The sequence below is a fragment of the Neorhizobium sp. NCHU2750 genome, assembly GCF_003597675.1.
Lineage (GTDB): Bacteria > Pseudomonadota > Alphaproteobacteria > Rhizobiales > Rhizobiaceae > Neorhizobium.
The window spans coordinates 1-54,859 of the sequence record NZ_CP030832.1; the positions used below are offsets into that span (position 1 = coordinate 1).

Here is a 54,859-nt window from a genome sequence, read left to right on the forward strand (position 1 = left end):
ATGAACGCTAATTCGAATCCTTCGGTCAAAATGCCGGTGCATTTTGAAGATCAGATCCTTGAACAGGGTGATCTGATATCGAAGAAGCTTCACCTTTTGAGCGTCCAGGCCTTTCCGCCAAATGCGCGCAAGAACTTGCGTGCCTTCACGCTAGCCGAGGTCGCAACGTACCTCAATGTGTCTCAAAGTACCCTCAAAAAACTACATCTGGATGGAAAGGGCCCGTCGCCGCAAACATCCTCGTCGGGTCGACGATCCTATACGGCAGAACAGATGCTCGAGCTTCGCCAGTATCTCGATCAAAACGGTCGATCGGAGAGCCGAATGTATGTGCCCCATCGTCGACCGGGAGAGAAACTGCAGGTCATAGCCGTTGTCAACTTCAAAGGCGGTTCGGGAAAAACGACAAGTGCTGCTCATTTGGCACAATATCTCGCTCTGACAGGGCTTCGGGTCCTTGCCGTTGACCTGGACCCGCAGGCATCCTTGTCATCTCTTTACGGCTTCCAGCCGGAACTCGATCAGGTTTCGTCGATTTACGATGCCATCCGTTATGACGATGCGAAAAAGCCACTTTCCGAAATCATTCGCCCAACCAACTTTCCCGGTCTCGATATCGTACCTGCTAATCTTGAATTGCAGGAATACGAGTACGATACGCCACTCGCCATGTCGAACCGCTCGTCGAACGAAGGAAAAACCTTTTTCACCCGCATTTCGCGTGCGTTGCAGGAGGTTGAGGATCGATACGACGTGGTCGTCGTAGACTGCCCACCCCAGCTTGGCTACCTGACCATCACTGCCTTGACCGCAGCCACAAGCGTCCTCATCACCATACATCCGCAGATGCTGGATGTGATGTCTATGGGGCAGTTTCTTCTGATGCTTGGCGGAATTTTGAAGCCCATCCGCGCCGCTGGCGCCGAAGTGAACCTCGAATGGTACCGCTATCTGATCACGCGATATGAGCCCACAGACGTTCCACAGTCCCAGATGGTGGGCTTTATGACGACCATGTTCAACGAATTCATGCTCAAGAACCAGATGCTCAAATCGACGGCGATCTCCGACGCCGGCATCACGAAACAGTCGCTTTACGAGGTCGATAAATCATCGATCAACCGTGGCACATATGAACGCGCGATCGAGTCGATGAATTCGGTCAACGGCGAAATCGCCGCACTCATCCATGCTTCATGGGGGAGATGAGATGTCAGCTGACAAAAACGGGAAATTTATCTTCTGTTTCAATCTTCTAAGCGATCATTGGAGCGCATAAATGGCCCGCAAAAATTTTCTCGCTGGTCTGAATGACATTCCTGATACCCAGGAGGGTTCATCGCCAAACTATCCAATGCGCGGCGCGTCGAAGACAATGATCCGCTCGCTCGATGAGATTGCCAAGCAGGCAGACAAGTTTCTTGAAGGCGAAGTGATCGTTGAGCTCGAGCCTGAACTGATTGATGGATCTTTCATCAGCGACAGGCTCGAAGACAACGACGCCGAATTTCTCGCCTTGGTGGATGCGATCAAGACCAACGGACAGAATACCCCGATCCTCGTGCGACCACACCCAAGTGAGGATGGTCGCTATCAGGTTGTATTTGGCCACAGACGGTGGCGGGCGGCGAAATCACTCGGTCTGAAAGTTCGCGCTGTCGTAAAGCCAATGGATGACCAGACGCACGTCATCGCCCAGGGGCAGGAAAATTCTGCGCGAGCGAATCTTTCGTTTATCGAACGTGCTGTGTTTGCGAAGGGCTTGGAAGAGAGAGGCTATGGACGCGAAGTCGTCTCGATGGCCCTTTCAGCGAATGCCTCGACACTGTCCAAAATGATGTCTGTGACGGAGCGGATCCCGGCACAACTTATCAGGTTGATCGGCCCCTCCCCTACTGTTGGGCGCGAGCGTTGGATCGAACTGTCTTTGCTCGTGGGGAAAACGTCCAATTCTGACAAGGTCGATGAAGTAACCCAGAAGGCGGCGTTCGCAGATCTGACGTCAGACGAGAGGTTCTCAATGCTCTATGACGCATTGAACAAATCGTCTCGCCCGGTGAGAAAAGTGGACCCGCCTGCGCACAAGCAGACATGGCAGCCTGCAGACAAGGCGGTATCCGCTGAAATAACCAATTCCGGTAAGACGTTTTCGCTTTCGATGAAGGCGAAGAATGCCAGTCGGTTCGGAGATTACCTTTCCTCCAGGTTGAATGGCCTCTATGCCGAGTTCCTGAAGGATATCAAGAAACACGGAGAATAAACCGCAAAAGAAAAAGGCCCCCAAACGACCTAAATCGTGGAAGCCTCTCTCGTATTCCTAGCAGAGCGAGAATCGCATTTCCTCGAATCGTAGTCAAGAGTCTTAGGCATCGTTTTGGTGAGCGTATTTCTGTTGCCTAATTGAAGGCGAAGGAAGATGCAGTCGGGATATGTAACGACGCCGTTCGGGCGGCGACCCATGACGCTTGCGTTGGTGCAGCGTCAGGTCGCCACCGATCAGGTTATCAACAATTCTCCTATCGACAAATGGCGGGTGTTTCGCGACATCGGAGATGCTCGCGAACGTCTCGGTCTACAGGACAGGGCGCTTGCCGTGTTGAACGCATTGTTGTCGTTCTACCCGGCCGCAGAGCTGTCTGAAGAAAACAATCTTGTTGTATTCCCGTCCAACATGCAGCTCTCGGCGCGCGCCAATGGCATCTCTGGGACAACGCTGCGAAAGTGCTTGTCGACCTTGGTCGATGCTGGGGTCATCATTCGTAAGGATAGTCCTAATGGGAAGCGGTATGCCCGAAAGGGTACCGGTGGGGCAATCGAGGACGCCTACGGGTTCAATTTGGTGCCACTGCTGGTGCGCGCAGCCGAATTTGCTTCGCTTGCACAAGAGGTCGTAGCAGAGCGCAGACGCTTCAGGATGATGAAAGATCGCCTGTCCGTCGTTCGACGCGATGTACGGAAGCTGATTACAACCGGGCTGGAAGAAGGGGCTCCGGGGAACTGGAAAGCCGTGGAGGATTGTTATGTGAGCATAATAGCGAGGATTCCACGTCGCCCTACCCTCGCAGACGTCCTTGAGCGCCTGGACGAAATGACTCTCTTGCACGAAGAGGTCGTCAGCATGCTGGAAAATATCGATAATTCCAGAAAATCAGATGGCAATGCCACCGTATTTGGGTGCCACATACAGAATTCAAAATCCGAATCTAACACTGAACTTGAACCTGCTTCAGAAAAACAGCAGGGCGAAAGAACCGAGCCAACCAAAAGAACGGATCTCAGGCCGCGACAACAATCATTCCCGTTGGCGCTTGTGCTGAAAGGCTGCCCAGAGGTCGGTACATTCGGGCCTGACGGTAAAATCGAAAGTTGGCGCGATCTGATGAGAGCCGCGGTTACCGTTAGGTCTATGCTTGGCATCAGCCCCTCTGCCTATCAGGAGGCCTGCGAAATCTTGGGTGATGCCCAGGCTGCGATTACCGTGGCATGCATTTATGAGCGGTCGAACCATATTAATTCTGCTGGGGGATATCTGCGCGGACTAACGGCAAAAGCGAGGACCGGGAACTTTTCGATTGCGCCAATGCTTCTCGCTCTTGTCAGATCGAACGCTGTCAGCGTGGCAAACGCAGGATAATGAGGGAAAATAGACATAAACTATTGAATACATTGTATAAATGTCCGTTTTTGTCAGCTGACAAAAACGGTAAGGTGATCACTGGAATCGATTGTGGCTTGAGCCATCTCAATGATCAGCCCGACGCGATGGAATGCACTTGGCCTCACCAAACCAGCGTTCACTATCCCTGCACTCGACCAAGTAATCGGAGATTGACTCTTGCCAAACGGCTTTCTGCCCTGATTCAGTTTTGGGTAGTTGAGTGTCACTCGTCTCCACCGTTGCCTTCGGCAGATATGGATAGATGGTCAGGCACGGTCGCAGCGGCCGGCGCTCCATCGGGCACAAACCATGCTGGGCTGGCTGGTGCACGGGAGCGGGATAGAGCCGCATACCCCAGCCTTCGACATATCCGAACGGGGTGACGATACGTTCGAGCGTGACGAGTCTACCCGCGAGAACAAGCACGATCTCTATATCTCCCCTGGCGGCAAGGAGTACCCTCGCGGCAAATCACCGACAAGAGTGAGGGTCTTTTCGTCGGTGAAGATGGCACGGTAGGCTATCGGGCGAGCCAACTCGACTGCGATGCCTGCGCCCTGAAACCAACATGCTGCCCGAACGCTCCGGCGCGCAAGATACCACGCTCCATCCATAAGGGGGCTCGCGAGCAAAGCCAATCCCGCCACCAATGCCAAAACCGGCGTGACGGGAAAGACATCTCGACACGCCGCGAAAAGGAAGCCTCCGCCAAGAACACCACGAGCCATTTTAAAAGGTATTCGCCAATTGCGGTCATTGATGTGTCCCCTGCTAACGCTACTTTCCCATCAAACCAACTTGGCTTCTAAGGGGCACCCGTGAACGTCAATGCTATCGATCATTTGGTGATGAACGTTGTTGATGTAGAGCGCTCATGTCGCTGGTATGAGCAAGTCCTTGGGATGCGAAGACTTGACTACGGCGAGTCGCCTGACCGCCCTCGTACAGCGCTGACGTTTGGTAGCCAGCGGATCAATCTCCGTCCTGTAAGACTAGCGTCGGAGGAATGGATGACGGCGGAAAATGCCGCCATTGGCAGCGGCGACCTCTGCTTCCTTACTACTCTCTCTGTCTATCAGGTCGTGATGCATTTGAAAGCCTGTGGTGAAGAAATCATCGAAGGCCCCGTCAGACGCGAAGGCGCTACCGGCTCTATGATTTCCGTCTATTGTCGTGACCCCGACGGAAGCCTTATCGAAATTTCCTCCTACGTCTCAACGTGATTCATTCGGAGGCCCTGTTATCACCCCTCGGCACTTCTGAAGCTTTCCATCTACGGCTACCTGAACCGCATCCCCTCAAGTCGAAAGGCTGGAACGTGAAGCCGGGCGTAATGTAGAAGTGACGTGGTTGGCCGGGCGGCTGGTCCCTGATCACAAGACAATAGCCGACTTCCGGACGGACAACGGCCCGGCAATTCGTAAGGCCTGCGCCAGATCGGTGTGTTGAGCGGCACCAATGTCGCGATCGATGGAAGCAAGTTCAAAGCCGTCAAAAATCGGGATCGCAATTTCGCCTCCGGCAAGATCGAATTGCGGATCAGCCACCTCGAATCAAGCGCGTCCCGATATTTGGAGCAGTTGGGCAGAGCTGACGCCTTGGAGCAATCCGCTGCAACGCTGCGCAAAGTCACCTGGCTGCAGGAGAAGCTCCCTCGTGTTCGCCAGGAAGTCCAACGCCTGGAAGGCATCGCGGAAACACGGAAGGATAAGCCAGACGGCCAGATTTCGCTGACTGACCGAGACGCCCGATCCATGGCGACATATGGCAAAGGCACGGGTCTGGTGGGCTACAACGTGTAGACGTCGGTTGATGTCGAGACGCATCTTATCGTCACTCACCAGGTCACCAATATCGACAATGATCGATCACAACTAGCTCCCATGGCCAAGGCGGCAATGGAAGCACTGAAGGTCGAACCGCTCGATGCCATCGCCGACCGGGGTTATTTCATCGGAGCTGAACTGCTGAGCTGTCATGAGGCCGGGATCACTGCAACAGGCCCGACACCTGAGACATCGAACAACCTTAAGAAGGGCATGTTCGTCAAGGCTGATTTCGTCTACGACGGTAGCGCCGATACGTATGTTTGCCCTGCCGGAAAGGCGCTCGCATACAGGCATACGACAGAGGAAACGGGCCTGCTGCTTCGGCGCTACTGGCGCAACGACTGTGCGTCATGCCTTCTTAAGACCCAGTGCACAACGGAAAAAGAACGCCGGGTTACGCGTTGTGAACACGAGCATCTGATCGACGCTATGTATTCGCGAATGGAAGACAATCCGAGCGGCGATGCACGGCCGAGCGTCCGTTCGGAACCATCAAGGCGTGGCTGGGCGCAACGCATTTCTAGATGCGCAGACTGAAAAATGTCGGCACGGAAATGGCACAGCATATGCTGGCCTTTAACGTCAAACGGATGATCGATGTGATTGGCGCAAAAGCGCCCATGAGGGCCGTGGCCGCTTGAAAAAGGGGCTGAACCGCAGTTTGAGGGGCCAAAGGCCGCCAAACTAAATCACTCGGACCATCTCCGGTGCCTTCTGGCACCTGACACGCGAAATCTGGCAAAAATCCCACCAGACCAAGCTCGATTGCGAAATGCCATGGATGCGCTGATGTTTTTACACAGCCTCGGCCGAAAGCCGCCGCCCTCGGTAGGATCGTTTCGAGACCGACGTCTTTCAACTGTCATTCTTGGGGAGCATCCTTCGATCTGCAGGAGTGGAGCGTGGCCATGCCGACAGCTCGGCGAGGAGGCATCAAAGGCGCAGGCACCCAACAGTAGGCTCATCAGCGATGCGGCTTGGCAAAAGGCCTTAACCCGCGAAGATTTCGACCCATCGCTTTTCAAAAGCAACTCACCGCCCCGGAGAGATATGCCGCGTGCGGAAGTTGGGACCGTCAGGCGCAAATTATCGAGTTTCATCGAGAAGGGGCAGGGGCGAAGCTACGATAATCAGCACCTATCAAAGCCGTAGACCTACCCGGCGAATACTCGGAAGGCCCCCTCACGCTGAGGTGAAGGAACCTCAACTAACTGTGATCCTGGATTTTTTATGAAACCTGAGCGTCTGACGGCAGTTCCCTGCACAGCCCATTTGCTAAAGAACGGAGATTAAAATGAAAAAAGTGCTCGCTCTCGCCGCCGTGATGTCGGCCTTTGCTGTCGGTGCATATGCGCAGGATACGTCCGTAACCGCCCCAGCACCCAGCTCCGCTGATGTGTCGGTCGTCAACGTTTCCAATCCACCGGCATCTGGTGGTGGTTCGACCCCGAGGGATAAGTACATGAACGCGACCCCGGACATGATGCAGGCAGCTCAGGCTCAGATTCACTCTGAACCGGCGCTCCAGGCAGCCATTAAGGATAAGAACATCCAAGTCGAGAATGTCGTCGCTGTCGAGACAACCGGGACTGGCGGCAAGATTATCTACATCAAGTAAGTCGCTTTAGCGTAAATAGAAGCCGGATTCTCTACCGACCCGGCTTCTGCTCGTCTCTTGATCGCTGCCGGCGGTTATGGCTGCGGGCAGTCCTCCCACTTATCGCCTTCGTCGAAGACGTTGGCAGCAGCAGGCGAAATCCGCGCCTGATTAATTTTCTCCCATTCCTCGTCGGCCTGTGTCCAATGATTACGATGCTGGCCTTCCGGTCGTCCAGCCTCTTCCCACAAGGCATAAGCCTTGCTATTGATCCAGTGCTCGCGTTCGTTATCCATGGGTTTCCTCCCATGTGCGGCGCGGTATGGTCTGCCTTCAATGGGAGGTAGGGCGCGTAGGTATGAGGCCAAGACCGCCACAGCCGCGATGTCGTAAAAGGGCTAGGCAGGGACGGCCGCCCGTATAAACCGCCATTCTGAACCGTCGATATCGACAGGCTGGATCATCTCGGGCAAGCGGTGGAGCTCGGCACAGAAGGCCTGCAGGCCGTCAACGCTACTCAGAAACGTCGCCAGTTTAGGAGCCTCCATCTGAGCCGCGTCAACCGCGAACCCGTGCAGCACGCCAAGCTCAACGGTATCGCGCGGACTGATCTCGCGCAGGCCTAGTATGAGATGCTCGATAAACTGCTCAAGAAGGGTCATGCGCACACTCCTGATAGATCGCGGACAGTCCAGCACATTTCCCTCGGAACAGCAACGCTAGGCTGAATGCAAGCGATAATCCCTGTTCGGCAATGCTTCGCTCGACACGGCTCCGTAAAGGCGTATGATGTCTTCGTCGTCGGGCCAATGAACCGTGGGCACCGGCGGCTAAGGGTTACTAGCTGCGCTTGCCTGCAATGACAGGAGGGGCATCATGCTTCTTCCCGCAGCAGCAGAGACTTCACCATCATTCGACCTGCGCCCGTTGCTGACACGCTGGGCTGCGAGATACATGCCCGACGACTTTCTCCGAAAGCAGCTCGTCGAGGTGACTATCGCGACTGCGGTTGACGATCCCGATCTTCTCAATGGAAACTCTGTCGAAAAAGCTTTGTTCTTTATGCTCCACAAGGCGGCGCTTAAGAAGCTCGGCCTTAGCCCTCCTGAAACGAAAGGCAGGTCCATGTCCCATGCAAACCTGTTCACCTGCGAGGTATGGGGGTAGCAAGGGCAAGGGGTTCAGGCGGCGGGCGCACAAGTGCAGCGCTGAGCCTCGGGAACCGCCCCCTTGCGTGCGCGGGGGGCAAAGCCCCATAGTTCTCCTGAACGTTAGGAGGCCCCATGCCACAACTGGTCGATCCAGCCGATGCCTTGGTGCAGTTCCAGCAAGCCATCGCAATGGATGCCATCCCTTTGCAACCGTGCGAGCTTGATCCGTCGATCGTCGTCTGCCTCGACAAACCCAACGGCAAGGTCCGTTTCACTCACCTCGATCTCGACGGCCGCACCGTGACAGCCATGGTCATGCTCGTGGCGGGGGAGCACAGAGGCGGCATCCCGTGTTTCGATATTGGCTACGCCGTTCCTAAGCCCTTCCGGGGGCAGGGGCGGGCCGCCCGCCTAGTCGCCCAGGCGATCCGTGAGATGAAACACGGCCTCGGCCGTGCTGAATTTGAAACTTTCTACGTAGAGGCCGTCGTCGGCCTCGATAACGCCGCGTCGCAAAAGGTGGCGGCTGCCTCTCTGGCCTCAAAAGCTGTTCCAACTAGAGATGAGTATACTGAGCTTCCGGCTCTACAATATTCGACCAAGTATGAAACGCGTCGGCTGTCTTCGGTTTGAGAGGACAGCGTTTCGGTGGGCAAATTGGCCGGGGATTTCTCGCATTGGCGGCGAATAGAAATACGTAAAACTTAGCACTTCTCGTGGGTTACGGAACATATGAAGATCATTCATAGATTTTTCCGTGAAACTCGTACTTGCGGCGAACGGAATATGTATACCATTCTAATACAATGGGAGAAAATATAAACGGAGCCTACTTGGCAAATGTGGCCAGGGAATCCAGGCACGCGACCAACGCCGCAGAATGGCCTACCGCTGAATAGTAGATCGTCTGTGCATCGCGCCTGGTCGTCACCACTTTAGCGTCGCGGAGTTTCTTCAGGTGCTGCGAGAGAGACGACTGACTGAGATTGACCTCGGTGGCGAGGCTAGTGACATCCCATTCCCGCGCGAGCAATCGCCGCATCACAGTGAGCCGTGACGGATTGGCAAAGGCGTTCAAAAAGAACGCCGCCATCTCGCAGTCGAACGAAAACGCATGCTCAGGGGAAGGAAGCTTTGCCATACCATTACCGCACTTGTAGGGGGGAGCGCAAAGCTCTCAGCCGTTAGCGCCTACAGGCTCGTGGCTAACGATGCGCCATATTAGTCATACCTAAGTTTCAAGTCTATCCTCAAATTTTGCACTGCGGGAGGGCGCGGGATTAAGTGTGACAAAACAACCACTCCTAGCAAAAGAGTGACCCTAGGAGCGCACATTGCGCATCTGCTGCGCGTGTCATCCGCGCGCTCCGACCTATGTTCATCATTACCGCTGGGGGCATCGGTGATCAAAGGACATCACATGACCACGTTTTCGAAACTGCTGGCAGCCGGGCTGCTGACTTCCACCATGTCTATCCCGGCATTTGCCGCCGACCTCGCACCGGTGGAAGCACCGATCGTCGCGCCGGTATCGACCTCCGGCTTCTACATCGGCTCGCTCAGCTCGGTGAACTTCCTCGACGACACTGGCTTCGACGTTGGCGGCGCCTCCATCTCCACCGACTATGATGTCGGCTACTACAGCTCGCTACGCGCCGGCTACAAGTTCGACCCCATGGGCTTCATCACTCCCCGCGCGGAACTGGAGCTCGGCTACGGCAACGCCTCAGTTGATGAGCACCGCGTATCAGGCGTTGGCGGCGTCGGCGGTATCGACTCCTTCGGTGACGCCCGCACCTTCCAGGGCTATGTTAACGGCTATCTCGACATTCCGCTCGTGGCCGATGGCGTCATGAGCGCCATCACGCCCTTCGTCGGTGGTGGCGTCGGCTTCATGAACCTCGATCTGCGCAAGCAGGGGGTCTCCGGCGTCGCAACCCTCATCGATGATAGCGACACCAAATTCGCCTATCACCTCGACGCTGGCGTCGGCATCAACCTGCAGGGCATCGGGCTGTTCTCGAACACCTCGCTGTTCGACAATACCACGCTCGATATTGGCTACCGCTTCACTGCTGCGGACGATTTTGACTTCACCGCACGCGATGGGACATCTTCCAGCACGGATTTCCGCAGCAACGCGGTCACGTTCGGCCTGCGCAAGCAGTTCTGATGCTGAGATCATCCCATTGGTCGTCATAAAGCCCGCTCACGCGGGCTTTATCATAATTAAATAACGATCTGGGCACGAGATGCTGGCGTGTGCCAAGTGGTTCGCTACATTGGGGGGCGCAGAAACTTTCAACGAAAGGATCAGCCTTGAGTTCAGTGATTGAAGTTGCTTTTGGGATTTCCTGGCACAAGCCAATTGTAATCTGTGACGACGGTGAGCGCCAGCTCACCATCCGTGGGCCGCGCGAGGCCTTGCGCTACCTGCAACACGACTTTCCCATGAGATCGGGCGAGGCCTACTGGGCAGCCTTGGCCGCGTCCAATCGCGCATTGATGAACCCGGCCCATGTCGAGCGGTCGCGGGAGACGTTTGCCAATGCCTATACCGAGTATAGCCTGAAGGCGCGGCGGCAGCGCAAGCGATAGGGTACCGAACGGCGCCTTGCCCGACGAAGCGCTCAAGTTTCGCTCTCGGCGACATGCGAGCGCATCAGATAGCCAGCGGCAAAGGCCAGGGCACCGACAGCCAGGATCAAGCCAGCGGTCGCCTTTGGATAATCGCGCGTGGCCGCGAGCGCCATTTCGGCATCATTCTGCCAGCGCTGGTAGGGGGTCAGCTGAATATTGCGGTCGGTCCGGCGCCTGAAATAATCCATTTCGGTCTCCTTTTTCCCCATAAGTCCAAGGATCCGGACTTGGTTCCCTCTAAGAAAAGTTGTTTCGACGAAATCAATCTACTTTTGCGAGGAATTGGCCCGGGAGGTTTTGGCGGCGATCAGTTTTTGTCGGGTGGTCAAGTGCCGTCTTGAAGTAGCCGCGCAGCCCGACCACTCCGCCTGGTCGCGTTGTTGTAATAGCTGGATGCTTGCTGCACGGATCCATGTCGCGACTGATCCATCACCTCGGGCAGCGGAATGCCGCGATTGGCAGCCTCGGTCAGGTATCCAGACCGCAGCCCGTGCGCCGAAAACTCCCCAGGCTCCAACCCAGCCATCGCCGCCCGCCCAGCGATCAACCTTCCGGAATACTGAGCCTGCCTCGATCTTCGCCGCCGCCATCCAGGCGTTCAACGCCTCGACCGGCCGGCCGGTGAGATAGAAGACCTCGTCGTGATCGGCTCCGGATGTTTTGGTCCGCCCAAGATGAATGGCGAGAGAGGGGAGGGGAGGCCGTCCGCGACGACGATCGGCGGCTCGACCGTTAGCTGCTCCCGGCGCAGACTGGCGATCTCGCTGCGCCGCCGGCCACCAGAGGCGAAGGCGACCATCAGGATCGCCCGGTCGCGGACATCGCGTAGGCTACCACTCGCGCACGTCGCCAACATAGCCAACACATCGCCGGTGACCGCCTTGGCGCTTTTGCGTTTTCGTGGCCGCGGTGTGGCGCTGACCGCGAGGCGGATGGCTGACTTGAGCTCAGGGGAGGCAAAAGCGCCGGAAACCCCGCGCCACTTCGTCAGGGTCGACCAGCTTGCCAGCCGCGGGCGAACCGTGTCCGGCGCATGTGGGCCGACCACCTTCAGAAACCCTTGGCCACGAAGGTTTTGCTCGACCGTTGCTGGCATCCCATGCTCCGGATCGATTTCGCCTTTCGCCGGATCCCAAAGATGATGCGCGACGAATTTTAGCAGCAACGCTTCGGGCGCCGGCCACGGCAGCGATTTTTTCGTGGCCGCCAGGGACCAGTCCTGCAGATAGGCAAGATCGGAGGTGAGGGCGCGAAGGGTGTTTTCGCCCATGCCTTCGTTGACCAGATGGCGGCGTTTCGACATCCTGGTCTGTAAGCAGCTCGGCGAGCTCGTCGCGGCGCTCCATCGGCAGGACGGCAGCGATCGTGTCGAGTTCATGGGCTCGACGATCGACGGCACTCATTTTGGCAATCCGTGTTCGTCATAGAACTAGTCGTGGTTGGAGCTGGCACCGGCTGGTACGTTCGCTCGCCCTTCTTCTGCCAGTGCCCAGACGTCATCCAGAGTGCCGGCAGGCTTCGGGATTGCCGTCAGCTGCGCGACTGGCTTTCCCGAGCGGCAGATCAGCACCCCATCACCACGAGCCGCCAGTCCAATCAGTTCCTCAAGCCGTTCAGCGGCCTCGCCCACATCAACAAAAACCCGCATTCTCTTCTCCTAACCCAGCATGACCGCTACACATCTGATCCGTAAAAACCTCGGCGCCCGACGCGAAGCGACCCAGTGGCGAAGATCCCGACGGCAGTGTGCCGTTAGAAAATTTCCGTAATTTCCGTATATTCCGTAAAAAGGAGTTTTGGCATGACCTCCACAGTTACGACCGCTACGGTCTCCAAGAATTTCGGCGCCTACCAGGATGACGCCGTCCGCGATCCGGTGATCATCACCAAGAACGGCCGGCCGCGCACGGTGCTGATCGCCTATGAGGATTATCTGCGGCTGACAAAGCGCGACCGGCGCGTCGAGCTGACGAGCACGCTCGGCGACGACGAGCTGGCCGCGATCGAGGCGTCGGCGATGGACGGCGCGCTCGATCATCTCAATGCCGAATTGCTGACGGGCAGGCATGCTGCCGACTGAGCCCAGAATCGGCTGGGTGTTTCGTTACTCGTATCTCTGGCACTGGCAGTTTGTTGAAGGCCGCGAAGAAGGCGACAAGGATCGCTTGGCACTGGTTGTGGCTTTTGTCTCTGGATTTCAGTTGCAGCGGTAAGCTAAAATTCCGACACCCAAATTTCACCTTACGGTTTCACGCTCCGGCGGGGAGGGGCGTACTCCTTTGTGCTGTCGATGAAATACCGGCGCTTACCAGTGTGGATCAGGCCACTCCGCATTTTCCCAGACGGCGAATTCCGCCGGAGAGATTAGGTTTTTATCGCCGTTCTTCGACCGCATGGGGTAGAAGCGGTCATACCTCGGATCGAAACTCGACAGAAGTTGCGCGAAGCCGGTCTTCCTTTGTGTTTTCGTCCATGAGCAAAAGAGACCTCCGCGACTATTCATCATGTCGAAGACTTGAGGCTGAGCTGGGTCGAGGCGGTGCCAAAGATCGATGATATGCGCGGCCTGCGTTCCAAAATCCTCGCGCAATCCATCCTCGATAACTGCCTCCAGGGCATAAGCGATCGCTTGCGTCTTGGCCGTATGATTGAGAAATGCGAGGGATTGCCTTAGTAGCCTCTGCTGCAGCATAAGAACGGGCCAAAGGATCTGGACACCGTATCGAATGCCTATTTCCTTAAAGTGTTTTGGCGGCTGGATAACTTCGCGCTGTCGCTCATATGCTTTACGCACATCATACGCCAACCCCAGAAATGAGCCTTCCTTATCTTTCACAATCGGCGAGCGCTCATTCACATCATGAACGACTTCATGCAGGCAGGAGAGGGACGTGTAGTCCCCGATCAACACGATGCCCGCGTGGTTTTTAAGCAAGCCGTAGGAAAGCATCCGTGGTCCTTTCTTTAAATCCAAAGGGCCCCGTCAGACTGCCCACGGATCAACAATGTCGATTCCAAAACCTTCAAAATCCTTGGTATTGCGTGTAGCTAGCGTCAAATCGTGAGCGACGGCGGTAGCGGCAATCAAACCGTCCATAGATGCAAGCCCCCGACCATTTCGCTTGGCGAGCGCCATGAGGTCGCCCCAGGCAAAGGCGACAGGCCCTTCTACCGAAATAGTCCTGTGTTCGAAGCGCTGGGGCAGATCATACGTGAGCCATTCGTTCAGAGCGTCGCGCTTTCTCCCACTATCCATCAGAGCGACGCCACGGCGAATTTCAGCGATCGATATGATGCTGATGAATGTGCGATCCTCATCCAGCCCGTGGAGCCACTTGAGAACACCTTCATCGGGGCGCGGCTTTGTCACTTCCGATAGAACGTTCGTATCAAGAAGCAATCTCATAGAGACAAGTCACGCGGCTCGTCGTGCTGTCTCTCGACATCGAAATCGGCACCACGCAGAGGCGATGACAATAGAAACTCGGCTAGCGATCCCCTACGTGCGGTTTTCTTCTGCCACTCTTCTGCAGAGACGACCACCACGCTAGGCTTCCCATTGCGGGTAATCGTCTGAGGTGCCAGTTGCGCGCGCTCCATGACTTCCGAAAGTTTTGCCTTCGCGCCAGCGACCGTCCAGTTCGTATCATCATGCGTTGATGTTTGCATCGCTTCACCTATAACCAAATTGACTATAATGACTATATTTCGTTTAGGGCATTTTTGCAAGCTTCTGAACAACAGGGGAGGGCCCCACTAAAACCCTGATGCCTTGGTCAGATTCACGCGGAAGCGATCACGTCATCTCTGCTGACGTGTGCCCAAGCTGCTTCTGGATATACCGCTCATCGACATCGGCAGAAGAAGCGAGGCTAGCACGAAGGGAGTGACCGGAGAACTTAAACGCACGCTCAATCTTGCTGAGATCACCGCGAACGCCGGCTGCCATCGCGGCCCGCTTCACCAGCCGAGCTACTTCCTTGTCATTCAGCCGTTCCGGCCCAACTGCTTTGCCTTCTCCCGTCACGCGACGGAAAAGGGGACCGTGCGCAAGCTTGGGAACTTAATCCACATCTCGATCGCGGCGACCGGGCAGGTCGCGTCAGACGAGCCGCGACCCACCTCAACCTCTCGCCATCCGGTTTTGCCGCGCAGGGTGATGAGCATGTCCTTGTCGAGCATTTCGATCCAGCCGCGCCCGTCTTCGGTCGGATCTGCCTTCAGATCAAGGCCAACAATCTCGGAGCGACGAAGACCACCGGCAAAGCCGACCAGCAACATGGCGCGGTGGCGCAGGCCGCGCAGCGAGCCGCGGTCGAGCGTCACGACCATGGCGATGATATCTTCGGCCATGACTGCTTCCTTCTGGATCGGCGGCCGGGCATGGCTGTTGCGGATGCCGGCCATCACCGTCGCAATGTGCCTGTCTTTGCGGTCGAGCGAGAGAGCGCGCTGGGCATAGTTCCAGGAGAGGCGGTGTTCGATGGTCGAGACAGAGTTCGCTTTTGCACCCCGTTCAGCCGTGCTGGAAGCGCAGGCTGTAATGTAAAGTCCGACGGTTTGCGGATCCGGGGGCAGGGGGACCAGATTGGAGCGCCTGCACCACGCCGAAAAATGCTTCTAGTCGGCCGCGTAGGCCTTGCGCGTGTTGGCGGAACTGGTCGCCTGGACATAGCCACGAGCGCGATCGGCGAGGCTGGCAAGATAAGCAGGTGTCTCGCCACCGCCGGCGATAGAGGGAAGGGGGCTTGCGCCTGACACCTCCGGCGCGGAAACATCACGCCCAGCCGCCGTGCTGAGAGACGGCGCTGGGTCTCCTCGACGTAATTTTCGGTGTTTTGCTCGACGGTTTGGCCATTCCCTTATAATGACAACAACGTCCGATAATGCAAGATTATCAGGCATTTAGTCATACTGCAGCAGCCTTGCTGCTCGGCCGCTACGTCTCGTTGCGCTGTTGTAATAGCTTGACGCTTGTTGGATCGAACGATGGCGTGACTGCTCCATGGCCTCGGGGAGTGGGATCCCGCGATTGGCGGCTTCCGTCAGATAACCCGATCGGAGCCCGTGCGCGGAAAACTCCCCAGCCTCCAACCCAGCCATCTCCGCCCGCTGTTTCAGGATCGCATTCACCGACTGCGGATCAAGCGCCCGCTTCGAAACCGTACCCCAGCGCCCGATCCCCCGAAACACACTGCCGCCATCAATCTTGGCCGCCGCGATCCACGCATTCAGCGCATCGACCGGCCGCCCGGTCAGATAGACCACATCATCCTGTTCACCGTTGGTCGTCTTGGTGCGGCCGAGATGGATGGCGAGAGAGGGGAGGGGAGAGCCGCCCGCCACCGCGATCGGTGGCTCTTCCGCCAGCTGCTCGACGCGCAGCCCGGCGATCTCGCTGCGTCGGCGGCCGCCGGAGGCAAAGGCCACCATCAGGATCGCCCGATCCCGCAGATCGCGGAGACTGTCGGTCGAGCAGGTTGCCAGCAGCTTTGCCAAAATATCGCCAGTCACGGCCTTGGCGCTCTTCCGCTTCCGGGTCCGCGGGACCGCGCGCACGGCGAGACGAATGGCGGATTTGAGGGCAGGGGAGGTGAAGGCGCCATCGAGGCCGCGCCATTTGGTCAGCGTCGACCAGTTGGCCAGGCGGCGGCGCACGGTCGCCGGCGCATGCGGGCCTGACGATTTCAGAAATTTTTGGCGACGCAGGTTTTCGGCGACATCGGCCGGCATACCATGATCGGGATCGGCGGCGCGCTTTTCGGGATTCCACAGATGCTGTGCCACAAACTTCAGCAGGAGCGCCTCGGGCGCCGGCCAGGGCAGTGATCTTCTTGTCGTCGCCAGGGCCCAGGCTTCGATATAGGCAAGATCGGAGGTGAGGGCCCGTAGCGTGTTGGCGCCCATGCCTTCGTTGACGAGATGGCGCAGCGTTTCGATATCGCTGTCGGTCAGCAGCTCGGCGAGTTCATCGCGCCGGTCGATCGGCAGCACGGACGCGATCGTGTCGAGCTCGACGGCGCGGCGCTCGACACCGGTCAGACTGGCGGCTTTTCTGGCGGAAACCATCAGGCGGTCTCGGCTTGCGGCCACCAGCGCGCGATAATCTGTTCGATCTCGCTGCGATAGTCGTGGGGATAGTGAAGATCCTCTTCGCGCGCCAGCCAGGTGAAGACTGTCGCCATATCCTCGGCGACCTCGCGATCGACATTGGCGAGATCCGTGAGATCAAAACCGCCATGGACGTCGGCGTTCCACCATGCGAGCAGAAAGTTTGCGACGCGCCGGCCTTGGCCGGTATCCTGGTGGGCGATGTTGAGCAACTTTTCGAGGGCGAAACGAACGCGATCTTCCATGTTCGGGAGCCTTTGGTGAGCGTGATTTGCCCAATATTATGCAGATTTGCGGCTCGTGTCGATCTACCATCGATAATGAAGACTTATCGAGGGTTAGAAGATCAACCGGCGAGCATACTATGTGGGGAACCTTAATATTCATATAGAGCTCCTTTAAAAGATCGTTTACCATAATATCAATGGCTTACGATCCCGCGAAATTGCCCATTTCAAACTTGATGGGGGTAAGCGGGGCTAATCTGGTGGCAGTGCCAGCCCGATGGGCAAGGATGAGGCGTCAGGCGCGTGCCGCAACCATGGAAGGGAGGGGTGGAACAGGATGGTCGTCATCACCCATGCTCAGCCGATCGCCAAGATAGTGCCAGAACGACAGCCCAAGCTTTTGGCAGGTCTTCATCAGCCCGAGCATGCTGTCGCGCGCTTGTCGACCATTGCGACTGACCGTGCCGCCCGAGATCTTTCGCTTGATGACAAACCCGCGCAGATCCCGTTCCGAGGCGTTCGTATTCAGCGGCGTCTCGGGCCGCTCCAAAACCCGCAACAGCTCGGCCTTGCGGCGCTTCAGCCGCATCAGCAGTTGATCGAGGTCGCGATATCCGGTGCGGATGGAGAATATTCGATCGAACCGGACCTGAAGACCGCGGGCTGCACGCCGGCCTGGACTTCGCTGGTAGTTTTTCAGCTGCTTGTAGAAGAGCCAGATCAGCTCGCGCAGGGTCTCGACATGTTTTACCTGGCGCGGCGTCGCCGGCATCAGCTTATGCAGCAGCCGTTCTGCGTGGACCCAGCAGAGCGCATGGGTACCGACCCGAAACTGCCCGGCATCGTCAGAGACGATCACCGCATTGCCGACCAGGCCATGATGGCGGATGGAGCCCCAGATGCCGGCCTCGGCAAACGGGCGGATCATGTCCCTGTCAAAGATGTCGATACCCATTTCAGCCAAATAGGCGAGGAAGGGAACCTGGTTGGCAAACCGGCGCGGCTCGCGATTGCTCAAATGAGCCAAAAGGGCGGGGTCCACCTGTCGGTCTTCCAGAAGGGCGAAGGCGGCATCGTTGAGCACATAGTCCTGATAGTTGCCACGCAGCAAGGCCAGGAAGTTCAGCCGCGACTTCGATGGCGCGGTGCGAAAGGCGCTAAAATGCTCGCCTCCGATATGCGTCGTATGAAAATTGCGGTTGGCATGGCGCGCGCCGGTGTCGTCGACCGTCACATAGGGCGCCGACACCAGGCCGGCATGCAGCACGGCGGCATCCTCGGCATGAAAGCCTTCCATCCGTTGCGTCAGAAACCGGATGACCTGTCGTTTGGAAATCTCGACACCGACATCGTTGAGCAAGGTCGTCAGTCGCTGCGTCGTCACCTGTCCATGGCTGTGAAGCATCAGGCAGAAGCGCCGCAGATTGGGACCAAAGCCACCCTGGACGCCTGCAGGCAGCGATGCGGTGATCGTGCGCCCGTCCGGCGTCAGCCAGCATTCGCGACGATAGCGGATCACGTCAGCTCGCAGGACCAGATCCCGAACCAGGCAATCCTTGTAGCCCTTAAAGCGCGATCCGGGCGGAGCCGCGACCGGCAGAACCTCTTCACGCGTGACGCTATCTGTGTCGCATTTAGGGCCGCGGCGCCGCTTAGGCTTCCCCTTGTTACCAACCGTCCTGTCGCTGGTTGCCTGTTCCATTCCCGATGGTCTGAACGGGGGACGTGGCGGCAGGTTCTTCAGCCGCGCGATCTCATCGCGCAAGAGCTGGTTGTCGACTTTCAGTCGGGTGTTCTCGATCCTGAGCTGATCATTCTCGTCGCGCAGTCTTTGGTTCTCGGCCTCGAGTTTCTCGATCCGGATGTCTGCCCGGTCCGCCCGCGCCACCAGACCCGTCACAAGCTCTCGCAGCGCCTTCAGCGACAGCGTATCGGCATGCTCGGCCATGGGCAGGCGGCGCTTCGTCATAAATGGAGTGAATCATGATTTCCACGAAACAGGAATCCCTCCTGCCAACGGATTTGCTCCAGTTACTGATGCGGCCGGCTTTCGACGCCGCCATCGCACTGGCCCGTCTCGACGAGCGAATTGCGCGCTCGCCGGTCGACGCCGGTTTCCTGGAGCGCCAAAATTTCGCAGATGCATGCGCCTCGCTATGGATCGATGGCGAACTCGTCCATCTCGAAGACCTCGTCCTCCATGATGCCTTTCGCGATACCCGCACACCTACCCACGAACTCACCATCGCCCGCGACGTTCTCCGCACCCGTCGGCGCATTGTCGGCCAGTTGCCGAACTGGGCGCTTTCCGTCGACGGTATCCGAATCTTGCGACAAACATCGGACATCACGTTGCTCGGCGCGGGCGAGGTGGAGACGGCCGGTGTCATTCGGCCCGCGGCCGCCTTCGATACGGAAGGGGAGGGGGACGATGGTGACGATCTCGAAAATCTCGCCGGTGTCGATTACGCTGCCATCGATGCGCTACTCGCCCGATCTGAGGCCGCGATCGAGAGCGCCAAACTTCCCGGCCGTGGCAGCGTTCAAGACAAAGATCCGATGATCTACGATCTGGACTGGGACGAGAATGCCCGGCTCGACGAGTGGCGCGGCGTCCTGCGCCAGGCGCAAGACTTGCCGGCGGTACTGCAGGCGATTGTCGCCCTCGATGCCTGGAACGAACTGTCCGTCCTGCAGCACGCGCCCTGGCTCGGCCGCCTGCTTTGCGCTTCCATCCTGCGGCACGCCGGTATCACCACCGGCGCCCATCTCGCCGCCATCAACCTTGGCCTGAAAGCCATACCTGTCGATCAGCGCCGGCATCGGGACCACGAGACGCGGCTTCTCGCCATTGCCCGCGGTTTTCTGGCTGCCGCCGAGATTGGCATGAAGGAGCATGATCGGTTGGCGCTGGCGAAAACCATGATGGACAGAAACCTCGAAGGACGGCGGACGTCTTCAAAACTGCCGGAGCTGGTTGAGCTGGTGATGGCGCGTCCGCTCGTTTCGGCCGGGATGGTGGCGAAAACGCTGGAGGTGACGCCGCAGGCGGCCCGGCGGATCGTTTTGGAGCTCGGCCTCAGAGAGATGACGGGGAGGGGGAGGTTTCGAGCGTGGGGGCTGATTTAATGATCCAAATATTGTTGGGGGTAAAATAGTTCTGTTGGATGAGCGATGCTGCCAAATGTTCTGTTGATGATACGATCCCACCGAGTAGATTAAGATTTTATACAACTGAATCAGTCAAAGCTGTTGTCGGTGGATGTATCGCTGGCCAGCCTTCTGAAATTCGATCGCTTATGGCAGGCTTTGATCACTTGGAACTGCAATTCTTATCCCCTGCCATGAGCGACGTGACGCTGGACAAAGACGTGGCTAGCGGCTTATTGGGACCCGGCTTGACTGCGAGCTATAACGCACTAGTTGCAGACTTCAGGGATGCACTCTTTTTGGGGGAGCTTCCGGATAGTCCGATAGTCTCGCACCAGCATGGAAATTTACGTTTGTCGTATCGCATTGAAGGCGACACGTTTCTGGAAGTTGAACCGATCGGCAAGTCAATCGTTCGTCAGAGTGAATGGCAGAAAGCTTTTCGAGTTCGGTTGCGAAACATAACTTCGGCCGGGAAGGTTTTGATATGAGTTTCGAGCCAAACTGGGCATCACCGCCGGGAGCCACAATCGAGCGATTGATGGCTACGCGGGAAATCGACGCCGAGGAACTTGCCGACGGGCTCGGTTTGGAGCGGCCCGATTTTTCGCTACTGCTGAGCGGGAACGCGCGTATCACGCCAACGCTTGCGTCAGCTCTGGCTGATCACCTTGGTTCAACGCCTAGGTTTTGGCTCGCTCGCGATAAGACCTATCTGTCAGACCTCGCGCGTTTGTCTGCTGCTGCAGATACTGATGCCAATTGGGCCAAGGCAATGCCGGTGGCTTCAATGAGGAGATTTGGTTGGATTGACCGGAGCGTCAAGAAAGGCGCGCTAAAAGACGAGCTGCTGTCATTTTTCAACTGCGCAAGTCTTCCTGACTGGAACTCACGCTACTCCGGCGGGATAGGTGCTGTTGCTTTTCGTCGTTCGTTCGCCTTTGACGTTGACGAAATGGCAACGCTCGTCTGGCTGAGAGCTGGCGAGCGGCAGGGGATCGAGCTTGATCTTCCGAAGTTTGATCCGAAAGGGTTTATTGATCTGTTGCCGCGGCTAAGAAAGCTTTCAGCTTTCAAGAAGCCATCGATTTTCCTCCCGCGCTTAGTCGAGGCCTGCCGTACGGTAGGTGTAGCGGTCACTACTGCTCGAGCACCCGATGGCTGCAGGGCCAGCGGTGCCACCTGGAAACTTGCGAGCGGAAATCCGATCATTCATCTGAGCTTCCGCCATCGTGCGGAGGATCACTTCTGGTTCACCTTTTTCCACGAAGCTGGCCACGTCGTCATGCATGGAGACTCCCACCTCGACGTCGAAGGCGGCGACGCTTCATTCCTTGGCTCGTCGAAGGAAGAGAACGAGGCGAACTTATTCGCACAGGACTATCTTCTCCCGCGCGAGGTTCGAAAGGCACTGATGGATCGCCCGCATCCTCAAGCCATTCTTAGGGCTGCTAAGTTGGTAGGTGTATCGCCTGGAATCATCGTTGGTCAGCTTGAGAGGGCCAAAGCTCTGCCGCCAGGCCGGCTGAGTAAAATGAAGCATCGGTACCGCTGGGATGACAATCCCTATATGCCGGAACTTGCTAGCCCTTGAAATATTTGTACTGGTCCGGACTTTTCTGCCAATTGCACAGGCTGTCCTCCAGTACCTGCTTCCCGACTCCCAAATAGTCGTCCATCTGATCAACCCGGCCGCCCAGGGTGGCGGCGGACACAGGATGTGCTGTATTATTGTGAAAGAGCAGTTTAGCACCTGCAAGGGGGCCGGTCGCGCCGACGAGATAGGTGCTGCCTGCGTCGATAGGTGCGAGGTTCAGTTTAGCTAGCATCGTTAGAAAGTCGAAGTTTCCTAATCTACCGAACCCGAATACGGGCTTCAAAGATCGATACAACTGATCGAAAACATCTGTTGGATTTTGTCCGTGAGTTTTGTGGATGGCTTGAACCTTAGCCGAGAAACCACCGTGATCGAACTGCCAAGCGTGAAATGAGCTAAAGACCTTGCTGATGATCTCAGGATTTTTGCTTTGGTACTGGCGGTGATTGGAAAACCGACCGGATTTAGCCATGTCCTTCAGAGCTGGGCTGTTGTTTACAAGCATCGCGTCAAACTGCGCAGGCTGGGCCACGTAGGTTGGGAGTGTCCAGACAGGGCCTTGACCGAACGAGCCCATTACGTTTGAAGCGAGCAACCAGCCATCGGTAACATGCTTGCCGAAATGCGTCGCTATGAAAGTTAGCCATACGGCCTCATCAATCTGCCCCTTGCGGCCGAGGAGGGCCGCGCCCTTTAGTGGATCAAATAGCGAGTGATGAGGATCGAGGCGGGTTGGATCAATCTTCTGATTATTGAGAAGTCGAATGAATTCAATTCGACGCAAACTCGAAATCATCTGCGCCACCCAAGTCTCCCTCCTCGAAGCCGTTGTCAGCCCAGGAAGAGGCCCGTGATCGCTTTCATAAGCGGCGAGCGCTGCTTTGATATCGGTGGCACGATCAGCGTGATGACGCAGCGACATTTCAGAAATCCCTCAAAATACCAAACGCCGTATCTTCGGAACCGGCCCATCGGTCAATTCGATCTAAAACCAGCACTCGATAGCAAGGATGAAGTTGCGAAATCATCTCTTCATATTGATCGCTTCTCACCTTCGCCTTGATCATGGAGTGAAGCTTTGAAACCGTCACGAGGTCGATCCAGTAATTTGGTAAACTAGATGCCGCTTCGAAAGAAAAGTTTCCATTTCGATATTCCCTCTCGGCACTTAGGAATTCCTTGGCAGATGTCCAAGGGTCTCCACTTGGTAAGGCGGGCATTGCAATTTCCTCGAAGCTACCTTCCTCAACGTATTCATTCGCCAAGGTCCGTGACGGGCCGAACTCGTTATCGTCGTAGAGATGCAAGCTTGCCACCGAATGCTGGTACGTCCCCAGTCCATACCCAAGCTCCGCAGCAGCCATTTCTTGAAACATTGTGAAAGAAAAGATGTCGTGTGGCAGGCCTATCCACGCGTCATTTGAACGCATGTGGGTATGTAGGTGCAGCGCATTGTTACGAACCACGAAGTGAAGGGTACAGGTACATGGGATGTCATTGCTCTGGCGCGCTGCGTCATCGTTTGAAAAGATCTGAATGACGGCATTGCGAGATCCCGGACGTGCGCGCAACAGACTTATGATCCGGCTCCATTGGCTCGCCCCTCGGGGAAGAAAAATGCGCTTCCCATATGCGCCATTGGCGGTCAGGCCTCCATCATCGGAAAACTGAGCGTATTTCTTACCGAGGTAATGCGATATGAACTCAATCGTGTTGTCGCCCGCGAGATACCAGGCCAACTCGCCAACGGCACTGAACAGAATTGAGCGCCCCATCGCGCGGCTCAGGCGAGCCCGCGGATCCGTCAGCTGGAGCAGCGCTCCGAAAACTTCGGTGCTGGTACCTTTTTTTGAAGATACGCGATTGTTCTGCTGATTTTCCGACAGCAGCCGGGCGTAGGTCAGCCTCAGTAATTTATCGATATGATTTTCCGATGCGTAGAACAACGCTATTTCCCACCCGATTCCCCTCTAGAAAGATAGTTAATGGCATGTTTCGATACAACGCTAGGTTAGAAAATTTCTAGACGCAGTTTCACCTGTCCTTCATGAACGCCTCGCGATAGCGTCCTGGCAGGGTCGTCGTGGTTTCGAGAGCAGAATTCAGATGATGGCATTGAAAGATCGCCATCAGAGCTTGGAATCGATAGCGGTCCAGCAGTGCATTTGCAGTCGCTTTAATCTTCCCATCCATGCCGTCGACATATGGATAGATGAACTGCACGCCGAGGCCATTCGGATGGGAGATTTCCGAGAGGAAATCATAGTTCTTCATCGCGGATAATGTCTGTTCAGGCAGCTCAGGCTCAGCTCCCGGTTTCCTTAGGGCTTTGAACAACACGGTGAAGACGCCGTACTTTTCATCAAGATAACGCACATACTTTGCATCAACCTCTTCGAAATGACGCAGGGCATCGTTGACGTGAACTGGCTTAATAGCTGCTTGCTTGGAACCTCCCCAGAAGGAGGTGAAGCGCTTTTCCAAGTTCTCCAATTTACCGTGTGCTGTTAGCCGATCCATTTCGGATATGAAGAAGCTTCCCATGGCAATGGTCTCGATTAAAGCCCTTCCAACGATCGTTGCTGGAACGATGTGGCCAGACGCGATCAATGACTCGATCGACCGCGTAAAGTCATCGCACCGCTTGGCATAGCCATATGCGAGCTCCAAAATTGAGAAAAGATGGGTTCCCTTAGGGTTGAACTCGAAAGAGATCTCGGTTGTCGCCCAGCTATTAAGTTCCGCTTTTATCCCGGAAAGCCGCTCCATCGCGAGCGTCAAGGTCTCAATCGTCGCAGGCCCCTGGCCTCCTTCCAGCATCGCGAATCTCCTATATACAATCTCTAATATTTCGAGACAGAACCTTGGCGATCCAAAGGCGCCGGTCAATAGTGCGACTCCGTTCGAAACCTAATGAGGCCTGCAGTTGCCGGGTTGACAACTCCAATATATCCATTAATCTGGATATATGGAAAATAACGGCGCGATAGCGGCCCTCGCGGCCTTGGCCCAGAACACCCGCCTCGAGACATTTCGGTTGCTCGTCCGGCACGAGCCGGATGGCATTCCGGCTGGCGAGCTCGCCCGGCTGCTCGATGTCCCTCAAAACACGATGTCGGCGCATCTTGCGACGCTGTCCCGTGCCGGGTTGGTCAAGAGCGAGCGCCAGAGCCGATCGATCATCTATCGGGCCGACCTCGATGGCCTGCGCGACCTTACACTATTCCTGCTGAAGGACTGCTGCGGCGGATCGACAGAGCTTTGCGCTCCCTTGATCGCAGAACTGACGCCATGCTGCGCGCCGGGGGCGAAGCCATGTTAAGCGCGATCGCATTGCATGAAGTGGCCGGTAGAGACGCTCGTCTTCGCGAAGCGCTCCGTGCCGCGGATCTCCCGACCGATGATATTGAAGACGATGGACGCGCCTTCTTCGAAGCAGTCTCAGGCGACGGCCAAACGATCGGATATGCCGGCCTTGAACGCTGCGCCGGCGATTACCTGCTGCGTTCCGTTGTCGTGCTTCCGGCGCATCGAGGTCATGGCCTGGGGCGCGCTATCGTCGAGGCGACCCTGCAGAATGTCGACGGCGGCGACGTCTTTCTAGCGACGACAAGCGCCGCACTGTTCTATTCGACCATCGGGTTTTCAGAGCTGCCGCGGGCCGAAGTGCCGGTGGCCGTGCTTGCGACCCGTCAGCTCTCCTCAATCTGCCCATCGTCGGCGACCATCATGAAGCTCAACAGGCCTCCGACCTAACACGGACCGCGACCATGACTGACAAGACCTATAACCTGCTGTTCCTCTGCACGGGCAATTCCGCTCGTTCTATTCTCGCCGAGTCCATCCTCAACAAGGAGGGCGGCGGCCTGTTCAGGGCATACTCTGCCGGTAGCCAGCCGAAGGGCGAGGTCAATCCTTATGCCCTGAAGGAATTAGCAACGATCGGCTATCAATCGACCGGTTTCTCCTCGAAAAGCTGGGACGTGTTCGCCGCATCTGGCGCGCCGGAGATGGATTTCATCTTCACGGTATGCGACAGCGCCGCCGGCGAGGCCTGCCCCGTGTGGATCGGCCATCCTATGACAGCCCACTGGGGCGTCGAGGATCCGGCTGCGGTCTCCGGCCTCGATATCGACAAGCAGCGCGCCTTCGCTCAGGCGGCACGCTTTCTCAAAAACCGGATACTCGCTTTCGTCAACTTGCCGCTGGCGTCCATCGATCGGCTGGCGCTGGAGACCAAACTCCGCCAGATCGGCGGGATGGAAGGGTCCACCTTGCCGCAGGGAAAGTCCGCCTGATGTCCACCTTCGAACGATACCTGACCATCTGGGTCTTCCTCTGCATCACCGTCGGTGTCGCACTTGGCCACCTGATGCCCGGCGTCTTCCAGGTCATCGGTGACGCCGAGATCGCCAAGGTCAACATCCCGGTTGCGATCCTGATCTGGCTGATGATCATCCCGATGCTGCTGAAGATCGATTTCCGATCGCTGGCGCAGGTCGGCTCCTACTGGCGCGGGATCGGCGTCACGTTGATCATCAACTGGGCGATCAAACCGTTCTCGATGGCGTTGCTGGGCTGGCTGTTCGTCGGCTGGCTGTTTCGGCCTTATCTGCCGGCGGACCAGATCGACTCCTATATCGCGGGCCTCATTATCTTGGCCGCGGCACCCTGCACGGCCATGGTCTTCGTCTGGTCGAACCTGACCCGAGGCGAGCCGCTGTTCACCCTCTCGCAGGTGGCTTTGAACGATGCGATCATGGTGGTCGCCTTTGCGCCGATCGTCGGCCTGCTGCTCGGCCTTTCGGCCATTACCGTGCCGTGGGCGACGCTTGCCCTGTCGGTCGCACTCTATATCGTCGTGCCTGTCATCATCGCCCACGTGCTGCGAAGCCGGTTGACGGCCGACGGCACGACACAAGCGCTCAACGGCCTGCTCGCGAAGCTGCAGCCGGTATCGCTCATCGCGTTGCTCGCCACGCTCGTGCTTCTCTTCGCCTTCCAGGGCGAGCAGATCATTGCCCAGCCGGCCATCATCGCGCTGCTGGCTGTGCCGATCCTGATCCAGGTCTACCTGAACTCGGGGCTTGCCTATCTCCTGAACCGCTTCGCAGGCGAGCGCCACTGCGTCGCCGGGCCATCCGCCCTTATAGGTGCCAGCAATTTCTTCGAACTCGCGGTTGCCGCCGCCATCAGCCTTTTCGGGTTTCAGTCGGGCGCGGCACTCGCAACCGTCGTCGGTGTCCTGATCGAGGTGCCGGTCATGTTGTCCGTCGTCTGGATCGTGAACCGCTCGAAGGGTTGGTACGAGGCATCGCCCGCCGTTTCCCGCAACACTATCGTCGAAAGGCCCTGACCATGGACGCCACCATCTATCACAATCCGGCCTGCGGCACGTCTCGCAATACGCTGGCGCTGATCCGCGCCGCCGGGATCGAACCCACCGTCATCGAATACCTGCAGAACCCGCCGTCGCGCGATCAGCTCTCGAAGATGATCGCAGATGCCGGCCTGACGGTCCGCGAAGCGATCCGTGAGAAGGGAACGCCCTATGCGGAACTCGGGCTCAGCAGTCCAGAGCTGACCGATGACCAGTTGGTGGACGCGATGATCGCCACCCCGATCCTGATCAACCGGCCACTCGTCGTTACGCCGCTGGGCACCAGGCTCGCCCGCCCTTCGGAGGTCGTGCTCGACATCCTGCCAGCAGACGCATTCAAAGGACCGTTCACGAAGGAAGACGGCGAACAGGTCCTCGATCAGGAAGGAAAGCGCATTGTCTGAGACATTTCCCGCTCTGCACGACGAACATCTTCAGCCTATTTCGCCAGAATCGCTGCGGCCGGCGTTCTCGACGCACAAGCCCAAAATCCTGATCCTGTATGGATCGCTCCGTGAAGTGTCTTACAGCCGTCTGCTTGCCTTCGAAGTCCGTCGGCTGCTCGAACGCCTCGGATGCGAGGTGCGGATCTTCGATCCGGCCGGGATGCCCCTACCGGACGAGGCTCCGGCCAGTCACCTCAAGGTGCAAGAACTCCGCGACCTCTCCCAATGGTCGGAGGGCCATGTCTGGATCAGCCCGGAGCGCCACGGCGCGATGACCGGAATCATGAAGTCGCAGATCGATTGGATCCCGCTGTCTCTCGGTTCTGTGCGCCCCACCCAGGGCAAGACACTGGCGGTGATGGAGGTTTCCGGCGGCAGCCAGTCCTTCAATGCCGTGAACCAGATGCGTGTCCTTGGCCGCTGGATGCGGATGATCACCATCCCAAACCAGAGCAGCGTGGCTAAGGCGTTTCAGGAATTCGACGCCGACGGCCGAATGAAGCCCTCATCCTATTACGACCGCGTCGTCGACGTCTGTGAGGAGCTGGTGAAGTTCACCATTCTCACGCGCGATGCCTCGTCCTATCTCACCGACCGCTATAGCGAGCGTAAGGAAGAGGCGGCCGAGCTGGAGAAGCGGGTTTCGCTCAAGTCGATCTGACGGATCAGGCCGTTGTGGTGGCAGGCTGCCGGCAGGATAAGGGGGAACCCACATGAATGCGATCGGCAAGACGGTTTCGACAGACATTAGGGGTCGATGTGCTTGCAGTGACTCCCGACGCCCATGCAGCCAGATCCCCGCTTAGGCGGTACCGGAGCTTGCCGTGTTCAGAGTTTGTTTAGCCCCGGTCACGAACGCGATGACAGCCTGACGAGGCAAAGGCCGGGATAAAAGAAAACCCTGGAGATCGTCGCAGCCGAGACTTTCAAGAGCCGCCCGTTGTTCAACGGTCTCTACACCTTCTGCGGTGATCTTGAGGCCCTTCGCTCGTGCCATGTCGATCATCGCTACAACCAACGCTCTGCTATCGCTACGATGCATTTCGTCAACAAAGGACTTGTCGATTTTAATCCGGTCGACCTCGATCTTCTGCACGCGTGAAAACGAGGAATATCCGGTCCCGAAGTCATCAATGGCGAAGCGAACGCCTGCTGTTCGCAGCATCGAGATTGTCCGTTTGAGTTCGCCCCCGTTGTCTGCGGTCGCCGTTTCAGTCATCTCGATTTCCAGCCTGGCCGGGCTTACCTGCCACTTGTCCAGAGCTGTCAAAACGCGCAGCGCGTAGCCGGGCGATGCAAGTTCAATCGTAGAGGCATTGACTGCCACCGAGATGTCAGGAAGCTCAGCCAGCGTCCTGCATGCATCATCCAAAACGAAAGTACCGATATCGCTTATAAGACCCATCTCCTCTGCCAGAGGAATGAACTGGTCGGGACTGATGTAGCCAAGTGTCGGATGGTTCCAGCGGGCAAGGGCCTCCAGCGAACAAAGCGCGCCGCCATTTGCAGCAAATACCGGTTGGTAAAAGGTCTCCAACTGGGTTTTGGTCTCGACCGCCCATGCTAGATCTTTTTCCAAAGTTCTACGCTTGCGCACCAGCTCATCCATGTGGTCCCCGAAAAGGGCGTAAGTATTCCTCCCGGCGGCCTTGGCATGATAGAGCGCTATATCCGCCTGCCGGGTCAGTTCGACAGGATCACAAGAGCCAGCTGCAAAAGCGGCGCCTATGCTCGCTCCGACAACGATATGCGCCGTCCCGATTTCGAAAGGAGCCTTTAGACATTGAACGAGCTTGTTCGCAAAATCCTCGGCGTTCCGCACGTCGTCGCCCTGTAGCAGGATCGTAAACTCATCGCCGCCGATGCGAGCAATGAGAGCGCCAGGGAGAAGGGTTCGCATACGGGCGGCGGCTGAACTGATAAGCTTATCGCCGACCGGGTGGCCGAACGTGTCGTTGACTGCCTTGAAGCGATCGAGATCGACAAACAACACGCAGTGCAGCTCGTCGGCCTGTGCGCTCGGGAGCCTTCGGTCGAGCTGCTCGCCAAAGTGGCCGCGATTTGCAAGACCTGTCAGTGCATCGTGTGAGGCTTGATGACTTAGCTCGGCGCGACTCGCAGCCAGGCGCTCTGAGCGACGCCAAATTGCGCCACCGGCCAAACTGGCCCCCGCAAACAGTGCGATGAATGCAAGCAGCAGGGCAGGGCTCGTAGCCTCAATTACATGTTGCCCAGGCCGAAATGGTTTCCAACGGAAATAGCCAAACACCCGGCCGTCATCGGCAATCAGCGGTACGCTGGCGATGTTGCGTCCTGTCGGCTGCGTTGCTGCGAATTGTAGCTCAGAAAACTCGTATTCCCGGCCGATCACCGCGGGCAGATCGCCGTCAAGATAGCGGACTGCGACGTGTAGCATCTCTTCGCCAGGAGCCTGCTCGATATTACCTGTGTCCGACACGATCGGCTTCACACTAACGATTGCGGGTCGAAAGCCGACATAAGCGAGATCCGCTTCTCCTATTGATAGGATCCTGTCATTGGTGCCTTCGGTGTCACTGGCAGACAGCCGCCCCTGGAGCGTCTTGGCAAGCGGCAGGTAGGCGTTCTGAAAATCGCCGGGTGTTGGAGCATGGTCTGGATCTGCTGAGAACTGGTATAAGGTCGAAAGGTCCGGCCTCAATATTATCGCGGCGTCGTGGCCGAAATAGCTGTGCATCCAGGAGCCAAGGTTCGCCTCGATCCATTCGAGGTTCGCGCTGGTTGCATTTCTAACAGCGTCGTCCCAGACCGTTGCACTCTCCTGATCATGCGCAACGCCGACTTTCAGCTTCGCGACCGTGAGAGTGACGAGATCACGCTGCCGAAGCGCGGCGACTTCATCGGTTCTTGCTCCCGCCCAAGTCAAACTAGTGACAAGCAAACCACAAAGCGCCAAGGAGGCACAAAGCGGCAAAACCCATCGTAGAAACCATTGTGATTGGAGCTGAATTGTCATTCGCGGGCCGTCATCCTGTATTTGACGAGACGGTAAAATAGCGGCTGTTAAAACGACGCCAAACAAGTTGGTTAGAAGCTGGTTAAAGGCTCTGTGTACGGTAACGTACCAGTACGATCGGCCGCTTGAACTCGGAACCCTCTATGGGCTGAGGTAAGTTTCGAGCAAGCCTTGATTCGCAAAAGGCCGCGACAGCTCTAAAGCCTGCGAAAGCTCCCAGCGATCATGAGGATCCAATGACTTTCGACGTTGAAATTATCCTTGACTGGCAGCAACGGGGAATAAACGCCCGGGTTCTTGGCCTAGCTGCAAGCAAAAATCTATTGATGCCATATCTTGAAAGATCAGAGTGTCCTCAAGAGAGGGATGGCTGGCTGCAGAAAGCAGAGGCGTGGGTGTTCGGCTGGCATATCGAGAATGCGGCGCGTGCTTTTCCAGAAAATAAAGCCTTGTCCCCCAAAGCCTGATGGCGTCATCGTCTTCAACACGCAGTACATTTCGCGCCGGCTGATCGACCCCCGCTTTTCCGATTACACCTTTGGGAAGATGAACAGGGGCAGTGTTAGCCTCCGGCAAGCAGCGCTCAACGTTCGTGGCTATCCCTAGCCGGCTGAGGGATTGGATGCGGCTGCCAAGTTGCTGTGCAAGCAATTTACCATCGAAAGGCCGAGTTCGGTCCCTGGGCCTAAGCCTGCCTGTTCCATGGTCGCTTTGCACATGTCCCGGCGGGTGTCGGTGATCGAGATCGTCACACCGCGACCGGGCTACAGATCGCGTTGCTCAGCGACGAGCTCGCGGGACCTCGCACTGGTGTGCTGCGCAATGCGCCGGTGATGGCCATTGCATCTCGGGCGTTGACGCTCCGGTTGAGGAGGGCGATCTCCATGTAATTATAGTCGGCCCCGCAAAGCCGGCAGAATTTCCAGGTCGTCGATCATGACCTTGACGCGTGGACCAGTTCTTGAGGCAGAGATGGGTGCGACTTTGTAAGTCTCCTGCCGAGTGCCGATCCGGCCCGAATGAATTGACGTCCAGCAACTTTTGCCAGGCTACCCATCACAGTGAACCTATAATTCTGGCGGTCTGACTAGAGTGCCTTGCGAGGCGGGAACCAAAGGGAGACCGTGGCGTTATTGGCAGCACTTCAAGAGCCACGGGAGGAATTCATGCTTGTAAATCGTCTTATTATCGCAGGCGCTGCCATGCTCATCGCAGGATCTGCGTTTGCTCAAAACTCCACGGTGACTGGCGCCGCAGGTGGTGCCGTGACGGGCGCTGTCGTAGGTGGCCCGGTCGGCGCAGCTGTCGGCGGTGTGGTGGGCGCTATCGCTGGAACCGCGATCGATCCGCCGCCAGAAAGGGTCGTCACATATGTGCGCCAAGCCCCGGTTCCAACCGAGCGCGTCGTCGTCCAGGAACGTGTTGTTGTCGGTGAACCTCTCCCACAGGCGGTCGTCATTCAGCAGATCCCCGAAAATCCGAACTACGCCTATGCTGTTGTCAATCAGCAGCGCGTGATCGTCGAGCCTTCATCGCGTCGAGTTGTTCAGGTCATCGACTGATTTTTGGTGGCCGGACTTAGTAGTCCGGCCATTTCCTGATTCCGCTGAGAATATGGTTGATCCTCTGTGATCAGAGTTATGGCGGTGTCCGCCATCCCCGAGCACGACGGCAAAATCCACGGGATTGAGGTGTCTTTAGCTGAACCCAACTTTAGCTCGCCGGTAGGTGTCAAACCCCGATTTGTCGTACCAACCCTTCTTCGAACGGCGCTCTCTGCGGTCATTGGCATTATCGCTCTTTTTCAGAGAGCTTCGTCAGGCGTTCGATCCCCAACCGCATCCCGTCTAACGTCTTATCACGAAGGCCTTCCTATAGTTTTGACAAAAGCGCGGTCGCAGCTGACCCTGTGGCGCCAGAGGTGGCGATCTGAAACCGCCAGGGGGCAGATCGGCTACCGCAGATTGCCTGCTTGTGATTGGACAAATTACCGAGGAACCATTCTGTCGCGCCTGCATTTTTTGAAAGCGAAATCATTGGGTTGTATACGATGCGCGAACTTTTCACGGGCCTCCTCCTCGCTTCCTGCCTGCTACCGGTAGCGGCTGGCGGTATGAAGCTATCATCTGAAATCGCGCAGTCGTCCGCGCCTCATGCCTTCGCCGGTTTGCATGACGAGCCGCTCTGGACATCGGAGGTGAAACGGGTGGATCCGAACAGGCAGGCATATCAGCGCCTTCCAGCCGCCTTGTCGGCGAACACTATGGTGGCTGAGGTCAAACCGGTGGGGCGCGACGATGTCACGCTTGGTTCATCGAAGCCTGCCAGTGCGTCCGAAGAGCGGTATCGGTCGCCAAACGTCGACCTTGCCGAAATGCAAGCAGCGAAGGCGCAAACTTGGTGTAGCGCGCGCTACCGCTCGTTCGATCCGGTCAGCAACACATATCAGCCTTATGGCGGGGGCCCTCGCCAAACCTGTGTGGCTCCGATCGCCGTACCGGCAGTTCCCGTACAGGAGGTAGCAGACAGTGGTGGTACCAACGGGCCGGATGCAAATGCACGGTGGTGCATGGAGAAATACAGCTCGTATCGCGTAGAGGACAACACCTACCAGCCATTCACGGGAGGTCGGAAGCAGTGTCCCGGGCCAGGATCGCAGTCGGCCAGCAACTCAGTCCGAAATTCTGCAATCGCCCAGTTCTGAGCACCGTCAAGGCCGTACCTCGAATACGGCACAGTTTGATCGTGAAAAGGCTGACGAGTCCTGTTCCTGACCCAAGCCAGCAACACTCATCCAGCCACACGCTTTCAGGCGAGCCGTAGGACATCCATCCCGATGCACCCAAAGCGAAGATCGCGACTCGAAATAGGATCGGATTTTCAGCGAACAAGTTGATTTCAGAGAGCTGGAAAAATTTTCGAGCGGGGTCTTGAACGACAAAATCTCCCAAACCAAATCGGTCAACGCCGACGGCCCAATGAGGGGGTCGGCTGACCGAGGATGCGGATTCCCCGTTTCCTTCCATGTTGCTTTACGGAGGATATGGTTATGAGAACTGAACTTGATTTTGCGCCGCTCTATCGTTCGAGCATCGGCTTTGACCGCGTGTTCAATCTGCTAAGCAATACACAGCGTCTCAACGCAATCGAGACCTGGCCGGCCTATGACATCGTCAAGACTGGTGAAGACGACTATCGTATCACGATGGCGGTGGCAGGCTTTGGCGAAGGCGATCTCGATATCACTCAGGAGCGCAATGTCCTAGCGATCAAAGGCGGGAAGGCTGAAGAGCTGCAGGGCGAATATCTCCACCGCGGCATCGCCGGTCGCTCCTTCGAGCGTAAGTTTGAGCTTGCGGATCATGTGAGGGTCGAAGGGGCCGATCTGAAAAATGGCCTGCTGACAATTGCTCTACAGCGCGAGGTGCCGGAAGCCATGAAGCCCCGCAAGATCGAGATCGGCGTCGCTCCGGCCACTAGCGAGCCGCTCCGGCTCGAAGCCGAACGCAAGGTTGCCTGACCCGAACACCCAGGAAGAATTCTGGATTGCTATCAGTCGGCCCGATCCAGGGCCGGCTTCAGTGATCAACCAGTGTCGAGCAAACGAAGGAGTTTGCCATGTTGCTCGCTCAATTTGACAAGCCCGTCTACGCACAGCGCCGGTATTTCGTGCAGGAGATCACCGGACTGGATGACGTATTCGATTTTCTTGACGAGTGGCCTAAGGAGAGGCGTAATCTCGCTTACGAGACCCTTGTTCGATACTGTCGTGAAGCGGCGAACGGGCATTGGCCGATCGAAGCGGCCCGCGAGAACTTTCGAGTGTTTCTGAAGCAGAACGGCAAGCTCGCAGAGCTTGAAGATGTCCCTCCTCACCTTCGGCGTAACACGGACGCGAAAATCGGTGGAATGTGAGGTGGAGACCTGTCCGATCTGGCAATTATGACCTCTTGAAGCGCGGCTTCCGGGGCAGGCGAAGTCTCACCCAGATCCCAGCCCGCGGCACCCATCCGTCGCTCAGGTCGCGGGTCCGACCGTTTTGCGGGACGCGAAGATCTGTGTAAGTGAGGCCAGGATCGTCGCCACGCTCTCGTTCTGCGATGAATAGTAAACGGTCTGGGCCTCCCGGCGGGCACTGACAACCTTCAGATCTCGCATCTTTTTTAGATGCTGAGACAGTGACGACTGGCTCATGTTGAGCTTCCGGGCAAGGGAATTCACGTCCCACTCTCGCTGGCCGGTGAGCTCGAAGATCTCGAGGCGCTTGGGATTTGAAAGAACGGACAGAAGTTCAGATGCACGTTCGACATCGAACGAGTGATCGCCGCTCATGATTGCTGCTCCTGACGGACCTTGGCAAGCTGGCGAATGGGCTCGGCCTCTTTTCCGCGGCTATACATATGACCAGCTGCTACATTATGTAAATGATAATGTGTCAGACATGGTGAATGACCGTCGATCTAACGGCTGCAATAGATCCGGTGCATCGTCTCTGCGGCTGCTTTTTCGACCGGGATCTCGAAAAAAATGTCCGAGTTGCTTGTCAACGCCTGAAACGTTTGCTCGATCAAGTCGTCTCTCTCCGGCCCTGCGAGATGGTAGCGCGCCGCGTAGCGGCCCAGCAACGTTCTCAGTATGCGCATGTCGCTCGTGGATAGACCACGGCTTCCTCTGTTCATGTTTTCCTCCCTGATATTACCGGTCCCGGAGGTCGCCCATATCAGCGCCTTCGATTATTCCGATGAGGCCCGAGATAATTTCGACAGCGCCTGAGATCAAGGAGCCTGCGCAATAGCGGCATGCCATTCGGCGCGAATGCTAGCCGTCATCGCATATGTGCACGTGGGGGTCCTCAAGATCTGGAGGGGCCACATCACCAAGTGAAAACTGCCGGAATGGATGCGGTCAGGTCAGTCGGCATCCCGCGTAGTGGCTTCGGAGGAGGCGGAACCCAAAGCACCAGCGGCAGATTTTGATCGCGGGGTTCGACGGGCCACGAGATCATTGTATCGAGACCTGAGGTCGGACATCTCATACTCGCCGCTGATCCACAGCTCGACCCAAGCCAGGAACTCTGCGTCATCGTCGATAGGCGTGCCCCGCGACATCGCCTTGCTGCGAACCTGATCAAAAATCACTCGCCGTCTGTCGCTGTCGATCGCCAATCCAAGTTCCTCGATAAGTCGGGGGCGCTAAAGGAAAACTGCGATACCCTCCGTATTGACGACATAGATGAACTCCTCCCATGCCTCGTGCAAAGGGTTCATTCCAGTCGGTGAGCTGGTCTTCTAGGCTTGTCACTTCCATCCGCCAATCATCTCCGCCTGAAGGGCGGAAGATTTCCACAAAGACCGTGATCCCATTGTCGGTGTACCGGCCAGAGAGTTCGGAGCGTTCGGATAGCTGCTGATGCGGGTTCATTGTATCACTGAGAATGTTTGTCCGTAGGCAATGATATCCCTGCCTTTTTCGGTTGCAAGGTGATTCAAGCTGAAGCTGGCAGATCGCGGTAGTAAGGTCGGGCATATGCGAAGATGGACATTTGGCCTCTGGCGCTTTAGAGTCATTCTATCGTTCGCAGACTGATAGGGCGCGGACGGCTGGGAGATGTTCCGCTCTTGCCCTAAGCAGGAGCGAATCCGTGTCTATTTCCATTGAAATCACTCCTGTCGAAATCGAAACTTTGAAAATCGCGACACCGCTATCGACGCTGAACAAGGCGATTGCGGCTATGGGACGTGCCGAGAGCTTCGAAGATGTGGTGGAAACGCTGCGCGCGACCGCGCGATCGCTGATCGGGTGCGACGGCATTGCCATCGTCCGCCGCGACGGCGATGTCTGCCATTACATCGAAGAAGATGCGACTGGGCCGCTGTGGAAGGGCTATAAGTTTTCCGCTTCTGCCTGCATCAGCGGCTGGGCGATGATCCATCGGCAAACGGTCGTCGTTCCTGACGTGACAAAGGACGATCGAATTCCCTACGAGCTCTATGCCGGCACCTTCGTCAAGTCCGTCGCGATGGCGCCAGTGCGTGTCGAAAATCCGATCGGCGCTATTGGGGCCTATTGGTCAAGGCCGTATTCCCCGGCCGACTGGGAAGTCGATGTGCTGGAGACGCTTGCGGGCGCGGCTGCCATCGCAATCGAAAAGACACAGGCAGTCCAGACCGTCGCCAGCTCCAGCAAGCCGTCTGTCGTGGATGGTGCGGAAAGCACGGAAGACTTTTCCAACGATATAGCACGCGTCGCTGGTATCGCCGCGGTCCCGACGATTCTCGATGTCGTTCTTCGCATGACGGGAATGGGCTTTGCTGCCGTCGCCCGCGTCACCGACGATCGTTGGATCACCTGCCAGTCGCTTGACCATGTCGGCTTTGGCTTGAAGCCCGGCGATGAGCTGCCGGTCCAAAGCACGCTCTGCGATGAAATCCGCGGGCATCGCCAGCCGATCGTTTTCGATGATGCTGCCGAAGAGCCGCTCTATCGCGACCACCATACGCCACGGATCTATGGCCTTCGCAGCTACATCTCTGTGCCGATCATTCTGGCCAATGGCCAGTTTTTTGGCACGCTCTGCGCCATCGATCCCAGCCCGGCAAAGGTCAACAACCCGCAGGTCATCGGCACCTTCAAGCTGTTTGCCGAACTGATCGGCCATCACCTCTATTCAGATGAGCGCCTCAAGGCGACGGAAGATATGCTCGAACGCGAGAAGGGCCTGTCGGAGCTGCGCGAGCAGTTCATCGCCGTTCTCGGGCATGATATGCGCAATCCGATCGCAGCGATCGATGCCGGCACCTCACGCCTCTTGAAGGAGGGTTGGACGGCTCGCAGCCCTCTCGTCCTGAAATTGATGAAGGCCAGCATTTCGCGGATGATCGGGCTTGTCGACAATGTCATGGATCTGGCAAGAGCCCGGATGGGAGGGGGCATTACCCTCGACCTGGCAGAGGACGATCTTGGCCTCACCCTACGGCATGTCGTCGAAGAGCTGCAGCTGTCTCATCCGGATCGAGAGATCGACGTTTCGCTCGATCTCCCGGCGGCACTTGCCATCGACCGGCTGCGGCTTGCCCAGCTGTTTTCCAATCTGGTGTCGAATGCCATCACCCATGGTGTTGAGACCGAGCCCGTCAGGATTGTTGCTGGCGTGAATGGCGGGATGTTGGAAGTGTCGGTTGCCAACGGCGGGCAGCCGATTTCGGAAGAAACGGTTGCCAAGCTATTCCAGCCGTTTCGGCGCGGCGATCTGAGGCCGAGCATGCAAGGGCTCGGTCTAGGTCTGTTTATCGCCTCGGAGATCGCTGCGGCTCATGGCGGAACGATCGAGGTGAACTCGGATGAGATCGAGACACGCTTCACCTTCCGCATGACTCTGGTCGGTTGAGGCTGTAGATGACTGCGGTACGGTTCGCGTCAGGTGAATTCAGGGGCTTTATCGGCTGACTTCTTGCGAACACATTGGTCTCGGAGAAGATTTCATCGGTATTGTTGATGAACGCTGAACAAATTCGGCGCTCACAATGCTTCGTTGCCATCTGGTTTTGACCACGGATGTGCTGGCTCTGATAAAGACGCGACGATGAGGAAGGTCGGTGCGATTTCGCCCGGCCTTTTTGTTGTGGCGACAGCTACGCACTTCGACACGCCATGTGGTGATATATATTATTTAGCGGTGGATCGAAACCGCAGGTCACCGGTTCGTATCTGTTCAAGACCGTAACGCGGACCGAGAACTATTTTTTGCTCCCCAACAGAGCATTTGAACGCAAGTAATCGACGCCGGGACCAAAGGTCGTCGGGGAGACGGTTGAGTGGCAGGGTGTTTCAACGTGGCCCCGCAGTTACCTCTGGAAATAAATCCGCTTAGCGGCTAGATATAATGTAACCAAACCGTTGGTTTACTATACCGAATAACGTTCTGCCCCATGCTCCAGCGACGTCCGGAAGCGCGTTTCAGAATGGCAGACCTGGAGAACTCCCCATAATGCCTGATCTGGCGTCCTGCCCGGAATCAAAAACTCGCGAACCGCATTGGGATGAGGCGGACCGGTTGGCCGCGATTGAGCGCTACGCCATACTCGACAGCGGCCGAGAAGAAGCCTTCGATGACGTGGCCGAGTTGGCTGCGGACATCCTTGAAGCACCCATTGCCGTGGTCAATTTCATCGCCGCCGATCGCCAATGGTTCAAGGCGGAGGTTGGCATCGGCACGGACAGCCTCCCGCTCGACGTATCCATCTGTCGGCACGCAATCATGCAGCCGGGCGTTCTTGTGGTGCCGGATCTCACCCAGGATGATCGCTTCAGAGGAAATCCGCTGATCCATGTCGCCGAAGGCCTGCGCTTTTACGCAGGGGCCGTTCTGGAGACGCCTGACGGCATACCGCTCGGTACGGTTTGCGTCCTGGATCGAAAGAGCAGGCCGCAGGGTATAACCGAGCGGCAGAAGCGAGCGCTTGAGGTGCTTGCCAAACAAACCATGGCGCGGCTCGAACTAAGGCGATCGGAATGCGCCGCGCGGGCCGAGCGAGCGCGGGCCGAGAAGCATGCACGTCGACTTTCTCTTGTTGCTAAGGCTTCAACGATCCTACTCGGGGCGGATGAGCAGGTTGAGGCTGTGCGAGCCTTATTCTCGCTTGTTGCAGACGAGTTTGGTCTCGACGTAGCGTTTCACTACCAATGCGGCGACGGTGCGCTCAAACTGGTCACAGCAGTGGGGCTGACGCCGGAGCAGGAGCAAGCCGCGGCCCGGATTGAATTTGGCCAAACTGTTTGCGGGATCGTCGCGGCAAGTCGGGCAGCGATGCACGTCACAGAAATCCAGACATCCCATGTGGCGCATGCAGTATTCCTTCGGCGGTTGGGCCTCGATACCTATTTTAGCGCGCCGCTGATTGCCGGGGGCGACTTGCTTGGCACTGTCTCGTTCGGTCGGCTCGGTAAAGCTTTTTCGGCAGGAGAACTCGACGCGCTGAGCGCGATCGCCTCTCAACTCGCAATTGCGATCGAGCGCGGACATGCGGACGAAGCCCTGCGCGAGAGTGAAGCGCGGCAGGCATTCCTGTTGTCTCTTTCAGACGACATGCGGCTGCTCAAGACGCCGAAGGAAATCGCCGCGGTCGCGGCTGAGCGACTCGGTGAGCGGTTCAACCTCAGCCGAGTGTTCTACGCGGAGTATTTCGGCAGCCTCATGAGGATTGAGCGCGACTATACGCGCGGTGTCGATTCGATCGTAGGTGAACACGATCTTGCGGCGTTTGGACCGGAGCTGCTGCGCGCCTATCATGAGTGTCCGGTCGTCAAGGTCGACGATGTTCAGACAGACACGAGATTCAATAAAGACGCTCGGGCCGGGCTCCAAGCAAGGCAAGTCGGCGCCTACCTTGATGTCGTCCTGTTCGAGGATGAGCATTGGGTCAGCTTATTGGCCTTGCAGAGCGCCTTTCCTCATGCATGGACGACGTCAGAGGAGGGCCTGTTTCGCGAGGTCGCAGAGCGCGTCAGAGCAGCAACCGAGCGCGCTCGCGCTGAGGAAAGCGTTCGTGAGCTTAACGACACGTTGGAGCGGCGGGTGGCCGAAACCAGCGCAGAGCGCGACCAGATTTGGCGCCATAGCCTAGACTTGCTCTCGGTGATTGATCTGGCACGTGGAACATTCGACACGGTCAATCCCGCCTGGACGGCAGCGCTCGGTTGGACGGCGGACGAGGTCCTGGGTCGGCCATTTGCGCAATTTGCTCATCCCGACGATGCAGAGGCAAGCGCACACGTCTTTGAGCTTGTGCGGAACGGCATATCGGTCACGCGCTTTGAAAACCGCTACCGGACCCGGGATGGCGGATGGCGCTGGCTATCGTGGGTCGCTGTACCGGAAAGCGGCAAGCTTTATTCTATAACGCGCGACGTTACCGACGAGAAAGCACGCCAAGCCGAGCTGGAGGCCGCACAAGACGCGCTCCGGCAATCGCAGAAAATGGAGGCGATGGGGTTGCTGACTGGCGGCGTCGCGCACGACTTCAACAATCTGCTTACGCCTATAGTCGGCACCCTTGATCTGCTCCAGCGCAGGGGGGTGGGGAGTGAGCGAGAGCAGCGTTTGATAGCAGGGGCAGTGCAGTCCGCCGAACGCGCGAAGACTTTGGTTCAGCGGCTGCTCGCTTTCGCCCGCCGTCAGCCGCTTCAGTCGGTGCCAGTCGATGTCGCTCAGCTCGTCGCGGGAATGGGTGAACTCATCGGAAGCACTACGGGTCCGCAGATTAGGGTTGTGGTCGAAGTGCCGGAGGATCTTCCACCAGCAAAAGCTGATCCGAACCAACTCGAGATGGCGCTCTTGAATCTTGCGGTAAATGCACGCGACGCAATGGCGAAGTGCGGCGGTACGCTTCGAATTTCCACCACAATGCAAAATGTGTCGTCTGGTCATCGAACGAACCTCCCTGCCGGAAAGTATGTCTGCTTGTCGGTCGCAGATACTGGAGAAGGCATGGACGAGGCGACGCTTGCTCGCGCAATTGAGCCGTTCTTCTCGACCAAGGGCGTGGGGAAGGGTACGGGCCTTGGTCTCTCGATGGTGCATGGACTTGCATCCCAGCTTGGTGGCGCACTCACCATCCAGAGTCGCCTCGGACTGGGAACCAATGTTGAACTGTGGTTGCCACTGAGCGCTGCTACCGCGGAAACCGCCGACACGGTTGCCGATTTGCTAGAGGTGCCACACACTTGCGGGACCGCACTCCTTGTCGACGACGAGGACCTGGTTCGGATGAGCACGGCAGATATGCTGGGTGATTTGGGCTACGAAGTCATCGAGGTTGCTTCCGCCGAGGAGGCTCTTCGTCTGATCAAGTCCGGGGAGCGCTTCGATCTTCTCGTAACCGACCATCTGATGCCTGGCATCAGCGGGACCGATCTGGCTCGGGAAGTTCGGAGTGCAAAGCCTGACGTACCCGTTCTACTGGTTTCTGGCTATGCCGAGAGTGAGGGCGTCGATCCAGACATTCCTCGTTTGACCAAACCTTTCCGCATAGACGAACTGGCTGCGAGTCTCGCGCAACTGGCGACCACGATCTAGCCTCCGTCCGAGAAAGGGCTGTGGCGTCTGAGCTTCTCGACGTCACCGCCTTAGAGGTTTTCAGGACAGTCGCTCCGATGTTGGAGCTCAAACGCTGTTCGTATTGAAATTGGTTGACAGCGAGTCACCTGAACGACGGGTTGCTGGTTCGTATCCGCTCAAGAGCATAAGTTGCGCGTCGTTCTCCATGCCAGCAACCGCTCGCCAAAATTTCGGCTGATGACTTGAAATCTCTTCTCATCCCCCCACATCGCTCAGCGCTGTGAAGGAATACCGAAATGCCATCATTTTTCGAAACGACGTTCGGTCCGGTCGAACTGGAGATCATCGACACTGCCCTTAACTCGTGGAGAAGCCGCTGCGGGCTAGCCAAAAACGATCCCGACGGAGTTATCGCAGCCGAAATCTGTCTCAACCTTTTCCGTGAAGGTCATAAAACCCTGCCCGAGCTAGTTCGCGCCATGGATTGCCACAAGGCATTAGCCGATCTTGCAGCAGCTCACGACCTGGATGAGATGCGCAGGCGTGCGGGTAACAGTTAGACGCCTGCAGTGAGGCTGGATCATCAGGGATAACTGTAGGAGGTCTTCCGATCAGCACATGTCAAGCGACAAACCTGTCGCGTTTCTCTGCGAATGATTTCAGCCTCGAGACTAATGCCGTGGGGTGGCAGGGTTTCTGGCACACCAGCGAGGCGGGATATTGTTCTTCAAGCTTCTGCGGATTTGCGTGGCCGGAGTGGAAAACGAACGGAATCTCGTTTTTCTCAAGACGGTCTGCAACCGGGAACACGTCGCCGTCGGCCAATCTGACATCAAGGATTGCGCAATCTACTGGGTTGTCGTCGAGAAACTCTAGTGCTTCACGGGCCGTCGCGAACGGCCCTGACACATGCCAGCCCTCATCTTCCAAGGTCATTTGAATATCGAGTGCGACGAACATCTCGTCTTCAACCAACAGCACCGTTTTAGCAGTCATGTCTCACCGAATTGGGCAATGTCAAAATGTGCGAGATTATTGAGCCCGTTACCTTGGTCTCGATTGTGGCGCCGAGTTGCCGCGACGATGTCGATAACAGGATGGTCCCAAAACCCGCTTTACCAGCCTCCTCAACGTCGTCTTCACCATTTTCGTTCCAAGTCAAAACTGTTTTATCGCCAGTTCTTTCCCAAGTGATAGTCAAGAAACCAGGTCTGTTGCCTAGTACGCCGTGCTTCACAGCGTTCGTGGCCCACTCGTGCAGGATGAGAGTGAGGGGCGTGATACAGCTCGTCGAGACGGGGAATGGTCCACCACTAATTTCAATTTTTGAAGCCGAATGGGGCGCAAGGATGGTGGCGATCAACTCCTCAAGATCGACCGGCTTGGTTCGATGCTGGTTGGACGCGAGCGTGTGGGCCTCTCCGAGCGCCAGCACACGGCTCTCTACGTCGTTCACGAGCGCTTTGGTCGTTGTGTGCGTGCGCGCGGCGATCCTCAGAATTCCGCCGATCATCGCAAAAAGGTTCTTCACGCGATGGTTCATCTCGTTAAGCATCAGCTCGCGTGCTTCAGACAATTGATTTTCCGCCGTGACGTCGACGCTTACTCCGATGAGGCGCGGCGGGTCGCTGTCTTCAACATATCGACCGAAGCTTTTGATCCAAGTCTGTCGCCCCTCGCCATCGATACGGATCGTGACCTCAAACGGCTCGCGTTTGTCCACCGCATAATTGAGCGCGCGATCGAAGGCCTTGCGATCGAAATCTGAAAACTTTTCAGTCACGCTGTGAAGGGAAGGGTTATCGCCGCTGGTGCGGAGCAATTCCGCAGCCTGTCCGCCAAACACGAACTGCTTTCGATCCGGATGGTACTCCCACACGCCGATCCCTGATGCCTCAATCGCAAGGTCGAGGCGGTCACGCTCCGCTGCGAGCTGGCTTTCGACGCTGATCGCATGCGAGATGTCGGTCAGGACGATTGTCGCGCCATCGATTGAGCCATCGATCGTCCGGTACGGCAGTATCCGCAGGGAGAACGTTCGCTGCCCGTCATGATCCAGTACCGTATCCTGATACTCGACGCCGTCTTCCATGACGCTTTCTACCCTGGCGTTCACATCAAACTTTAGGAGGCGGCTGGCGACATCCGATAGCGGACGCCCTCGATCGGTCGGCTGTAACGGGAACAAGGATGTTGCCGCCTTCGTGTAGGAGCGGAGGCGACGGTGCTTGTCCAGCACAATGACAGCGAGACTGGTGGACTCAAAAAAGTTTCGCAGATCGGTGTTGGCGACCGTAACTTCGTCGACCTTTGTTTTAAGCTCGTCGTTTACGGTCGTCAGTTCTTCGTTTGTCGACTGAAGCTCCTCGTTCATCGACATCATTTCTTCGTTGGAGCTCTTCAACTCCTCGTTTGCGGTTTCAAGCTCTTCCGTTGCTGATCGCAAACGGTGCCTTGCAGCACGCAGCTCACGCTCAAGGCCCTCAACGTGGTCATTATTGGGTTCGAGATCGATCAGATCACCACTGTCGAGGGGCGTGAATTGCGAAACCTCCTGAAACACAACCAGACGCGCACTCGCATTGAGAGGATCACAGACGATATCGGTTTTCAATGTCCCAAAGTCCGTCACGACCTCGACATTTCTGGCAATGACGCGCTTGCGTGCGGTCTTGGCCTGACGCAGAAGTGGACCGAGCTGCTCGCGCACGCCGGGCCTCGCCAAGGTGACAGCGCTAGCTTCGTTGATGCCACTAACCGGAAATTCGAAAAAACGAGAAAGACGGCCATAGGCGGCTACAATCTGCCCCTCGTCATCCAGTACGATACTGGCCGGAACATACCTTTCCATGAGCCGGGTCGTCGCCAGTTCTTCTACGTGCTCGCCAGCCTCAGGCGCCGGCGACATGACCTTCGGTCTCTGCACATCACGCCGCTCCCCGGGCAACGGTATTGGATAGGTTGGGGAGCCCGGAAGTCGCTCGAACAGCCGCGCTTTCTGATCGATGACGGAAAAGACGTTATCGAAACGACCTACGCTTTCCGACGAGCCGAGGAAAAGAAAACCGCCCGGACGAATGGCATAGTGAAGGAGTGGCATTACGGTCTTTTGTAGCTTGTCGTCGAAGTAGATAAGGAGATTGCGACAGGACACCAGATCGAGCTTAGAGAACGGCGGGTCCTTGATCAGGCTATGCCCGGAAAACCGGATCATATCCCTTATCTGCCCGACAAAATTAAATCTTTCCTTGTGAGGAACGACATAATGCTCCTGCAGCTCGTGCGGAATATCAGCAAGCGCAGCGATCGGATATGTCCCTTCTCGGGCGATCTTGAGCATACTTTCATCAATATCGGTCGCAAATATCTGGACGTTACAGGGGAGGTCGAGTTCACGAGCCGCTTCTGCGAACAGGATCGCGATTGTGTAAGCTTCTTCCCCGCTTGAACAGCCGGGTGTCCACACCCGAACCCCGTCCTCGGTATGTGCTCCCTCCTGAAGAAGCGGTTTAATTGCGTACTCGGACAAGACGTCGAACGAAGATCGATCACGGAAAAAACGCGTCACGTTGATCAACAGGTCGCGGAACAGCGCATCGCATTCGCTATGATCTTTCTGAACGCGGTCGAGGTAGTCGAAGCCGTTGTCTATTCCAAGGACATGCATGCGTCTTTCGACCCGACGCACAAAGGTCGAGCGCTTGTAGCCCGCAAAATCGTGTCCCACCACAGTGCGGAGCGCAGTGCACAGATCATCGACGTGGTCTGCAACCTTTGACGCTTCCTTCTTGTCAGCCCCCTGACTTTTGCGAAAAAAGAAACCGCCGATGCAGGCGAGGATCTGTTCCGGCGGCTGCACGAAGTCAACGAGGCCGGTACCAGTTGCCGCCACAGGCATCCCGTCATATTTGGCGGTGGACGCTTCCTGCACCACACAGAGGCCACCATTCTCTTTGATCGCCCTCAGCCCTGTCGAGCCATCAGCCCCGGTTCCAGACAGAATGACACAGGCGGCATTGGCATTTTGGTCATTAGCGAGCGATATAAAAAAGTCGTCGATCGGCCGGCGCAGCCCGCGCGGTTCTTCAAAGTCCTTGAGTGCGAGCCGACCGTCGTCGATGCTCAGACTTTTTCCTGGCGGGATGATGAAGACCGTGTCAGCCTCAATTTCCTCTCCACCTTCGCATTGTCGAACAGACAACTGCGTGTGCCGGTCGAGCAGTTCTGCAAGCATGCTCTGGTGGTGGGGGTCCAAGTGCTGAACCACGACGAACGCCAGGCCGGTAGGCACCTCGGCCGCCGCAAACATCTGGCGCAGAGCCTCAAGGCCACCTGCGGAGGAGCCGATTCCTACAACAGGAACAGCGGCCTCAAAGTCTGGTCGTTGTGACAAGTGTAATCCTTTATGCCGGCGACTGTGTTGGCGACGCTAATAGGGCGAATTGGTCTCGAGCTCCGCGAGGGTCAGCTTTGCCTGGGCGATAGTCGTCGTTGAATTCGCAATGGTCGCCAGCGTTCCCTCGATAAGAACATTATGACCATGAAGTAGCGGCTTTAATCTGGAGAGCGCATCGCCCAAGGCGACGTCATAGGCCTGTAGCAGGTCAGGATGCGTCCGGCTCACGTCGAACTGTGATGCAAAGATGTAAGAAATCTTGCCAGCCGCACCGGTGAGCTTCGACATGAAAAGCAGGTTCACGAATGCTTGCTCGTCCTTGCGGAAGTTGACGATAGGCGTACGAACTGTCGCCGGGCCGTCCGGCTTCAGAAACGAATGTATCTTGGCCTTTGCCTCAGTGTTTTCGGCATGCAAGCCCCGCGGGCTTGTCTGCAGAAGGCGGCAGTTTTTTCCGACAACATCCGCGTTTTCGTAACCCGTTAACTGTGTAAATTGCTCATTGACCAGGACCAGGTGATTGTCCGAATCCGCTCTGGCCAAAGCCAAAGCGATCGACGAGTTTTTGAAAAACTCAGTCAGTGGTCGCTCGATCTCGTGATCCATAACTAAAATCCTTTTTTTTAGATATGGCATCGCGATGCAAAAATAGGAAGACCGCAGCAAAAACTGACTAACTACCATGTTATTGATGCGATTATTGTATTTGCGCGAAGGCCGTCGCGGTGAGGTTCGCTCAACCCCTCTGGTTTCGAGCGAACAGCGTTGATAAAACCTCCCGTTGCCGCAAGCGCTGACTGCTTTTGGACCCTCAACGTTCGCACTTTTTCATTTCAAGGTTTGTCGGCTTGATCCAGACAGCTCGCACCCGCCTCCGTTCGCTGCCATTTTGGCTCTGATCTCTGGCGGAAATCTCGAATTGAGGAAATAAGCAAGCCCCCGGGGACAGGGGGGCGCCGGTTCGCATCCTATCAAGAGCATGAGACGGCGGAGCCGAGGAAAAAAGCTTCGGAGTTTTTGTGGCACTACTGGAACGAAACACGCAACGATCTATTTGGTACGTTATCAGGCAAAATGTTTGAGGGCTTGAAGCAGGGCCACCTCTCTCCAACCGAAACGAGACAGCCCGTGCATTCCGAACCCGTCACAGTTCTCGTCGTCGAAGATGAGACCCTGATCCGTATTGCTATCGTCGACGAACTGGAAGTAGCTGGCTTTCAGGTCTTCGAGGCCGATAGTGCTGCAGCCGCAATCGCCATCATCGAACGCCATGCTGATATCCGGATGATCTTCACCGATATCGATATGCCGGGTACGATGGACGGACTAAAACTTGCAGCATTCGTTCGCGATCGTTGGCCACCCATCAAAATCATTGTCACATCAGGCAGGTTTATCCCGGGCGCAGGTGAGCTGCCGCCCGGCGTTCCTTTTGTTGCCAAGCCGTACGACTTCGAGCTCGTCATTCGGTCGATACACGCGGCAATGACCGAGTAAGATAGCTCTGCACTGCTCACCAATTGCTGATGTAGCGGCCCGGCGTCTGGTTAACGGAGGAAGGCGAGACGCGCGTGGGAGGAGGTCGACGTCCGGCTATTCCGTCTGAAACCTTGTGGCACGCAAAGGACATTGGTCGGCCACCTTCATTTTTCCTGTAAACGCCTCGGACTACATATGCTTGAGTTTGCAACAACCTAAGGTGGCGATCGCGCTCGTCAAAAAAACTAAACGTTGACGCCGGTCCGTTTGCAGCCTATGTGTCTTAAATCGATCTTTTGCTTGCCGAGCTTGTCTACGGCGTGATTGGCACCGCGTTTTAAGCGAACTTCTCTTTCAAAAATAGTCGGTTCATACTCGCGTAGCATTTGCCTCGCGATCCCTCAATCTATGCTTTGAAAGGGTTCATCATGACCACTGGCACAGTAAAATGGTTCAACTCCACCAAGGGCTTCGGCTTTATCCAGCCTGACAACGGCGGCGCTGACGCCTTCGTTCACATCTCCGCTGTCGAGCGCGCCGGAATGCGCGAACTCGTTGAAGGTCAGAAGATCGGCTTCGAACTTGAGCGCGACATGAAGTCGGGCAAGATGTCGGCCTGCAATCTGCAGTCCGCTTAGTGATATCTGCTTCCCTTTGACCACGGATGTACTGGCATCGCCGGAAGCACTTATCAGTCTGAGGCCAGGCGGCTTGCCTGGCCTTTTTATTTGGTCGAACGACCGACGATGGGGGAATCCATGACGGAAACATACAGCAAATCTCGCCAGCAAGCCGAACTCGCCTTCGGCAACGTTCAATCCCAATTCTTTTCCAAGAACAACACGTTGGAAGAGTTGCAGTCGGAAGAGCACGCACGCGAGGCGAAGACATTACGGCTCAGAGAAGCAAGGCTTGCGAAAGAGCAGGCTGAACGGATCTCGGCAACTGCCGCGCTCGTCGCTAAACGCGCCAAGGCGCGCTGACCGCAGCATCAGCGTTCTAGGGACATACTATTTGAGAAACTTTGCAAACACTGAGCTCGTCGACCGACGATCCGCTGCTGCTAACGCGAAAGCGGCGCTCCTTGCCGCTTACCAGGTAGCCAAGACCGCCAACGATCCCGTACGGGCTGCAAAGCAGGCCGAGCGCACCGCACTTGTTCAAGCGCGCAACTCACGGCGTGTAGAACGAGACCGTCTCAAAGTTGAGGAGCGTAATCGACGCGACGCCGATGCGGCCGAAAAGCAGGCAGCTATCGAAGCTGCTGCGTTAGCGGAAACGGAGGAGCGCGCGATCGCTGAGAGCGCAAGGATCAGACGTGTCGTTGAGGATGATGCTGCCCGGAAGGCCGCGCGCGATCGCCGCTATGCGAACCGCAAGGCTCGGCAGGCCTAAATCGCCAGCAGACTAAACCGGGGCACGTCCCGGCTTGACGAAGCGACCGCTCCCGAGAGGGCCGCAGCAGGAGCATGCCGTGTCACCAGACAAAAACGAACTGCAGGCAATCAATACGGCTTGGCAGATTGCGATCCAGGAAATCCTGCGGATGATGATACGCGATATGTACCACGGAAGCGGCGAAGAAGCTTTCAAAACACATATCAAACGGATCGAAGAAGCCGCGGTCGACAGCATCCAAACGGACTTGCGGCTTCGTGGCACGGACGAGTGGACTGAGGTTTTGGTCAAAGAGCGGGCAAGCAACTTTGTTACGACGCTGCTGACATCCTTTACCTACGATCGTGCCTGATCGCCAAACCTCCAGGTATCAAGTAATCCGTGCAACCAGGTGCGGCTATCCTATCAGAACAAAAAACGGCTTGCGATCGAGCTTGAGTGCGGGAGCGCACCTGGAACACCGCCACGCCTGGCTCGTTTGGGTGCCGGCGTTATGAGTATCAGACCTTTCCTATCAAGCAGATCGTACGCGCTTTTGCGTCTCGATCAGCAACCGTAAGGAACCACATTCGATGATCGATAAACAAGATTTCTCCGTCAGTTCAAATGGCGACCGGTGGTCGCTTGAAAAGCATCAAGTCTCGGGTGAAACGGTGGTGGTGCATGATGCGAACGCGCCTTCAGGCGGACAGGTAACCCGCATTCCTGTGGCGGATTTCCTCAATTGCAATGTGGGCAAGCCCGAATATGAAGCCCTGCTGCAAATACTGGGTCAATCGCACCCGAGGCCGGAAAGCCAGCTCAGCGAGGATCAGGGTGAAACATCCTCGTATGCGACCGCGATGCGTTACCTCAATCTCGGTGGACGACGCCGGGCGAAGGTGCACGACAATGTCGTCACCACGCGGTCATGGGAGAATGATCCTTCGGAAGCAGAGGCTTTCTGGCAAGCAAACGTCGAAACTCTCGACGAAAGAGGTCGACGAGATGTCGCGCTTCATCTGCCGAGCATCAGCGAACGATAATCGTTCAAGGTATGGACTGACGCAGAGCCAGGAGCACCCTCCTTTCCTGGAGCCTTTGCCTTAGCATTAGCGGCGATCGAGCTTCACTCTGTAATCTGCGTAGGCCGCGATAAATGAAAATCTGGCAATCTCGGCATCGCAGCGATATCTGAGCGTACTGTTGCAGTCAGCAATAGCAGCGCGGAAAGTCGCTCCGGTTTGATGGCGAAAATTTTCATGAAGGAATGTGAGAGCCGCTCTTGGCCCAGTGATGGGCTTATCGAGCAGGCCATCTTGAACGAAGACAGCAAACTCCCAATCTTTCAACGCATCCGTATCGGATGGAGGGGAATCGCTGCGCAGGCACGCACTATTCGAAGCGCTATCACATGAGATGGTCTCAAAGGGACAAGGCGCCGGTTGGCGCAGCTGGCCCGAGCAGTTTTGGCATCCGGGCAGCGTAGAGGTAAATGCCTTCGCCGCAAATCATGTTGCGGCCGATAAATATCTTCTTCGCTGTATCCCGAAAGCTCACAGCAGTGTTGCAAAAAGATAATCGGATTGTCGTCTTGGCAGGCATCTGTGATCAGCATCGACATGCGGGTTGCCTTGAGCGCTGCCGCTAATGAGGCCGTCGATAAAGTCAATGAAAGCGCTCACTAAAAAATTAGTTAAACCGCAGCCCGTGGTTTTTGATCGTCATTCCAGCTTGTGCTAATCAACGGAGGAAACGCCGGTGTCCTGCAGGCGTGGTCGGCATTGCCGGCTTGAAAGACAACACGCAAAGGCCGGCTATGCTTCAACAAAACGTCACGGCCTGCGATGTCGAGCCGATCCATGTTCCAGGCTCGATCCAGCCGCACGGCATCATGCTGATCGCAGACGCCCGCTCACTTGTTTGCGTAGGTGAGGCTGGAGACGTAGAGGGCATCCTTGGACGAGCCGCCGTCGGCCGCCAGCTCGGTGATATCCTCGGAGCATCCGCTTTTGGACGGATGTCAGCCATCACCACCGGGCATCTCGCCGTCCTTGGTCGGATCGTGGGGAGGGTTCACCCCCTGAATGCCGTGGCCTACCGCTCGGGTGAATTCGCCGTCGTCGAAATGGACCTGGCCGAGGAAACGGCCGTAGAGGCGGTTCCCTATCTTGTCGATCTCGACGCCGCCAGCGCCCGCTTCGAGCGATCCGCCAGCGTCTCCGAACTCTGTCGAAGTGCCGCGACGGTGTTCCGCGATCTAACGGGCTACGATCGTGTGATGGTCTACCAGTTCCTCGACGACGACGCAGGTGTCGTAGTCGGCGAAAGCGTGGCGCCTGGAAACTACAACTTCATGAACCACCATTTCCCTGCTTCGGACATCCCAAAGCAGGCGAGGGCGCTTTACCTCCGAAACAAGGTCAGGGTCATCCCGGACGTGGACTACGTGCAGCAGCCAATCACCTCGGACAGGGACCTGCGGGACATCGACCTCAGCGACTCTACGCTCCGCAGCGTCTCGCCGATCCATATCCAGTATCTGCAGAACATGGGCGTGAAGGCCTCGGCATCGTTCTCCATCATCAAGGACAATGTCCTGTGGGGCCTGATCGCCTGTCATCACCACCAGCCGCGGACGATTCCGCTCACCGCTCGAATGGGTTGCCAGACGCTCGCGAACTCGCTGGCCCGCAAGATCAAGGCCAAGGAGGACGCCCAGCTCCACCGCGAGCGCATTCGTCTGCGTTCACAGGAAGACGCCGTTCTCACCCTGCTAGGGCAAGAGAGTTCCTTGGACGAGCTGTTTGCAAAGTCGGGAGAAAAAATCGCCAGGATGCTGTATGCCGATGGGTTTGCGGCGGTGCAGGGAGACGAACTCTACGTCCATGGCAAGACGCCTGATCCGATCGACATCCGCAAACTCGCCGACCACCTCAAGGTCCCGGCATCCCAGCAGACCTACGCGACGGCAAGTCTCTCTTCCAAATGGGACGAGGCGTCGGCCTATATGGACGTGGCTAGCGGCGTGCTGGCGGTCACCATGTCGACCGAGGTGCCGACCATCCTGATGTGGTTCCGCGCAGAGCACGTCGAAGTTCTCAAATGGGCGGGCAACCCGCACAAGGACACGGCGCACGACCCCGCCGCGGTCCTGACACCCCGCTCGTCGTTCGAGGCGTGGAGCGAGAGTGTCCGTGGAAAGGCTCGGCCCTGGACGCATGCGGAGGTGGAGTCTGCCGGTCGTGCCGTGCGTCTGATGCTCGAATACCGCAACAACCAGCGCCTTCGCGAGCTCAACCGCGAGCTGACCATCAGCCTGCGTGAGAACCAGGGCTTGGTCTCCCAGAAGGAATACCTTCTGAAAGAGGTTAACCACCGTGTCCAGAACTCGCTCCAGCTCGTATCAGCGTTTCTGCGCCTGCAGGCCCGTGGCGCGACAAACGACGAGGTAAAGCAGAACCTTGACGAAGCGCAAAAGCGGCTGAACGCTGTGGCTCTCGTCCATCGCCGTCTCTATCAGGACGAGAGCGTCGAGATCATCGACCTCTCGCGCTACATCGAGAGCCTGATCGAGGAAATGACGACCACGATGGACGCTTACTGGCGCGATAATCTGACGCTCGATCTCGCGCCGATCCTGATTGCCACCGACAAGGCCGTCAATGTTGGTTTGATCCTTACCGAGCTGGTCATCAACGCTCAGAAATACGCCTACGACGGCGCACCGGGGCCGCTTGCCGTCAAGCTCGAGCAGCACCGCAACTCATTACGACTGATCGTCTCCGATGTCGGGCGTGGCAAGTTGAAGTCGACCAAGTCGAGTGGTGGTTTCGGATCGCGCATTCTCACGGCCATCATAGACCGTCTCAAAGGGAATATCGACGAAGAGGACAACGCGCCGGGACTGCGGGTCATCGTGACCGCGCCGATCCAGTGATGAAGTGGGGCGCCTAATCAAGATCGGTTTCCCGTTTTGACTACGGATTTTCCAGCGCAGACAGAACCGGTTGTTAGCAGGCGAGCAATTAGCGTGGCCTTTATATCGGCTGGATCGCTGCACGCTATAGACGAAGTGCTTGAGGTTGAGCTTACGTTTTCCAACCTTCCGTTCACCTGCGGGCGCACGCGATCGTGGTCGCAAATGCCGCGAGCGATGCGCCAATAATGTGATCGAAAATCATAATTGTTGCATATGTCGCAAAACTAATAGACAGGTGCAGGGTATTAGAAACAATGCAGAGTCACAGATGGACGAGATTCCGAAACTGGCCGGATTACTTGCGGAAATCCGCGCCACTGCATCGCGTCCGCCGCTCGTGAGCCGTGACGACGCGGTTTCGGTCGACGCGATCTTATCGCGACTGGCCATCATCGCGAAGTGTGAGGCGTCACTGACGAAAACGATTGAACCAGAAACCGGTGCTATCACTCAGCTCGAAGACGGCACCAGTAAAGATTGATGGGGTCCCGGCCTCGTCACGAAGACATCGACCGTAAGCTCCCACTCGAAGAATTGACCGTCTGCGCTTCACGCTAAATGTGATCGTATCGAATTTGCCGCTCAAAATAGTTGCATGCGTCCGCCTCGCGGTCTCCTCTCGGTCTTCTTCAAAAATAAGATTGATTATGCTTTCGATGTTCATTCCTCTAGCGAGTTTACCAGGGTCAAGGCCATAGATGGCTGCGTAATTTTCATCTGCAACAAGTCTGTTGTCAAAGAGGCTCCAACTGAACAGGCCAAGAGAGGGTAAAGCAAACTCTGGAAACGAATGGTCTGGCAACGGTGTCCTCCTGTATCTTGCGTAATCGCACCACTCGTCATCGGAGTATAGTGCACGCCATTACAGTGGAAAGTACCGTCGAGAAGGGATTGTCGTTCGCGTCGAAGAGGAAAAGGATGCTCCCGCCTTAGACGAATTCAGGGCCTCGCGAAGAGTTTTCGCCGGTCGCCACCGCTCGATAGCCTTGGTATAATTGTGTGGGTCAAAGAATGGATGGATGACGAGATCCAAAAAGGCCGGGTAAAGCCTTTGCTTAAGGACTGGTCGCCACCCGCGTCTTCCTTTGTCTTTTTCATCCAATGACCTGAGCCCCATCGTCCCTCCAGTTTTCAGGAGAGTCTTGGGTTTTCAATCTGGCCCTATGCGGCCTGTTTTTCCATAGCGGTTTTCACTGCGAATTCACTGGGTGTGATATTGCCCAATGAAGAGTGCGGTCTGTTTCGATTATAGTCTTCCTTCCATGCTGTGATTTCGGCTCTGGCCTGCGTCAGTGACGAGAACAGTGTTTCGTTGAGGCGTTCGTCACGGAAGCTGCCGTTGAAACTTTCGACGAAGCCATTCTGCATCGGTTTGCCCGGTGCGATATAATGCCATTCGACGTGAGTGCTTTGGCACCATTCCAAAACGGCCATGCTGGTCATCTCCGTGCCATTATCGGAGACAATCGTTTGCGGCTTGCCTCGTTGGGCGATTACGGCATCGAGTTCCCGTGCAAGTCGCCTGCCTGAGAGCGACGTGTCGGCGACCAGCGCCAGGCATTCGCGGGTGAAGTCGTCGACGACGGCCAGGACCCGAAAGCGACGACCATCTGTGAAGGCATCGCTGACGAAATCCAAGCTCCAGCGCTCGTTGGCACGAGACGGCAGCGCCAGAGGGCGTCTCGTCCCCAAAGCCCGCTTGCGTCCTCCACGTTTGCGCACCGTCAGCTTCTCTTCGCGATAGAGACGCCGCAGCTTCTTCAGGTTCATGATGATGCCCTGCCGACC

The 54,859-nt window shown here is 56.9% G+C and carries 57 protein-coding genes and 5 pseudogenes (1 of these 62 cut by a window edge); 37 read left to right on the forward strand and 25 right to left on the reverse strand.

What is annotated here, in order from left to right; translation table 11 throughout:
- The 6 genes and pseudogenes from repA to NCHU2750_RS29110 all read left to right on the forward strand — a co-directional run bounded on the left by repA (position 1) and on the right by NCHU2750_RS29110 (position 7,105).
- On the forward strand, positions 1–1,209 hold the full coding sequence (repA, locus tag NCHU2750_RS29065) for a plasmid partitioning protein RepA (RefSeq protein WP_119945101.1): 1,209 nt from the start codon (positions 1–3) through the stop codon (positions 1,207–1,209).
- A 70-nt stretch (positions 1,210–1,279) separates the two neighbouring features.
- On the forward strand, positions 1,280–2,260 hold the full coding sequence (gene repB, locus NCHU2750_RS29070; RefSeq protein WP_119945102.1) for a plasmid partitioning protein RepB: 981 nt from the start codon (positions 1,280–1,282) through the stop codon (positions 2,258–2,260).
- Positions 2,261–2,416: 156 nt separating this feature from the next.
- Positions 2,417–3,634, forward strand: coding sequence for a plasmid replication protein RepC (gene repC / locus NCHU2750_RS29075; RefSeq protein WP_119945103.1), 1,218 nt, complete (start codon positions 2,417–2,419; stop codon positions 3,632–3,634).
- An 842-nt stretch (positions 3,635–4,476) separates the two neighbouring features.
- Complete coding sequence (locus NCHU2750_RS29090; protein WP_256377723.1) at positions 4,477–4,881, forward strand: VOC family protein; 405 nt, start codon at positions 4,477–4,479, stop codon at positions 4,879–4,881.
- Positions 4,882–4,890: 9 nt separating this feature from the next.
- Positions 4,891–6,128: pseudogene (locus NCHU2750_RS31045) on the forward strand (IS1182 family transposase); the annotation flags it as partial.
- Positions 6,129–6,781: 653 nt separating this feature from the next.
- Entirely contained in the window at positions 6,782–7,105 is a 324-nt protein-coding gene (locus NCHU2750_RS29110) for a hypothetical protein (protein ID WP_119945110.1), read from the forward strand.
- Positions 7,106–7,179: 74 nt separating this feature from the next.
- Here the strand turns inward: NCHU2750_RS29110 and NCHU2750_RS31235 are convergent, their stop codons facing one another.
- Both NCHU2750_RS31235 and NCHU2750_RS29120 read right to left on the reverse strand, forming a co-directional pair.
- Positions 7,180–7,380 carry a DUF2934 domain-containing protein gene (locus NCHU2750_RS31235; RefSeq protein ID WP_119945111.1) on the reverse strand — a complete coding sequence of 67 codons (201 nt, stop codon included), beginning with the start codon at positions 7,378–7,380 and terminating at the stop codon, positions 7,180–7,182.
- 102 nt (positions 7,381–7,482) lie between these two features.
- Positions 7,483–7,746, reverse strand: a complete 264-nt coding sequence (locus NCHU2750_RS29120) for a hypothetical protein (protein ID WP_119945112.1) — start codon at positions 7,744–7,746, stop codon at positions 7,483–7,485.
- Positions 7,747–7,960: 214 nt separating this feature from the next.
- On the opposite strand from NCHU2750_RS29120, the gene NCHU2750_RS29125 reads away from it, so the two are divergent.
- Both NCHU2750_RS29125 and NCHU2750_RS29130 read left to right on the forward strand, forming a co-directional pair.
- Positions 7,961–8,251 carry a hypothetical protein gene (locus tag NCHU2750_RS29125; RefSeq protein ID WP_119945113.1) on the forward strand — a complete coding sequence of 97 codons (291 nt, stop codon included), beginning with the start codon at positions 7,961–7,963 and terminating at the stop codon, positions 8,249–8,251.
- A gap of 116 nt (positions 8,252–8,367) precedes the next feature.
- Positions 8,368–8,868, forward strand: coding sequence for a GNAT family N-acetyltransferase (locus NCHU2750_RS29130; protein ID WP_119945114.1), 501 nt, complete (start codon positions 8,368–8,370; stop codon positions 8,866–8,868).
- Between the two features lie 196 nt (positions 8,869–9,064).
- On the opposite strand, the gene NCHU2750_RS29135 is transcribed toward NCHU2750_RS29130, so the two are convergent.
- Positions 9,065–9,376, reverse strand: coding sequence for an ArsR/SmtB family transcription factor (locus NCHU2750_RS29135; RefSeq protein ID WP_245480569.1), 312 nt, complete (start codon positions 9,374–9,376; stop codon positions 9,065–9,067).
- 279 nt (positions 9,377–9,655) lie between these two features.
- Here NCHU2750_RS29135 and NCHU2750_RS29140 point away from each other — a divergent pair, with 279 nt between their 5' ends.
- Together NCHU2750_RS29140 and NCHU2750_RS29145 are read left to right on the forward strand one after the other, a co-directional pair.
- Entirely contained in the window at positions 9,656–10,408 is a 753-nt protein-coding gene (locus tag NCHU2750_RS29140) for an outer membrane protein (RefSeq protein ID WP_119945115.1), read from the forward strand.
- Between the two features lie 155 nt (positions 10,409–10,563).
- Entirely contained in the window at positions 10,564–10,833 is a 270-nt protein-coding gene (locus tag NCHU2750_RS29145; RefSeq protein WP_245480578.1) for a DUF982 domain-containing protein, read from the forward strand.
- 32 nt (positions 10,834–10,865) lie between these two features.
- On the opposite strand, the gene NCHU2750_RS29150 is transcribed toward NCHU2750_RS29145, so the two are convergent.
- From NCHU2750_RS29150 to NCHU2750_RS29160, 3 genes and pseudogenes are all read right to left on the reverse strand, one after another.
- Positions 10,866–11,063, reverse strand: a complete 198-nt coding sequence (locus tag NCHU2750_RS29150; protein ID WP_119945117.1) for a hypothetical protein — start codon at positions 11,061–11,063, stop codon at positions 10,866–10,868.
- A gap of 137 nt (positions 11,064–11,200) precedes the next feature.
- Positions 11,201–12,278 (reverse strand): annotated as a pseudogene (locus NCHU2750_RS29155) (tyrosine-type recombinase/integrase).
- Between the two features lie 26 nt (positions 12,279–12,304).
- Positions 12,305–12,523 (reverse strand): type II toxin-antitoxin system Phd/YefM family antitoxin, encoded by a 219-nt coding sequence (locus NCHU2750_RS29160; protein WP_119945118.1) that lies wholly within the window; start codon positions 12,521–12,523, stop codon positions 12,305–12,307.
- Positions 12,524–12,676: 153 nt separating this feature from the next.
- Here NCHU2750_RS29160 and NCHU2750_RS29165 point away from each other — a divergent pair, with 153 nt between their 5' ends.
- On the forward strand, positions 12,677–12,955 hold the full coding sequence (locus NCHU2750_RS29165; RefSeq protein WP_119945119.1) for a type II toxin-antitoxin system Phd/YefM family antitoxin: 279 nt from the start codon (positions 12,677–12,679) through the stop codon (positions 12,953–12,955).
- Positions 12,942–13,067, forward strand: a pseudogene (locus tag NCHU2750_RS31055) (plasmid maintenance toxin (PemK-like)); the annotation flags it as partial. The gene NCHU2750_RS29165 and the pseudogene NCHU2750_RS31055, both read left to right, overlap by 14 nt.
- Positions 13,068–13,180: 113 nt before the next feature.
- On the opposite strand, the gene NCHU2750_RS29175 reads toward NCHU2750_RS31055, so the two are convergent.
- The 7 genes and pseudogenes from NCHU2750_RS29175 to NCHU2750_RS29205 all read right to left on the reverse strand — a co-directional run bounded on the left by NCHU2750_RS29175 (position 13,181) and on the right by NCHU2750_RS29205 (position 19,182).
- Positions 13,181–13,825, reverse strand: a complete 645-nt coding sequence (locus NCHU2750_RS29175; RefSeq protein ID WP_119945120.1) for a DUF6904 family protein — start codon at positions 13,823–13,825, stop codon at positions 13,181–13,183.
- Between the two features lie 33 nt (positions 13,826–13,858).
- Entirely contained in the window at positions 13,859–14,281 is a 423-nt protein-coding gene (locus NCHU2750_RS29180; protein WP_119945121.1) for a type II toxin-antitoxin system VapC family toxin, read from the reverse strand.
- A complete protein-coding gene (locus NCHU2750_RS29185; RefSeq protein ID WP_119945122.1) occupies positions 14,278–14,544 on the reverse strand; it encodes a type II toxin-antitoxin system prevent-host-death family antitoxin in 267 nt (88 codons plus the stop codon). Before NCHU2750_RS29185 ends, NCHU2750_RS29180 begins: the two co-directional genes overlap by 4 nt.
- Positions 14,545–14,631: 87 nt before the next feature.
- A pseudogene (locus NCHU2750_RS29190) lies at positions 14,632–15,651 on the reverse strand (tyrosine-type recombinase/integrase); the annotation flags it as partial.
- Positions 15,652–15,780: 129 nt separating this feature from the next.
- Positions 15,781–16,944 (reverse strand): site-specific integrase, encoded by a 1,164-nt coding sequence (locus NCHU2750_RS29195; protein ID WP_119945123.1) that lies wholly within the window; start codon positions 16,942–16,944, stop codon positions 15,781–15,783.
- Positions 16,944–17,231 (reverse strand): DUF7673 family protein, encoded by a 288-nt coding sequence (locus tag NCHU2750_RS29200; protein ID WP_119945124.1) that lies wholly within the window; start codon positions 17,229–17,231, stop codon positions 16,944–16,946. Before NCHU2750_RS29200 ends, NCHU2750_RS29195 begins: the two co-directional genes overlap by 1 nt.
- A 277-nt stretch (positions 17,232–17,508) precedes the next feature.
- A complete protein-coding gene (locus tag NCHU2750_RS29205; protein ID WP_119945125.1) occupies positions 17,509–19,182 on the reverse strand; it encodes an IS66 family transposase in 1,674 nt (557 codons plus the stop codon).
- A 14-nt stretch (positions 19,183–19,196) separates the two neighbouring features.
- Between NCHU2750_RS29205 and NCHU2750_RS29210 the strand changes: the two genes are divergently transcribed.
- The 3 genes from NCHU2750_RS29210 to NCHU2750_RS29215 are packed head-to-tail and all read left to right on the forward strand — an operon-like array spanning position 19,197 to position 21,957.
- On the forward strand, positions 19,197–20,342 hold the full coding sequence (locus tag NCHU2750_RS29210; RefSeq protein WP_119945126.1) for an RHE_PE00001 family protein: 1,146 nt from the start codon (positions 19,197–19,199) through the stop codon (positions 20,340–20,342).
- A gap of 38 nt (positions 20,343–20,380) precedes the next feature.
- Positions 20,381–20,854, forward strand: a complete 474-nt coding sequence (locus tag NCHU2750_RS30760; RefSeq protein ID WP_162939850.1) for a hypothetical protein — start codon at positions 20,381–20,383, stop codon at positions 20,852–20,854.
- Positions 20,851–21,957, forward strand: a complete 1,107-nt coding sequence (locus NCHU2750_RS29215) for an ImmA/IrrE family metallo-endopeptidase (RefSeq protein WP_162939851.1) — start codon at positions 20,851–20,853, stop codon at positions 21,955–21,957. Before NCHU2750_RS30760 ends, NCHU2750_RS29215 begins: the two co-directional genes overlap by 4 nt.
- Here the strand turns inward: NCHU2750_RS29215 and NCHU2750_RS29220 are convergent.
- The 3 genes from NCHU2750_RS29220 to NCHU2750_RS29230 form a co-directional block, all read right to left on the reverse strand.
- Positions 21,947–22,882: an alpha-glutamyl/putrescinyl thymine pyrophosphorylase clade 3 protein gene (locus NCHU2750_RS29220; RefSeq protein WP_119945128.1), complete on the reverse strand. Its 936-nt coding sequence runs from the start codon at positions 22,880–22,882 to the stop codon at positions 21,947–21,949. The genes NCHU2750_RS29215 and NCHU2750_RS29220 overlap by 11 nt on opposite strands.
- A 1-nt stretch (position 22,883) precedes the next feature.
- Positions 22,884–23,906 carry a thymidylate synthase gene (locus NCHU2750_RS29225; RefSeq protein ID WP_119945129.1) on the reverse strand — a complete coding sequence of 341 codons (1,023 nt, stop codon included), beginning with the start codon at positions 23,904–23,906 and terminating at the stop codon, positions 22,884–22,886.
- A gap of 88 nt (positions 23,907–23,994) precedes the next feature.
- Positions 23,995–24,780, reverse strand: coding sequence for a hypothetical protein (locus NCHU2750_RS29230; RefSeq protein WP_119945130.1), 786 nt, complete (start codon positions 24,778–24,780; stop codon positions 23,995–23,997).
- Positions 24,781–24,928: 148 nt separating this feature from the next.
- On the opposite strand from NCHU2750_RS29230, the gene NCHU2750_RS29235 reads away from it, so the two are divergent.
- The 6 genes from NCHU2750_RS29235 to arsH are packed head-to-tail and all read left to right on the forward strand — an operon-like array spanning position 24,929 to position 28,447.
- Positions 24,929–25,282, forward strand: coding sequence for an ArsR/SmtB family transcription factor (locus NCHU2750_RS29235; RefSeq protein ID WP_119945131.1), 354 nt, complete (start codon positions 24,929–24,931; stop codon positions 25,280–25,282).
- Positions 25,276–25,716 (forward strand): arsenic resistance N-acetyltransferase ArsN2, encoded by a 441-nt coding sequence (gene arsN2, locus NCHU2750_RS29240; RefSeq protein WP_119945290.1) that lies wholly within the window; start codon positions 25,276–25,278, stop codon positions 25,714–25,716. Before NCHU2750_RS29235 ends, arsN2 begins: the two co-directional genes overlap by 7 nt.
- A 14-nt stretch (positions 25,717–25,730) precedes the next feature.
- Positions 25,731–26,258 (forward strand): arsenate reductase ArsC, encoded by a 528-nt coding sequence (locus tag NCHU2750_RS29245; RefSeq protein WP_119945132.1) that lies wholly within the window; start codon positions 25,731–25,733, stop codon positions 26,256–26,258.
- On the forward strand, positions 26,258–27,316 hold the full coding sequence (arsB, locus tag NCHU2750_RS29250; RefSeq protein WP_119945133.1) for an ACR3 family arsenite efflux transporter: 1,059 nt from the start codon (positions 26,258–26,260) through the stop codon (positions 27,314–27,316). Before NCHU2750_RS29245 ends, arsB begins: the two co-directional genes overlap by 1 nt.
- 2 nt (positions 27,317–27,318) lie before the next feature.
- Positions 27,319–27,744 carry an arsenate reductase (glutaredoxin) gene (gene arsC / locus NCHU2750_RS29255; RefSeq protein WP_119945134.1) on the forward strand — a complete coding sequence of 142 codons (426 nt, stop codon included), beginning with the start codon at positions 27,319–27,321 and terminating at the stop codon, positions 27,742–27,744.
- Entirely contained in the window at positions 27,719–28,447 is a 729-nt protein-coding gene (gene arsH / locus NCHU2750_RS29260; protein ID WP_162939873.1) for an arsenical resistance protein ArsH, read from the forward strand. Before arsC ends, arsH begins: the two co-directional genes overlap by 26 nt.
- Positions 28,448–28,588: 141 nt before the next feature.
- Here arsH and NCHU2750_RS29265 read toward each other — a convergent pair whose 3' ends face one another.
- Complete coding sequence (locus tag NCHU2750_RS29265; protein WP_119945135.1) at positions 28,589–30,781, reverse strand: putative bifunctional diguanylate cyclase/phosphodiesterase; 2,193 nt, start codon at positions 30,779–30,781, stop codon at positions 28,589–28,591.
- A 236-nt stretch (positions 30,782–31,017) separates the two neighbouring features.
- Between NCHU2750_RS29265 and NCHU2750_RS29270 the strand changes: the two genes are divergently transcribed.
- From NCHU2750_RS29270 to NCHU2750_RS29290, 5 genes are all read left to right on the forward strand, one after another.
- Positions 31,018–31,248 carry a CrpP-related protein gene (locus NCHU2750_RS29270; RefSeq protein WP_119945136.1) on the forward strand — a complete coding sequence of 77 codons (231 nt, stop codon included), beginning with the start codon at positions 31,018–31,020 and terminating at the stop codon, positions 31,246–31,248.
- 699 nt (positions 31,249–31,947) lie between these two features.
- A complete protein-coding gene (locus NCHU2750_RS29275) occupies positions 31,948–32,343 on the forward strand; it encodes a DUF1236 domain-containing protein (protein ID WP_119945137.1) in 396 nt (131 codons plus the stop codon).
- An 812-nt stretch (positions 32,344–33,155) separates the two neighbouring features.
- Complete coding sequence (locus NCHU2750_RS31350) at positions 33,156–33,485, forward strand: BA14K family protein (RefSeq protein WP_502703890.1); 330 nt, start codon at positions 33,156–33,158, stop codon at positions 33,483–33,485.
- Positions 33,486–33,830: 345 nt separating this feature from the next.
- Positions 33,831–34,301 carry an Hsp20 family protein gene (locus NCHU2750_RS29285; RefSeq protein WP_119945139.1) on the forward strand — a complete coding sequence of 157 codons (471 nt, stop codon included), beginning with the start codon at positions 33,831–33,833 and terminating at the stop codon, positions 34,299–34,301.
- 98 nt (positions 34,302–34,399) lie between these two features.
- Entirely contained in the window at positions 34,400–34,696 is a 297-nt protein-coding gene (locus NCHU2750_RS29290) for a DUF982 domain-containing protein (protein WP_119945140.1), read from the forward strand.
- 102 nt (positions 34,697–34,798) lie between these two features.
- Here the strand turns inward: NCHU2750_RS29290 and NCHU2750_RS29295 are convergent, their stop codons facing one another.
- From NCHU2750_RS29295 to NCHU2750_RS29305, 3 genes are all read right to left on the reverse strand, one after another.
- Positions 34,799–35,113 carry an ArsR/SmtB family transcription factor gene (locus tag NCHU2750_RS29295; protein WP_119945141.1) on the reverse strand — a complete coding sequence of 105 codons (315 nt, stop codon included), beginning with the start codon at positions 35,111–35,113 and terminating at the stop codon, positions 34,799–34,801.
- 128 nt (positions 35,114–35,241) lie between these two features.
- A complete protein-coding gene (locus tag NCHU2750_RS29300; RefSeq protein ID WP_119945142.1) occupies positions 35,242–35,460 on the reverse strand; it encodes a hypothetical protein in 219 nt (72 codons plus the stop codon).
- A gap of 231 nt (positions 35,461–35,691) precedes the next feature.
- Positions 35,692–35,946: a hypothetical protein gene (locus NCHU2750_RS29305; RefSeq protein WP_119945143.1), complete on the reverse strand. Its 255-nt coding sequence runs from the start codon at positions 35,944–35,946 to the stop codon at positions 35,692–35,694.
- Between the two features lie 476 nt (positions 35,947–36,422).
- Between NCHU2750_RS29305 and NCHU2750_RS31240 the strand changes: the two genes are divergently transcribed.
- The 3 genes from NCHU2750_RS31240 (at position 36,423) to NCHU2750_RS29325 (ending at position 42,397) form a co-directional block, all read left to right on the forward strand.
- A complete protein-coding gene (locus tag NCHU2750_RS31240; RefSeq protein WP_349509047.1) occupies positions 36,423–38,168 on the forward strand; it encodes a sensor histidine kinase in 1,746 nt (581 codons plus the stop codon).
- Positions 38,169–38,768: 600 nt separating this feature from the next.
- Positions 38,769–41,855, forward strand: a complete 3,087-nt coding sequence (locus NCHU2750_RS29320) for a GAF domain-containing protein (RefSeq protein ID WP_119945144.1) — start codon at positions 38,769–38,771, stop codon at positions 41,853–41,855.
- Positions 41,856–42,133: 278 nt separating this feature from the next.
- Complete coding sequence (locus NCHU2750_RS29325; RefSeq protein WP_119945145.1) at positions 42,134–42,397, forward strand: hypothetical protein; 264 nt, start codon at positions 42,134–42,136, stop codon at positions 42,395–42,397.
- A 61-nt stretch (positions 42,398–42,458) separates the two neighbouring features.
- On the opposite strand, the gene NCHU2750_RS29330 is transcribed toward NCHU2750_RS29325, so the two are convergent.
- Genes NCHU2750_RS29330 through NCHU2750_RS29340 form a run of 3 tightly spaced genes read right to left on the reverse strand, consistent with a single transcriptional unit; the run spans position 42,459 to position 46,839 of the window.
- The gene (locus NCHU2750_RS29330; protein WP_245480570.1) at positions 42,459–42,833 is read right to left on the reverse strand and encodes a response regulator; all 375 of its coding nucleotides are present in this window, start codon (positions 42,831–42,833) and stop codon (positions 42,459–42,461) included.
- A complete protein-coding gene (locus tag NCHU2750_RS29335) occupies positions 42,823–46,230 on the reverse strand; it encodes a chemotaxis protein CheB (protein ID WP_245480571.1) in 3,408 nt (1,135 codons plus the stop codon). Before NCHU2750_RS29335 ends, NCHU2750_RS29330 begins: the two co-directional genes overlap by 11 nt.
- Before the next feature lie 36 nt (positions 46,231–46,266).
- Positions 46,267–46,839: a PAS domain-containing protein gene (locus NCHU2750_RS29340; RefSeq protein WP_119945147.1), complete on the reverse strand. Its 573-nt coding sequence runs from the start codon at positions 46,837–46,839 to the stop codon at positions 46,267–46,269.
- Between the two features lie 522 nt (positions 46,840–47,361).
- On the opposite strand from NCHU2750_RS29340, the gene NCHU2750_RS29345 reads away from it, so the two are divergent.
- From NCHU2750_RS29345 to NCHU2750_RS31070, 6 genes are all read left to right on the forward strand, one after another.
- Positions 47,362–47,730 (forward strand): response regulator, encoded by a 369-nt coding sequence (locus NCHU2750_RS29345; protein WP_245480572.1) that lies wholly within the window; start codon positions 47,362–47,364, stop codon positions 47,728–47,730.
- A gap of 410 nt (positions 47,731–48,140) precedes the next feature.
- On the forward strand, positions 48,141–48,350 hold the full coding sequence (locus tag NCHU2750_RS29350; RefSeq protein WP_018902430.1) for a cold-shock protein: 210 nt from the start codon (positions 48,141–48,143) through the stop codon (positions 48,348–48,350).
- A gap of 120 nt (positions 48,351–48,470) precedes the next feature.
- Positions 48,471–48,695 carry a hypothetical protein gene (locus tag NCHU2750_RS29355; protein ID WP_119945149.1) on the forward strand — a complete coding sequence of 75 codons (225 nt, stop codon included), beginning with the start codon at positions 48,471–48,473 and terminating at the stop codon, positions 48,693–48,695.
- 31 nt (positions 48,696–48,726) lie between these two features.
- Positions 48,727–49,107 carry a DUF6481 family protein gene (locus tag NCHU2750_RS29360; RefSeq protein WP_119945150.1) on the forward strand — a complete coding sequence of 127 codons (381 nt, stop codon included), beginning with the start codon at positions 48,727–48,729 and terminating at the stop codon, positions 49,105–49,107.
- Positions 49,108–49,186: 79 nt separating this feature from the next.
- Positions 49,187–49,462, forward strand: a complete 276-nt coding sequence (locus NCHU2750_RS29365) for a hypothetical protein (protein ID WP_119945151.1) — start codon at positions 49,187–49,189, stop codon at positions 49,460–49,462.
- Between the two features lie 220 nt (positions 49,463–49,682).
- A complete protein-coding gene (locus NCHU2750_RS31070; RefSeq protein WP_245480573.1) occupies positions 49,683–50,135 on the forward strand; it encodes a hypothetical protein in 453 nt (150 codons plus the stop codon).
- Between the two features lie 66 nt (positions 50,136–50,201).
- On the opposite strand, the gene NCHU2750_RS31355 is transcribed toward NCHU2750_RS31070, so the two are convergent.
- Positions 50,202–50,441: a DUF982 domain-containing protein gene (locus NCHU2750_RS31355; protein ID WP_162939852.1), complete on the reverse strand. Its 240-nt coding sequence runs from the start codon at positions 50,439–50,441 to the stop codon at positions 50,202–50,204.
- A 422-nt stretch (positions 50,442–50,863) separates the two neighbouring features.
- On the opposite strand from NCHU2750_RS31355, the gene NCHU2750_RS29380 reads away from it, so the two are divergent.
- Together NCHU2750_RS29380 and NCHU2750_RS29385 are read left to right on the forward strand one after the other, a co-directional pair.
- The gene (locus NCHU2750_RS29380; RefSeq protein ID WP_245480574.1) at positions 50,864–53,029 is read left to right on the forward strand and encodes a histidine kinase dimerization/phosphoacceptor domain -containing protein; all 2,166 of its coding nucleotides are present in this window, start codon (positions 50,864–50,866) and stop codon (positions 53,027–53,029) included.
- A 310-nt stretch (positions 53,030–53,339) separates the two neighbouring features.
- Positions 53,340–53,552, forward strand: a complete 213-nt coding sequence (locus NCHU2750_RS29385; RefSeq protein ID WP_119945153.1) for a hypothetical protein — start codon at positions 53,340–53,342, stop codon at positions 53,550–53,552.
- A gap of 680 nt (positions 53,553–54,232) precedes the next feature.
- Here the strand turns inward: NCHU2750_RS29385 and NCHU2750_RS29390 are convergent.
- A pseudogene (locus tag NCHU2750_RS29390) lies at positions 54,233–54,859 on the reverse strand (IS3 family transposase); its annotated part runs 213 nt beyond the window's last position; the annotation flags it as partial.

Excerpts from the sequence above, each read along its gene's own strand:
- repA (WP_119945101.1), top strand. The coding sequence starts at position 1 with ATGAACGCTAATTCGAATCCTTCGGTCAAAATGCCGGTGCATTTTGAA.
- repB (WP_119945102.1), top strand. The coding sequence starts at position 1,280 with ATGGCCCGCAAAAATTTTCTCGCTGGTCTGAATGACATTCCTGATACC.
- repC (WP_119945103.1), top strand. The coding sequence starts at position 2,417 with ATGCAGTCGGGATATGTAACGACGCCGTTCGGGCGGCGACCCATGACG.
- NCHU2750_RS29110 (WP_119945110.1), top strand. The coding sequence starts at position 6,782 with ATGAAAAAAGTGCTCGCTCTCGCCGCCGTGATGTCGGCCTTTGCTGTC.
- NCHU2750_RS31235 (WP_119945111.1), bottom strand. The coding sequence starts at position 7,380 with ATGGATAACGAACGCGAGCACTGGATCAATAGCAAGGCTTATGCCTTG.
- NCHU2750_RS29120 (WP_119945112.1), bottom strand. The coding sequence starts at position 7,746 with ATGACCCTTCTTGAGCAGTTTATCGAGCATCTCATACTAGGCCTGCGC.
- NCHU2750_RS29125 (WP_119945113.1), top strand. The coding sequence starts at position 7,961 with ATGCTTCTTCCCGCAGCAGCAGAGACTTCACCATCATTCGACCTGCGC.
- NCHU2750_RS29130 (WP_119945114.1), top strand. The coding sequence starts at position 8,368 with ATGCCACAACTGGTCGATCCAGCCGATGCCTTGGTGCAGTTCCAGCAA.
- NCHU2750_RS29135 (WP_245480569.1), bottom strand. The coding sequence starts at position 9,376 with ATGGCAAAGCTTCCTTCCCCTGAGCATGCGTTTTCGTTCGACTGCGAG.
- NCHU2750_RS29140 (WP_119945115.1), top strand. The coding sequence starts at position 9,656 with ATGACCACGTTTTCGAAACTGCTGGCAGCCGGGCTGCTGACTTCCACC.
- NCHU2750_RS29150 (WP_119945117.1), bottom strand. The coding sequence starts at position 11,063 with ATGGATTATTTCAGGCGCCGGACCGACCGCAATATTCAGCTGACCCCC.
- NCHU2750_RS29160 (WP_119945118.1), bottom strand. The coding sequence starts at position 12,523 with ATGCGGGTTTTTGTTGATGTGGGCGAGGCCGCTGAACGGCTTGAGGAA.
- NCHU2750_RS29165 (WP_119945119.1), top strand. The coding sequence starts at position 12,677 with ATGACCTCCACAGTTACGACCGCTACGGTCTCCAAGAATTTCGGCGCC.
- NCHU2750_RS29175 (WP_119945120.1), bottom strand. The coding sequence starts at position 13,825 with ATGCTTTCCTACGGCTTGCTTAAAAACCACGCGGGCATCGTGTTGATC.
- NCHU2750_RS29180 (WP_119945121.1), bottom strand. The coding sequence starts at position 14,281 with ATGAGATTGCTTCTTGATACGAACGTTCTATCGGAAGTGACAAAGCCG.
- NCHU2750_RS29185 (WP_119945122.1), bottom strand. The coding sequence starts at position 14,544 with ATGCAAACATCAACGCATGATGATACGAACTGGACGGTCGCTGGCGCG.
- NCHU2750_RS29195 (WP_119945123.1), bottom strand. The coding sequence starts at position 16,944 with ATGGTTTCCGCCAGAAAAGCCGCCAGTCTGACCGGTGTCGAGCGCCGC.
- NCHU2750_RS29200 (WP_119945124.1), bottom strand. The coding sequence starts at position 17,231 with ATGGAAGATCGCGTTCGTTTCGCCCTCGAAAAGTTGCTCAACATCGCC.
- NCHU2750_RS29205 (WP_119945125.1), bottom strand. The coding sequence starts at position 19,182 with ATGACGAAGCGCCGCCTGCCCATGGCCGAGCATGCCGATACGCTGTCG.
- NCHU2750_RS29210 (WP_119945126.1), top strand. The coding sequence starts at position 19,197 with ATGATTTCCACGAAACAGGAATCCCTCCTGCCAACGGATTTGCTCCAG.
- NCHU2750_RS30760 (WP_162939850.1), top strand. The coding sequence starts at position 20,381 with ATGAGCGATGCTGCCAAATGTTCTGTTGATGATACGATCCCACCGAGT.
- NCHU2750_RS29215 (WP_162939851.1), top strand. The coding sequence starts at position 20,851 with ATGAGTTTCGAGCCAAACTGGGCATCACCGCCGGGAGCCACAATCGAG.
- NCHU2750_RS29220 (WP_119945128.1), bottom strand. The coding sequence starts at position 22,882 with ATGTCGCTGCGTCATCACGCTGATCGTGCCACCGATATCAAAGCAGCG.
- NCHU2750_RS29230 (WP_119945130.1), bottom strand. The coding sequence starts at position 24,780 with ATGCTGGAAGGAGGCCAGGGGCCTGCGACGATTGAGACCTTGACGCTC.
- NCHU2750_RS29235 (WP_119945131.1), top strand. The coding sequence starts at position 24,929 with ATGGAAAATAACGGCGCGATAGCGGCCCTCGCGGCCTTGGCCCAGAAC.
- arsN2 (WP_119945290.1), top strand. The coding sequence starts at position 25,276 with ATGTTAAGCGCGATCGCATTGCATGAAGTGGCCGGTAGAGACGCTCGT.
- NCHU2750_RS29245 (WP_119945132.1), top strand. The coding sequence starts at position 25,731 with ATGACTGACAAGACCTATAACCTGCTGTTCCTCTGCACGGGCAATTCC.
- arsB (WP_119945133.1), top strand. The coding sequence starts at position 26,258 with ATGTCCACCTTCGAACGATACCTGACCATCTGGGTCTTCCTCTGCATC.
- arsC (WP_119945134.1), top strand. The coding sequence starts at position 27,319 with ATGGACGCCACCATCTATCACAATCCGGCCTGCGGCACGTCTCGCAAT.
- NCHU2750_RS29265 (WP_119945135.1), bottom strand. The coding sequence starts at position 30,781 with ATGACAATTCAGCTCCAATCACAATGGTTTCTACGATGGGTTTTGCCG.
- NCHU2750_RS29270 (WP_119945136.1), top strand. The coding sequence starts at position 31,018 with ATGACTTTCGACGTTGAAATTATCCTTGACTGGCAGCAACGGGGAATA.
- NCHU2750_RS29275 (WP_119945137.1), top strand. The coding sequence starts at position 31,948 with ATGCTTGTAAATCGTCTTATTATCGCAGGCGCTGCCATGCTCATCGCA.
- NCHU2750_RS31350 (WP_502703890.1), top strand. The coding sequence starts at position 33,156 with ATGCAAGCAGCGAAGGCGCAAACTTGGTGTAGCGCGCGCTACCGCTCG.
- NCHU2750_RS29285 (WP_119945139.1), top strand. The coding sequence starts at position 33,831 with ATGAGAACTGAACTTGATTTTGCGCCGCTCTATCGTTCGAGCATCGGC.
- NCHU2750_RS29290 (WP_119945140.1), top strand. The coding sequence starts at position 34,400 with ATGTTGCTCGCTCAATTTGACAAGCCCGTCTACGCACAGCGCCGGTAT.
- NCHU2750_RS29295 (WP_119945141.1), bottom strand. The coding sequence starts at position 35,113 with ATGAGCGGCGATCACTCGTTCGATGTCGAACGTGCATCTGAACTTCTG.
- NCHU2750_RS29300 (WP_119945142.1), bottom strand. The coding sequence starts at position 35,460 with ATGAACAGAGGAAGCCGTGGTCTATCCACGAGCGACATGCGCATACTG.
- NCHU2750_RS29320 (WP_119945144.1), top strand. The coding sequence starts at position 38,769 with ATGCCTGATCTGGCGTCCTGCCCGGAATCAAAAACTCGCGAACCGCAT.
- NCHU2750_RS29325 (WP_119945145.1), top strand. The coding sequence starts at position 42,134 with ATGCCATCATTTTTCGAAACGACGTTCGGTCCGGTCGAACTGGAGATC.
- NCHU2750_RS29330 (WP_245480570.1), bottom strand. The coding sequence starts at position 42,833 with ATGACTGCTAAAACGGTGCTGTTGGTTGAAGACGAGATGTTCGTCGCA.
- NCHU2750_RS29340 (WP_119945147.1), bottom strand. The coding sequence starts at position 46,839 with ATGGATCACGAGATCGAGCGACCACTGACTGAGTTTTTCAAAAACTCG.
- NCHU2750_RS29350 (WP_018902430.1), top strand. The coding sequence starts at position 48,141 with ATGACCACTGGCACAGTAAAATGGTTCAACTCCACCAAGGGCTTCGGC.
- NCHU2750_RS29355 (WP_119945149.1), top strand. The coding sequence starts at position 48,471 with ATGACGGAAACATACAGCAAATCTCGCCAGCAAGCCGAACTCGCCTTC.
- NCHU2750_RS31070 (WP_245480573.1), top strand. The coding sequence starts at position 49,683 with ATGATCGATAAACAAGATTTCTCCGTCAGTTCAAATGGCGACCGGTGG.
- NCHU2750_RS29385 (WP_119945153.1), top strand. The coding sequence starts at position 53,340 with ATGGACGAGATTCCGAAACTGGCCGGATTACTTGCGGAAATCCGCGCC.